A 57,671-nucleotide genomic window follows, 5' to 3' on the forward strand; every position below is an offset into this window, starting at 1 on the left:
AGCGGGGTATGGAGGTGTTCCGCAGCATATTCGATGCTGCCGAGGGTGACAGGATCGAGCACATTGCCGGCAACCCGCACCACGAAGACATCCCCGAGGCACTGGTCGAAGATGATCTCGGGGGCCACCCGCGAATCGGAACAGGCGACGACGATCGCCGAAGGATTCTGGCCGAGCGTGCAGGCCTTTCTTTTGGCATCGAGATCGTATTTTTCCGGTGCCAGGGAAACGAACCGCTTGTTTCCCTCCATCAACTTGGCGAACGACTCCTCGCCTTTCGCGACCAGTCCGAAGACAATCCCGGCAGAGGCGAGCACGACGAGCACCAGCGAGACTGCAAGTCCTCTCTTCATCATGTAAGAGACCTCCCGTTCAAAAAATGGTCTGCTGCATGAAATGCAGCCTTATATAATGCAAAGCACGAGACAGAATGAGAACTATATGATATCACGAGGAGCCGCTCTTTGTCTCAGGAAGGCACGAGATCTTTCTGACTATCTCGGTCGTCGACCGGCCGCACACATACGGAAGACTCCGGACCTCGGCTACGATATCGGCGCCGACGATATCCTCTCTCTTCCAGTCGCCGCCCTTCACCAGGACATCGGGACGGAGATACGCGATCAGCTCATAGGGGGTATCCTCGGTGAAGAGCGTTACATAGTCCACCATTTCGAGAGCGGCGAGCACCTCGGCCCGCTCTGCTTCGGGGGTGATGGGGCGGTTCGGCTTGAGCCGCCGCACCGAGGCATCGGTGTTGAGGCCGACGACGAGGACATCGCCGAGCCGCTTCGCCTCCCTGAGATACCTGATATGCCCTATATGAATGAGGTCGAAGCAGCCGTTGGTAAAGACGAGCCTCTTTCCCTCCCGCCTCAACGAGACAGCGATATCCTTCAACGCCTCCCAGGTAACGACGCTACCCATGCGCTGCCAGCAGTTCCTTTGCCTTCTCGAGTATCTCCCGGTCGCTCTTGTATGCCACCTCGGAAACCGCGGCCTCGAGCGGAACCCAGCGCGCCTCATCGACCTCGGCAGAGGCGCCGGCGAGCTCGCCGCCCACATACTCGACCAGGAAGAACGTGACCGTCTTGCGGTACTTCACGTTCTCGTTCTTCTGATAGAACCAGTAGGACTTGTCGCCGAGTGAGCCTACGATCCTGCCGGTCAGGCCCGTCTCCTCGCCTATCTCCCGGAGGGCGGTCACTTCGGCCTTTTCCCCCTTGTCGATGATCCCCTTGGGAAGCGTCCATACCGTCCTGTCCCTTGTGGCGATGAGCGCCACCTCGACCGCCGTTCCGGTCCTCCTGAAGACGACGCCTCCTGCCGAGCGCAGATGTTTTATCGTTGCGGGCTTCATACTAATCCGTAACGGGTAATCCGTAATGCGTGGTCCGTGAAAGACAAGGCTTCTGATCCCCTCCCGTCTCTTTACCCATTACGCGCTACGCACCACGCGTCACGGTTGTTATGGCAGCGGCTTGCCGCTGATGATCCTGAATATGTCGTTGTAAAAGGCGAAGAGCATCAGCATGATCAGCAGGGCGAGGCCGATACGCTGGGCGACCATCACCGCGGTCTCGCTCAGGGGCTTTCCGGTGATCGCCTCGATCCCGAGGAGCAGGATATGGCCCCCGTCGAGCACCGGCACCGGCAGAAGGTTCAATATGCCGAGATTGATGCTGATGACGGCAGCAAAGACGAAGAAGCTCATCGGCCCTGCGGCTGCCTGCTTCTCGGCGAGCTGGAAGATGAGGATAGGCCCCCCTATGGTCTCGGCGGGGATGACCCGCTGAATGAGCTTTACAATGCCGACGAGCGTGATCTCGATGATCTCCCAGGTCTTGAGGAAGGCGTTCCTGAAGGCGGTGGGAAGGTCCTCTTTCACCATGGCGGTCTCGCCGGAGTGCGTTATCCCGATAACGCCGATCTCCTCGATCTCGCCGAAGATATTGGGGATCTTCTTTACCTCGGGGGTGACGGTGACGGTCCGGGAGTCTCCGTTGCGCAGCACCGTAAGCGCAACGGGCTTTTGCGGATGCTCGCGTATGATCTCGGTCATGTCGGTCCAGTAGTGGATCGGCGTACCGTTCACCTCTTTGATGACATCGCCCTTGGCAAGCATCGCCCGTGCGGCAGGGGTGTCCGGCATGACATCGCCGACAACGGGAAGGAGGGTCGGTACCCCGGCGAGGTAGACGAAAAAGAAGACGACCACCGCGGTAAGAATATTGAACAGCGGACCCGCCAGGATAATGAGGACCCGCTTGTACGCAGGCTGATGCCTGAAGGAGCGCTCCCGCTCGGACGCTTCGGCATCTTCCTCCACCTCGCCGATATCTTCCTGCCCGAGCATCTTTACATAGCCCCCCAGGGGAACGGCGGAGAGGAGGTATTCCGTCTCGCCGATCTTCCTTCCGATCACCTTCGGCCCGAACCCGAGAGAGAACTTGAGCACCTTGACCCCGCTCCATTTGGCCAGCAGGAAATGGCCCAGCTCATGGATGAATATCAGGAAGCCGAAAAGGACAACGGCCGAGATAATGCTCATTCAGGTAATTCCTCCTCCGGATCAGCTCATAGCAACGGCAAACAGCTCATAGCTCATAGTATACACAATTAATTATCGTGCCTTTGCCATGAGCCATCAGCCACGAGCTATGAGCTTTCTCGCTTCTTCCCGCGCCCGCCGGTCTGCATCGAGCACCACGGCGAGGTCGTCAGCAGGCTGTACGGTATGGCCGTCCATTATTTTTCTAATTATAGCAGGTATCTTGTTAAAACCAACAGCGCCCTCCAGGAAGGCGGCGACAGCAGCTTCATTTGCTGCATTGAGGACTGCCGGCATGGTCCCGCCTGCATGCAGCGCATCGTAAGCGAGCGCAAGGCAGGGGAAGGCTGCCGTATCGGGCCGCATGAAGGTCAAACCGGCGAGGGTCTCCCAGGCGAGGGGCTCCAGGACGGCATCGAGCCGTTCGGGGTACGAGAGGGCATACGCGATGGGCCCTTTCATGTCGGGCTTTGAAAGCTGTGCTATACAGCTGTTGTCGGTAAACTCCACCATGGAATGAATGATGCTCTGGGGATGAATCAGCACCTCGATCATGGCAGGGGGGAGATCGAAGAGGTAACGCGCTTCGATCACCTCGAGCCCTTTGTTCATGAGGGTCGCTGAGTCGATAGTGATCTTCCTCCCCATGCTCCAGTTCGGGTGCCTGAGGGCGTCTTCGGCAGAGACCGTTTCCAGCTCCTTTGCGGTCTTCCCGATGAACGGACCGCCGGAGGCGGTGAGGAGGATCCTCTTGATCTCCTCCTTGCGGTATCCCCTGAGGCACTGAAAGATGGCGCTGTGCTCGCTGTCCGTAGGGAAGAGCAGGGCGCCGCACCGCTGTGCTTCTGCCAGGGCGATCGGACCCGCCATGACCAGGGTCTCTTTATTGGCGAGGGCGATCGTCTTCCCCGCCCTGATCGCCGCAAGCGTGGGCATGAGCCCTGCGGCGCCGACTATGGCGGAGATAACGACATGGGCGTGCTCCGCAGCCGCTGCACTGCTGATGCCTTCGACGCCGCAGCGGAGCTCGGGGCCCTTGCCGCTTCCGAGGGCCTCCTGCACTGCCCGCAGAGACACCTCATCGGCAACAGCGGCGACCTCGGGGGTGAATCGCCTGATTTGTTCGAGAAGAAGGGGGACATTCCTGCCTGCGGTCAGGCCGACAACCCTGAAACGCTCCGGAAAGCGTGCAATGACCTCCAGGGCGCTCCTGCCGATCGAGCCGGTCGAGCCGAGTATGACGATGTTTTTCATAAGAGCAGCGTTACCCCGTAGAGGACCGGGCCTGCGAAGAGGACGCCGTCGATTTTATCGAGCACGCCGCCGTGCCCCGGGATCAGCGCCCCCGAATCTTTTACCCCCGCATCCCTCTTGAACATGGATTCGACGAGGTCGCCCACGATCGTGACCGCGCCTACAACGGCGCCTATGCCGAGCAGGAGAGGGATGCCGATCCCCTTCAGGAGCAGGCTTCCGAACAGGAGCGCGGCAAAGGCCCCGCCGGCCACCGATCCGAGCCCGCCCGCCACGGTCTTGTTGGGGCTCACCTCTTTATAGAGCTTGCGCCTGCCGATGCTCTTGCCGATATAGTAGGCGGCGCTGTCGGACGCCCAGACACAGCCGTACAAAAACAGTATCCATTCATATCCCTGCATCCGCAAATACCACTGCGACAAAAGCAGGGGAGGGATATAGAGGAAGCCGGTGAGCGCCGGTGCGACATCGGGGAGCGATGCGACGGGATCTTTGATCATGAAGAGGCGCACGGCGGCGATGAGCATGAACGTCAGCATGAAGAGCACCGGGTAGAGGACCGGCAGGAGCGCAGCCGGAGCGAGAGGAACCAGGAGAAACGCGCTGCCTGCGACGATACCGAGGAGCGCGAGCGGCTGCTTCGTCCGGTACATCATGGTGAACTCCCTCTGGGCGAGTACGTTGATAAGCAGCAAGAGGGCGAGGAAATAGTAGGGTGAGAGCTTCGAGATATAGAAATAGAAGAGGGGGAGGACTATCGCGGCGACCAGCAGTCGTCGGGAGTGCATACGCCTAGTCGCTCCAGGTGTCGGCAAGACCCAATGACTTCTCGATGAGAAAGCTTTTCGATCCTTCGATCCTGCCGAAGCGCCGCTCTCTCATCCGGTACTGGTGGAGCGCTTCCAGGAGCTCCTCCTTCGTGAAGTCGGGCCACAGGGTGGGAGTGAAGTAGAACTCGGCATAGGCCGACTGCCAGATGAGAAAGTTGCTCACCCGCTGCTCGCCGCTCGTCCTGATGATGAGATCGGGGTCGGGGACGCCGGCGGTATCGAGCAGCCCTCCAAAATAATCCTCCGTTATCTCATCCGGCTGCGCGCCGCGCCTGACCGCTTCCCGCACCGCGCGGACGATCTCGTCTCTTCCGCCGTAGCTCAGGGCGCACTGGAAGATGAGACCGTTGTTGCCCGCCGTTCTCTGCTCGACGAATTCGATGAGGGTCCGGATATGGCCGGGCAGGCGATCCCTGTTCCCGATGATCCTGAACCGGATACCTTCCCTCATGAAGGTGAGGAACTCCTTCTGCAGCGTGGACTCGAGGAGGGTCATGATGACCGAGACCTCCTCTTCGGGCCTGAGCCAGTTCTCTATGGAGAAGGCGTAGAGCGAGAGCGCCTCCACGCCGAGCCCTTTTGCCGCGCTGACGATCTCGCCGACCCGCTCCACACCTCTTTTATGCCCCTCGTAGCGGGGGAGCCCCCTGAGCTCGGCCCACCGCCCGTTGCCGTCCATGATGATCCCGATATGTCTCGGAATACCTCTCTGCTCCACCCCTTATTCCTCCCGTTAAAACAAATCCGAAACTCGAAATCCGAAACGTCGGATACTGATTTTTCTGTTTAGAATTTCGACATTCGTGCTTCGAGTTTGCCGTAACTTCTATTTCCCTTTGAGCGAGAATACGTACAGCATGATGCCGCGCGGGAGCATGCCCTTGAGAAGGTTCTTCGCCTTATCGGTCAGCGGCACCTTGGTGAGGACGACCATTCTGTCGCCGATCATGTGGTAATCGATCACCTCTCCTCCCGCATGCTCGATGAAGGTCCGCTCTTCGACATCGATACCGTTCCACCAGAGGCTCCTGATCTCCGAGCTCTTGTATCCCAGCCCCTTCGCCATGCCGAGCAGCGGCTTGCGTTTGGGAACGAGCACCTCGATGCCGTTGGTGAGCAGGCGGTCCTTGACCGACCAGCTCCCGCGGTCCGTCATGACGGTCGGGGACTCTTTCTTGAAGCTGAGCGAGAACCCGCCGAAATCCTCCTTGCTCCTCCAGGTCTTGATGCCCTTCTCGGTGTAGAGGCCGAGATACCCGTAGTCGTCCCATGCAAAGAAGGCCTGGCGTCCATCGACAGAGGTCACCTGCTGAAAGTCGTAGATATTGATCCCGGCCGGGACCTTGAGGGCGCTCCCCGTCGTGTAGGTACCCCCGTCGAAGCGGAACGCAACGACGCTGCCGTCGAACCCGTCGCTTTTATGATACTTCTGCGCTGCCGCACCGTCGCCGAGCTTTCTCAGGAACAGCTCCGGAGCTTTCCATATCTGGGTGAATGCACCGCTGCTGAGCTCATAGATAAAGGAGTTCACCTTCCCGCTCTCCCGGGGAGCGTTGATCTCCTCGCTGCCGGCCTTTACACCGCCGCCGTAGAGCGAGGTGACGAGCAGCTCTTCCTTCCCGTTCTTATTCAGATCGACAGTGTCTATCCAGAGCACCTCGCTCGTCGAGGGGAGGGTGAATTCCCACAGGAATTTCAGATCGACTCCTGCCTGGTATGCCCGTACCGTAGCGCCTGCAACGACGATGATCTCCGGGGCTCCGTCTCCATCGAGGTCGCCGACAGCGAGCTTCTGCGCAGAGTAGGGGAGATGGAACGAGAGCAGGGCCTCTCCCTCCTGGGGGAGGAAGCGTGCAGCACGGGCGCGCAGCAGCCTGACACCGGCTGCATCGGTCGATACCGTCTTTTCTGAGAACTGCTTCCCGTCGCCTGCCCAGAGAAGCTTCTGGGTCATCGTGACGTGATCGGTAAACTCCCGACCGTGCAGCACGAGGACCGCCTCCGCGCCCTTCGCTTTAGCTTCAGCCATGATCTTCGCCGTATCGGCGGTGGCGAGCCCGGTATCGATCAGCTCGAAGCGCCCGCTCTCCTTGAGCGCCTGGTAATAGGCGTCGCCGAGGAACCAGTCGATCTCTCCCTGAATGAAGAGGAGCTTTATCTTCGTCCCCGGGATCTTGATCTTCGTATTCAGAAACTCTTCAGCCTTGCCCGACGTAATGATGCCCTCGGCTTCGCGCGCGCCTGTCGCGGTGACCTCGATGGTGCCGACCGGGACCTCGACATTGCCGAGCGGCTCTTTGGTGACCGGATGGATGAAGCTGACCCCCTCCCTGAAGACATTGAGCCGCATTCCCGTCTTGAGCGACTGCTTCCGGCCGGTATCGCCGGTACTGCCGGTACTGCCAGTACTGCCAGTACTGATAGTCACTGCAGTGCCGTTCACCGCGGTGATGGTCCCTGCCACGGGGCTGAAGTAGGAGAGTGCCTCGTCTCTCAACTCGGCAAGCCGCTGTTCTATACCAATCGATCTGTCCGTTGTGGCCGGTCTGTCCGATGCGGACGGTCCGGTCGAACCGGCCGGTGCATCGGCGCTGCGGGAAACGACGGGATGAAAGAGAAAGAAAACAGAGCAGGCGAGTACGGCAGCTACGAGGGTCATGCGCCTGCTGCTCCCGGAATTATCTATTGGTATGGCCATAATAATGCTCCCCTTCCGAAACAAGAGTCCGGCATGATGCTGCCGTGATTCACGATCTGCAGTCATACAGCAATTTACACAGTTTAAAATATGGGGTAGGGTTAAGTCAAAACCCTTGACTAAAGGGCGGAGTTAGAGTTTAAATACTTTACTATGAGAAACGTTGCGAGAAAAATCAGCGTAACCCTTGCAGGTGTAGTAGTGGCGGCAGCGCTCCTTCTCCAGGGGTGCGGCGGCGGTGGGAAAGGTACGAAAGGCGAAGAGGCCTTTGCTCCCGAGAAGCAGTTCGCGCGGGCAGACAAGCTCCTTGACGATAAAGATTACGAAGAGGCGAGAAAGCTGCTCCTCGAGGTGAAGAACAGGGATACGACCAAAAAATACGCGCCGATGGCGCAGCTCAAGATCGCCGACTCCTATATCCGCGAAAAAGAGCCCGACCTCGGCATCGAAGAGTACCGGAGGTTCCTCGAGCTCTATCCCGATAACCAGTATGCCTCGTATGCCCAGTACCAGATCGCCATGGCGTACTTCTCGCAGATCGAGGCCGCCGACCGCGGGTCGGGAGCGGCGAAGAAGGCGCTCCGCGAGTTCCAGCGGCTGAAGGAGCTCTATCCGCGCAATCCTTACCGCGAGGCGGTCGAGCTGAGGATAGAGAAGGCGCAGAACATTATCGCCGAGGGAGAGTTCCTCGCCGGAGAGTTCTACTTCAAGAAGGAGGCGTACCAGGCTGCCATAGGCCGGTTCGAGGGTTTGCTGAAGCAGTTCCCCGAGTACAAGAGGGCCGATGAGACCCTCCTCCTCCTCGGCAAGTCGTACCGTGCCGTCAAGATGAGTGACAAGGCCAGGGAGGCCTTCCAGGCGCTCATTACCAAGTATCCTTCAAGCCGGTTTGTCTCTGAAGCGAAGAAAGGATCGCTCTGAGGCGCGGCGCCGGTACTCAGAGACGCCACCTCCCGTGAAGCGGCGCTACTATCCCGCCTTTCTCGATCTGAAGGGAAAGCCCTGTGTCGTTGTCGGCGGCGGAAGGGTCGCCGAGAGAAAAGTAGCCGCATTGCTGCGGGCAGGAGCACGGGTCAGAGTAATCAGCCCCGCCGTCACCAAGCGGATCGCGGCGCAGGCAGCGCACGGTCGGCTCGAGGTTGTCCTCAGGGAATACCGTGCAGGAGATGTGAAGGGCGCGTTTCTGGCGATTGCAGCAACGTCGGACGACCGCATCAATGCGGCGGTCTCGGCGGATGCGCCCTGTCTCGTGAATGTGGTCGATGAGCCGGAGCGGGCGAACTTTATCGTCCCCTCGGTCGTCGAGCGCGGGCCGCTCTGCATCGCGGTCTCGACTTCCGGCGCCAGCCCTGCAATGGCCCGGGCGATACGGCAAGAGCTGGAACGCCTTTACGGCAGTGATTTCGGACGCTATCTCGCGTTTATGGCCGCGCTGCGCAGGCGCGCCTTGCAGGAAATCCCCGACAAGAAGAGGCGGGAGCGCATGCTCAAGGCCGCAGCATCCGCCGAAGTGCTCTCCCTGTTGAGGACCAAGGGAGCTCATCATGTGCGGGAGCGCGCGCTGAAGCACTTTGATGCTGCTCGAGGCCGAAAGAGGAAAGGAACCGCGGCATAATGGTAAAAGTCGGTGTTATCGGTGTGGGGTACCTCGGACAGCACCATGCCCGCGTTCTCTCCGAGCTCTCGGGCGAGACCGGCGCGTGCAGGCTCGCTGCGGTAGCGGATGCCGACCGGGCGCGCGCAGAGGAGATCGCGGCGCGCTACGGCTGCAGGGCCGTGGGCGATTACCGGGAGATGCTCGATCAGGTCGATGCCGTCAGCATCGTCACCCCCACGACGACGCACTACGACGTTGCGCTGCGCTGCATACGCGCCGGCAAGGATGTCCTGGTCGAGAAGCCCATCACCGCGACGATCGAAGAGGCCGATGCGCTGATCCGCGCTTCAGAGGCAGCCGGCGTCCTCGTCCAGGTGGGGCACCTCGAGCGGTTCAACCCGGTGGTCGGTGCTCTCGCTCCGTTCCTGGATAGCCCCACACTGATCGAAGCGGAGCGGCTCTCGCCCTTCCAGGGAAGGGGGATCGATGTGGACATCACCCTGGACCTGATGATCCACGATATCGACGTGATACATTCGCTGGTGGCGGGAAGCCCGGTGCGGGACAGCAAGGCCACCGGGTCGCGGGTACTCACCCCCACCATTGATATGGCGAAAGCATGGCTCGAGTTCGACAACGGCGTGCATGCGGTGCTCTCGGCGAGCAGGATAGCCCTGGAGAAGCGCCGCAGGCTCACGATATTCCAGAAAGAATCGTATGTCGTCATGGATTACCAGGAGATGGAGATCACGCGCTTCTTCAGAGACAACGGCCGCATCGCCTCCGACACGGTGAAGGTAGAGAGAAAAGAGCCGCTCAAGGAGGAGCTCAGGGATTTCCTTTCCTGCATCGACACACGGAGCACGCCCCGTGTCTGCGCCCTTAAGGGCCGCACTGCGTTAACGATAGCTCTACAGATCGGAGAGCGGATAAAACAGGAGTGGTAGATACGAATGAAACCGATGATCGATTTGAAGCGGCAGTATCTGGACATCAAGGATGAGGTGCTCCAGACACTGAACGAGATACTCGAGAGCTCCCAGTATGTGCTGGGCAGGAAGGGCGCCGAGCTCGAAGAGCAGGTCAAGCGCTATCACGGCGTACAGGAGGCGATCGGCGTCGCTTCGGGAACGGACGCGCTGCACCTCGTCCTCCGCGCGCTGGGGCTGGGGCCGGGCGACGAAGTCATCACCACGCCCTTCACCTTCTTCGCCACTGCCGAGGCGATTCTGTACACCGGGGCCACGCCGGTATTCGTCGATATCGAGCCGGAGACCTATAACATCGATGTTACCCTTATCGAAAAGGCGATCACCAAAAGGACCAAAGCGATCCTGCCGGTGCATATCTTCGGCCACCCCGCGGATATGAGAGGCATCATGGCTCTCGCGGCGCGGCATACCCTCAAGATAGTAGAAGACTGCGCCCAGTCCTTCGGCGCCTCTCTCGACGGGAGAAAGACCGGCAGCTTCGGCGAGGCGGGGTGCTTTAGCTTCTACCCGAGCAAGAACCTCGGCGCCTACGGCGATGGCGGGATGATAACCCTTCACGCCTCCGGGCTTGCCGAAGAGATAAGGAAGTTGAGGAACCACGGCTCCCGCGGCGGCTACCGCCACGAATGCCTCGGCTATAACAGCAGGCTCGATGAGATGCAGGCGGGCATCCTTCTGGTCAAGCTCAAACGGATCGACGACTACAACAGGAGACGGCGCGCGAATGCCGCGCTGTACAACCGGCTCCTTGCGGGCGTCGCAGGCTGCCCCGTCGAAAAAGAGGGGGCTTACCACGTCTACCATCAATACACCCTCAGAAGCCCGCGGCGGGATTATATCCAGCAGCAGCTGAAGGAGCGCGGCATCTCTTCGGTGGTCTACTACCCCATACCGCTCCACCTGCAGGAGGCGGTTCGTTTCCTGGGCTATAAGGAAGGCGACTTCCCGGTGACGGAGCAGGCTGCGAAAGAAGTGCTCTCGCTCCCGATCTATCCCGAGCTCGACGAGGCGGATGTCACGCTCACCGCGAATGCTATCCGTGCATGCTTGAACGGGTAATGATCGTCGCCGGCGAGAGCTCGGGAGAGCTCTACGGCGCGCTGCTGGCCGAACGCCTGAGAGACCGCTCTCCCGGCGTGCGCATTCTCGGGGTGGGCGGAGTCCGGATGGCAGCGGCAGGAGTAGAGCTCGTTGCCACCATCGCGAGCTCCTTCGGCGTAACCGAGGCGATTCGGACCCTCGGCACCATCAGGAAGACCTTCGCGAAGGTCTTCGAGGCATTCGCGACCTTCACTCCCCAGGTGGTCGTCCTGATCGATTACCCGGACTTCAACTTTCGCGTTGCGCGCGAGGCCCGCAAGCGCGGCATCAAAGTGCTGTATTATGTAAGCCCCCAGGTATGGGCGTGGCGGACCGGAAGGATCAGGACCATAGGAAAGATCGTCGACCGGATGGCGGTGATCCTTCCCTTCGAGGCGGACCTCTATCACCGCCACGGTATTCCCTGCGAGTTTGTCGGGCATCCTGTTCTCGACGAGATCGGCGCGCTCATGCAGGAGATGGGGTATGCTCCTGGAGCGCTCGGGGCTCCCGAGGTGAAGGCCGACGCCCGCCGGATGCTCGGGCTGGCCCCCGACCGGCCGGTGCTCACGGTAATGCCCGGCAGCAGGCCTCACGAGGTGAGGCGGCTCCTGCCGCTCATGGCAGAGGTGATGCAGGAGATGAGCGCGCGCTATCCCGGGTATCAGTTCATCATCCCCATCGCCCCGAACCTCGGCACTGCCCTGTTCGGCGCGCAGCGCTTTCCGGGCGCCTGCCGGCTGGTGCAGGGAGAGTCCCTCAAGGCGCTCCTGGCGGCCGATGCCGCGCTTATCGCTTCGGGCACCTCGACGCTGCAGGCGGGAGTGATCGGCGTACCGATGGCGGTCGTTTACAAGCTCTCGCCGCTGACCTACCTCATCGGGAAGCGCGTGGTGAAGGTGCGCCACATCTCGCTCGTGAATATCCTCCTCGACACCTCGGTACAGGAGGACTCCGGTCTGCGCATCAAGGAGCTGCTCCAACGGGAAGCGAGCAGCGATACTATCGTGCAGGAGCTCTCCCGCATCATCGATGATGCAGGGTATCGAGATGCCATGACCGCCCAGCTCCGGGCCATAAGGAGGCTCTTCCTCGGCAGGAAGGCGTCGGCGCGGGTCGCGGAGATCATGGACTCCCTCGTGCCGCAGGCCGGCACACAGCGTTTCTGCCGGACATGATATCCCTGCTCTACAGCGTACTCTATTCCCTGGCCCTCGTCATCCTCCTGCCGTTTGAGCTCCTGAAGAGACCGCGCAGCCTGCGGGAGCGGTGGATACGGGAGCGCCTCGGAGTGTATGGAGAGGGACAGGGGGCAAAGGATGAGCGGCAGAAGACGATATGGGTCCATGCCGTCTCGGTAGGCGAGGTCATCGCCGCGGTACCGCTGGTGAAGAAGATCAAAGAGCGGCGTCCTTCAATCGAGCTCGTTATCTCTACCGTTACCGACACCGGGCAGAAGGTCGCGGCCGAGCGGATGGGATCGCTCGCACGAATCGTGTACGTGCCGTTCGATCTGCCCTTTGCGGTGAATCGCGCCTTCCGCCGTTTCACCCCCTCGCTCTGTATCATCATGGAGACCGAGCTCTGGCCCGCGATGATCAGGGCCGCCGGCAGGCGCTCGATGCCGGTTCTCTTGATGAACGGGAGGATATCCGCGGGATCATTCAACGGGTACCGGAAAGTCCGCCTCTTCATACGCAGGGTGCTCGGGGGGATCAGCCTCTTCTGCGTGCAGAACGAGCTCTACGCAGAGCGGCTCCGCCTCCTCGGCGCGGCCCCCGAAAGGATACGGGTGACCGGAAGCTTCAAGTTCGATACCCGGCCGCCGTCCTCCCCTCCCGAATGGACGGAGCAGGTGAGTGGTCCTGTGCTCATCGCAGGGAGCACGCACAGGACCGAAGAGGAATTGATACTGGAAGCGTATGCGCATTTGAAAGCCGCGCGCCCTGAACTCACTCTCATCGTAGCCCCGCGCCATCCCGAGCGGTTCAAGGAGGTGGAGGAGGTGATCCGGCAGAAGGGGCTCAATTATGTTAAACGATCGGAACTCTCGGGTAGAGAGGAGGGCTGTTCCGGTCTCGTTATTCTCCTCGATGTCATCGGCGAGCTGGCCGCTCTTTACGGCGCTGCCGACATCGCCATTATGGGAGGAAGCTTCATCGAGCATGGGGGACAGAACCCGCTCGAGCCCGCCTTTTGGGGAAAGGCGATCGTCTGCGGGCCTCACATGGAGAACTTCCCGTTCATCGAGGAGTTTTACCGGCAAGGGGGGGCGGTACGCGTCGAGCCCTCGGCGCTCTCCGCGGTCCTCGGCGACCTCATCGCGTCTCCCCTCGAGAGGGGGCGCATGGGGGCCTGCGCCAGAGAGCTTTACGAGAAAAATGCAGGGGCGACGGAGCGGGCGATGGCGCTGCTGGAGCGGTACCTCCCCGGCCCGCTCTAAATTTCGGTGAGCGCTTCGGAGGTCTTCGAGAGGCGTTCGATCAGTTTTTTAAGGAACACCTTGTGGAAGCGGAGCTGGCAGGCGGGTGAGAACTGGTCGATAATGGTATTGTTGACCTCGAGAAGCACCACGGGCGTGACGGCAACGAGGTCGGCGGTCCTTTTCGTCCTGGTGAGGTAGCTGATCTCGCCGAAGCAGTCGCCGCTCCTGAAGAGGGCGCTGGTCTGGTCTCCTCTCTTCACCGCCGCCTCTCCCGAAACGATGATGTAAAACGTTTCGTCGACACTTCCCTCTGCAGTGATCTGCCGGCCCGGCGGAACCTCGCGCCAGATGACGGCGGGAAGCACCTCCCAGAGCTCCGAATCATGGAACTCCCTGAAGAAATCGAGCTTGCGCAGGATCGTGAAGCGCTCCTTGTGGTCGACTTCGTGCTCCGAATAGGTGATAGTCACATAGGTGAGCCGCAGATCCGTGGCGAACTGGACTCCCGTTTTATAGCGTTCCGTCATCTTCTTGCTGAGCGCCTTCATGACGATCACTTCGAGCGTCTTGGGGATATCGGAGCGGTAGAAGCGCAGCGGCGGCGGATCCTGGAAGAGAATCCTGCGAACGACGCTCGAAAAGTTGAGCGCGTGGAAGGGCGACCTGCCGGTGAGGAGCTCATACATGACGACGCCGAGAGAGAAGAGGTCGGTCTGGTTGGTGAGCGGCTCCTCCCGGACCTGTTCCGGCGACATATAGCAGGGCGAGCCCATGAGCCCGAGGAACTGCGTCTGGGTATCCCCCGCCTTCACGCTCTGGGCTATGCCGAAGTCGCCGATCTTCACGTCCCCCTCGCCGGTAAGCAGTATGTTGCCCGGCTTTATGTCCCGATGAATGACGCCGTGGCGATGGGCGTAGTCGAGCGCCTTGCAGCATTTGAAGACGACCGCTACCGCTCTCTCGATGGAGAGCAGTGTCCCGACCGTGCAGTGCTCTTTCAAGGTCTTGCTTCCCTCGATATAGTCCATGACGATGTAGCATTGGTCATGATGAATGCCTGCATCATAAACGGAGAGTATGTTGGGATGGTCCAGCATTCCCGCGATGCGGGCCTCGTTGAAGAACATCTTCTGGTGCCGGCGCCTGCTCTCTTCGTCCTGGAGGGGCTGCTCCAGGGCGACCTTGATGGCGACGCGGCGATTATTAAAGGGGTCGAACCCCAGATAGACGATAGCCATCCCTCCTCTGCCGAGCTCGCCGATAACATCGTATTTGCCTATTTTCGCAGGGAGCGAGGACGTCATGTGCAGACTCAGAAGGGGGACCGGGTGTCGTGATCGCGGGAGTATCCTCTGCCGGTGCTCCCGGTTGGAATGGTCGTCGTGCGGCGGTTTCTGCCGGAGAGGGGGCCTGCCACGACACTACTCGCGCAGATAGAACTGCATCTTCAGTTTGCCGACTTCGACGACATCGCCGTCCTTGAGGTCGTAGCGCTCGGCGATTCGCTCGCCGTTGATCTTTATGGCCGAGCCCCCGACAGGATTGATGAAATATCCCTCTCTCCTCCGGTTGACCAGAGCGGCGACTTTCGGGGCCAGAAGCCCGCGCAGCCGTATCCCGGCGTTGTAGTCCTTGCCGATCGAGGTGACCCTGTCCTTGAGCTCGTACTCATCCCGGTCGCTGGAGCCCTCGATAACCGAGAAGCCGCCCAAGACCTCACGCACTCCCGCGGGCGCTTTCGTTTCAGGCATCTTGCTCAGGAGCTTCTGCTGCAGGTGGGGGTCGAGCACCAGCGTCTCATCCATCTTGGCGTTCCTGCTCCCCAGTGTCTGTTCCATGGCGTCGGCCGATCCGGGCAGTACGAAGCTCAGCACATGCTTGCCGATGAGGGCGTTATCGCTATTCCTCAGGATGTGCTTTGAGATCTTAGTGCCGTTCACGAACGTGCCGTTCAGGCTGCCCATGTCCTCGATGATGAATTTATCCCCGTCCCGGTAGACCTTGGCGTGGAAGCCCGAAACCGCGAGATTGTCGATATGAATGTCGTTGCCGGGCTTTCTTCCGATGGTGATGATGTCCTTGTCGATCGGAAGCTCGGTGAGCAGGGTATCCTGGAACTTCAACTGCACTTTATTCATGGTTCCTCCTTCTCTTCACGGGCTGAGAGGCGGCGCCCCTCTTGTATACATAGGCGACAATGGCCGTGATATTGTCTCTCCCTCCGTTCCTGTTCGCCATCGCTATCAGCTTGGTGCAGGTCTTGAACGGATCCCGGCCTGCCGTCACCGCGGCGAGCAGCTCGCTCTCGGAGACCATGGTGCTCAGGCCGTCGGTGCAGAGGATGATGATATCGCCTTCCGAAAGCGCGAGCTCATGGAGGTCGACTTCCACCTCGGCGCCGACGCCGAGGGCCCTGGTAAGGACATGTTTCATCGACGGCTGGACCAGGCTGTGGTCATCAGTAAGCTGCTCGAGTGAACCGCTCCTGACGAGGTAGACCCTGCTGTCGCCGGCATGGGCTATACTCATCCGGCCCTCTCTCACCAGAGCGGCAGCGACGGTGGTGCCCATTTTCTGCCACTGGGGCGTCTGTTGCGCTGTCTCGTACACGATCCTGTTCGCGTAGCGTACCGCCTCACCCAGCAGGAGCGTATCGCCCGTGCGCCCGTTACTACCGTTATCGGGTTTTTTGCCTTCTCCTTCAGCCCTTTTCAGGCAGTTCCGCAGGGCGTCGATCGCCCTGGCGCTGGCGACCTCTCCTGCCGATTCCCCCCCGACCCCGTCGGCAACGGCGAGGAGGCCGATGGTCCTCTCGACGCAGAAGCTGTCTTCATTGTGGTCCCTGATCCTGCCGGTATCGGTCCGGGCTCCGACGACGAGCCGAAGGGCCCCGTTTTCGATGACATCGGTTTCGGGGATGTCTTCCTCGCTCTCCCTTCCCCGCACTCCTGTGATGATGCGCCCCAGGGCGCAGAGCGTGACGAGGGCGGCGGCATAGGTCGGCTTAACCCAGTATCCTTTCAGAATGAAGAGGGCTACCGCGGCGCCTCCCCAGAGAGAGAGCGCAAGGATTACGGCAACGGCGCCGGTGATCGGGCGGACCCGGGGGACCAGAACCGTGAAGAGCGCTCCGAAAAAGACGAGCACCCCCGCTTCGAGAGGAAAGGCCCAGTGCGGTCTCACCACGGGCTTCCCCGAGAGCATGGTAGTGAGGACATGGGCGGTAAAATCTATGTCCGACAGTACGGGCGGAGGGGCTGTGCGGAAAGGCGACCCCGCTGCCGGGGTGCGGTATCCCAGCAGCACGAGCTTGTTCGTGAAGGCGCCGGCCGGTACTGTTCCCTGCGCCACATCGGAGAAAGAGAGCGAGGTGATCGGACGGCGGGTAGCGTTATTGATGAGCAGCCGCCTGGCATGGTCTGTCGGGATGGTAAGGGTTCCCAGGGAAAATCCCTGCTCCGTTATCGAGAGCTCCTTTATGTCCCGGTCGAGGTACTTGAGCAGAAGCTGCAGCCCGAAGGAGGGGACCGCCCGATCCTGGTAATTGATGAAGAGCGATTCCCTCCGCAGGACGCCGTCCCGGTCGGGAGCGTGATTGACATGGCCCAGGGCCAGGGCGCTGTCGGCAAACTGCTGCAGCGGCGTGATGACCCCTTTTGCGACCGGCGCCCCTTTGACGGCGCCTTGGAGAGAGCTCCTGCCGATCAGGCCGCTCCTGTCGGCGGTTGCCTGACTGCCGGGGGGGCCGTTAAGGATAAAAGAAAGGGGAAGGACAACATTCCGCGTATCGCGGAGGGCAGCTGTCAAGAGCGCGTCGTTATCGAGCCTCCTCTCCGCATCGAGAAGGGCCGCGAAGATCTCGACCACTCTGTCTTCCTTATCCGGAAGCCGTTCCGCCTTGATTTTTCGGATGATATCCTTTATAGCCGCGAGCCCCGGATTGTAGTCTCTCTCTGAATAGAGGATATCGACGCCGATGACCTTGGCTCCGTACTCATGAAGGCGGCGCACCATGAAGGCGATGTATGCCCTCGGCCAGGGCAGGGGGCCCATCTTCCGCACGCTCTCTTCATCGATTCCTACAATGACCACCGGCGAAGGGGCGTTTATCCGGTGCAGTTTGAGGCGGCTGTCATAAAGCCTCGCCTCGAGCCGCTCCAGCGGATACCACTCGATGAACAGGGCGTCGACCATGGCCAGGGTCAGGAGGCAGACTATAAAGGTGTATGAAAAGATGAGCTTTTTCATGGTATTAAGGAAGCGCTCTTCCCTGTTCTTTATCGGCGGCGGCAGAAGAAAGCTTAAGATGCACGGGCTGTACTCTCGGGCGGCCGTGCATGATAATTCATCCGAAATCGTTTATTATACGAAAGGCCGCGCCGGCATGTGCTTCCGCAGGCACTGCCGGCGGGCACTACCGAAGGAGGCCTGCTGCCGCTGACGCCGCTCGAATTTCTTTACTACATCGGCTATTCGCTCAAGAAGAGGCGGTCGTGCCGGCATCGCCGTTCCCTTCCCTGCACGGTCGTCAGCATCGGCAATATTACCGTCGGCGGCACCGGCAAGACACCCGCGGCCATTGCCCTCGCAGAGGAAGCGCTGGCGCGGGGGTTCAGCCCCATCGTCTTGACCAGAGGCTATAAGGGCAGGGCGAAGGGACCCTGTTTCGTGCTGCCGCGCCAGAGCGGCAGCGCGGAGGCAGGGAGGCCACCTTCTTGCTCTTCGGCCGAAGATGCCGGCGATGAGCCGATGGTGATGGCTGAACGGCTGGCCGGGGTCCCTGTCGTCAAATCCGCAGACCGGTACCAGGGAGGGGTCTTTGCGCTCCGCCATCTCGCCGCGCTGCGCCCCTCTCTCCGCACCGATGCGCCGGTCCTCTTCATCCTCGACGACGGGTTCCAGCACTGGAAGCTCTCCCGCGACCTCGACATCGTCCTCATCGATGGACTCGATCCGTTCGGCAGCAGGAAGATGCTCCCGCTGGGTCCGCTGAGGGAGCCGCTTGAGGCATTGCAGCGGGCGGATATGGTGGTGATCACCAAGGCGCGCAACGAGGAGGCTGCTGCCGAGGTGAGGGCGGTCAATCCACGGGCGGCGGTCTTTTTCTCAGGCTACAGCGTGCGCGGGATACGGACCAAAGCGGGCGGGGCTTTCCCGGTGGAGATGCTCGAGGATCAGGCGGTCTATGCGTTCTGCGGGCTCGCGAACCCCGAGTCGTTCAGGCAGACGGTCGTGAAGCTCGGCGCGAGGCTCTCGGGGTTCACGGCATACCGCGACCACCATGCCTACACCCCCTCCGACATCCGCTTTCTCGGCGACGAGGCGCAGCAGAAGGGCTGCCGCTTTCTCGTAACGACCGAGAAAGACATCGTCAAGCTCAAGGGCTTTTCCCTGCCCTTGCCGCTGCTCTGCATCGAGATAGCGTTCATACCGGACGCCGGTTTCTATGACGCCCTCTTTTCGAGGATCGCCCGCTCATAACCCCTGTCCTTCATCTCCTCGCGATGTGCAGAACGGCGGCCTCTCTCCCACGAGGGCATGGGGAGAGCGGTTAGGTGGGAGAGGAGGTGCATTGTGACAGCTTTTCGGCTGCGAGCCGCTCGCGGCCGTAAGGAGAGAGCGACCGGAGCTCGTCGATGACAGGGGGCAGCACCTCTATGACCCGGTCGATCTCCCCGTCGGTCGTATACCTGCTCAGGGAAAAGCGTATCGAGCCGTGGACCGCCGTGAAGGGAACGCCCATGGCCCGCAGCACATGGCTCGGCTCGAGCGAGCCGGAGGTGCAGGCAGAGCCCGACGAGGCGCAGATGCCGTATTCGTCGAGCCTGAGCAGGATCGCCTCGCCCTCGACATACTCGAAGCTGATATTCGTCGTATTGGGGAGGCGGTGCTCGGTATCGCCGTTGATCCGGGGATCGGGGCACTTCTCGAGGAGCGCCTTTTCGAGCTTGTCCCGGAGCCTGCTGACGGAGGTCCTCTCGTCGTCCAGATGCCGGGCAGCGAGCTCGCAGGCCTTGCCGAGGCCGATTATCGAGGCCACATTCTCGGTTCCCGCCCTTCTGCCGTGCTCCTGGTGCCCGCCGACGATATAGGGATGAAAGCGGGTCCCCTTTCTGATGTACAGGGCGCCTACGCCTTTCGGAGCATGCAGCTTATGCCCCGAGAGGGAGAGCATATCGACGGGGAGCGTCTTCGTATCGATGGGGAGCTTGCCCACGGCCTGAACGGCATCGGTATGGAAGAGAACGCCCCGCTCGCGGAGCAGCGTGCCGATCTCCTCGATCGGGAAGATCACCCCGGTCTCGTTATTCGCATACATGATCGATACGACGGCGGGGTCGTCATCGAGGGCTTTCGCGAAGGCGTCCATGCTCAGCCTGCCCCGGCTGTCGACGGGAAGATAGGTGACCCGGTATCCCTTGCGGCCGAGGTGTTTGCAGAAGTTGTAGACCGCAGGGTGCTCGACGCGGGTCGTAATGATATGCCTCTTGTGGGGGTATATCTCGAGGGCGCTCATGATCGCCGTGTTGTCGCTCTCGGTCCCGCAGCTCGTGAAGACGATCTCTTCGGGGTCGGCGCCGATGAGGGCAGCCGTCTTGACGCGCGCCTCCCGCACCTTGCTCGCCAGCTGGCCGCCGAAGGTATGCATGCTCGAGGGATTGCCGTAATGGTCCGTGAGGTACGGGAGCATCTCGTCGCGCACCTCGGGAGCGACGGCGGTGGTCGCATTGTTATCGAGATAAAGGGGGTTCATTGTTCCTCCACGACGAGGTCTTCGCTGACCAGCTCCCGGAGCTTCTCTTCTATTCCCTTGAGGGTGACGCCGCCCATGGGGCAGGAGACGCACATCGCCCGCAAGGCGACGATCACCTTGTCGCCGGCGATATCGATCAGCTCTATGTCGCCGCCGTCCGCCTGGAGCTGCGGACGTATCTCCTTCTCTATCACGTCCTGAATGAGCGCGATCTTCTGGAGGTTCGTCAGCTTCTTCGGCTCGCGGGGCATCTCCGCCACCGGTTTCAGCGACCAGATATCCCTGAGGACCGCTTCGATGTCGGGGATGCAGGCCCCGCACCCTCCGCCGGCCTTCGTATAATTGGTCACCTCCTCGACGGTGGTGAGGTGGTTCTCGATGATGACGCGCCGGAGCTTCTCCTCGGTGACATCGAAACATTTGCAGACGACCCGTTCTCCCGACTCGGGGACATGCGTCTCGCCGCGGTACCCTGCTATGGCTGCTTCGAGGGCTTCCCTTCCCATAACGGAGCAATGCATTTTCTCTTCAGGAAGGCCGCCGAGAAAGTCGGCGATATCCTTGTTCGAGAGCTTCATCGCCTCCTCCAGTGTCTTCCCCTTTATCAGCTCGGTAAGGGCCGAGGAGCTGGCGATGGCCGAGGCGCAGCCGAAGGTCTGGAATTTGGCGTCGGCGATCTTCCCGGTCTCTTTGTCGATCTTGAGCGTCAGCTTCAGCGCGTCGCCGCAGGTGATGCTGCCGACCTCGCCGACCGCATCAGGGTTCTCGATCTCGCCGACATTCTTCGGATGGAGAAAGAAATCTCTTACTTTCTTCGTGTATTCCCACATATCATCTATTTACCACAGATTCCGCGTACTGTCAACGAACCTGAAATGATTTCAAAAGGATACAGGGCAGCACGCCTTTTTGGCAGCCGTCCAGCCGGACAGTAATCTCTTATGCTCAATGCTGCAGGACGAACCCCGCCTCTTCGACCGCTGCCATCATCTCCGCGACATGATCGAAGCCGCGTGTCTCGAGGGTGAGGATGACGAGCGTCTTGCCGATCGGCATATCCGGGTAGAGGCGGTCGTGGACGACATGGAGGATATTGGCGCCGTGGCCGGCGACGATGCCGGCAAGCTTATGAAGCACTCCGGGCGTATCGTCGGCGACGACCTTGAGAACGCCGATCCTCCCGCTCGAGACCAGGCTCATATGGATGATCCGGTCGATGATGGTGAAGTCGATGTTCCCCCCGCTGACGAGGAGCACGACCTTCCTGTTCCTGAACCGCGCGCCATGGTCGAGCAGCGCGGCCAGAGGCACTGCGCCGGCGCCCTCGACCACGAGCTTTTTCCGCTCCAGGAAGAGCAGCACTGCACGGGCTATCGACGCTTCGGATACGGTGAGGATGTCATCGACGAACTTCTCGATCAGGGCAAAGGTCTTCTCTCCCACTCTCCCCACCGCGATACCGTCGGCAAGGGTAGGCTGGATCGTCACCTCGGTAATGCTCTTTGCTTTGAAGGATGCATACGCCGAAGGTGCCGACGCCGTCTGGACGCCGATAACTTCTGTACCCGGGGAGAGCGACTTCACCGCCGTTGCCACGCCTGCAATCAGCCCGCCGCCCCCGACCGGAACGACGACCGTATCGATATCGCTCATCTCCTCCAGGAGCTCGATGCCGATCGTGCCCTGGCCTGCAATGACGTCATCGTCGTCGAAGGCATGGATAAAGGTGTATCCCTTCTGGCAGAGCGCATACTGCAGCGCGTCCAGAAAGGTCTCTCCGTGCAGGATCACCTCTGCGCCGTATCCCTTTGTCGCCTCCTGCTTGACGATGGAGGCGCGCTGGGGCATAACGATCGTCGCCTTCACCCCGAGGCTCCGGGCGGCAAAGGCCACCCCCTGGGCGTGGTTTCCCATCGAGGCGGCAATGACCCGTTCCGGTCTCAGAGCTGTCATTTTATTGAAGGCGCCCCGTACCTTGAACGATCCTGTTTTCTGGAGATTCTCGGCTTTCAGGTATACCTCGGCGTCCAGAAGCCTGCTGAACGAGGTGGAATAGACGAGCGGTGTTTTGTGAAGGTAGGGCGAAAGCGCCTCCCGTGCCGCTCGTATGGAGGAGAGAGTTGCCATGCTCATACAACTACCATATCGGCCAGGGAAAGTCTATCTGAAAGTGGCTTGCCCTCGTGAACGGTCGAAGAGGGGGGGAGATGCCCCATGGATATTTGTCCATTAAATTCAAAGCGTTGTGATAACGTGGGGCTGTTGCCTTCAAAGGGGCTACAAAAAATCCCCCTGTATTGTCTATAATCTCTCGTCATGAAAAAGCTCAGACTCCTCATGGTCGAGGATGCGGCCTCCATGCGCAAGTTTGCGAAGTACGGCCTCGAAAAGAGTTTTCCGAGCATCCGCATCGACGAGGCGACGAACGGCAAAGAGGCGCAGGCGAAGCTCGAGCAGGCCGAGTACGACCTCATCCTCTGTGATTGGGAGATGCCCGAAGTGCAGGGCGACGAGCTCCTGGAGTGGGTGCGCCACCACCCGAACCTGAGCGGAACGCCCTTCATAATGGTAACCTCGCGCAACGATAAGCAGAGTGTCATGAAAGCGATAGAGCTCGGCGCCAATTCCTATGTGGTGAAGCCCTTCACGGCCGAGAGCCTCGCCCGGAAGATCACCACCGTCATCGACCGGTTCGACCGCCGGGAGCACGAGCGCTACGAGGCGAGCGGCTCTCTTACGTTCCATTTTCGCGATCATGTGGCCCGCGGGAACCTCATCGATATCAGTCTCGGCGGCCTGTTGAGCGTCTTCAGCAGGAGCAACGAGCTCCCCTCGATCTTCGAAAAGGTCACCATGGACCTCCAGCTCGAGAACAGTCCCAAGTCGAACGGCATCGAGGGGTTCGTAATCCGCATCCAGGCAGCCGAGGCGTTCATCGATGCGGATAGAGTGAAGTTCGCCGTCAAATTCCTCGACATGAGCCCTGAAAAGAAGAAAGAGCTGCAGGCTGTTTTGAATTCTTTGAGAAAGTGACCCGGCGCTCCTCACCGGAAAGTCTTCTCCCTCACCTGTTTGACAAGCACCCTGTTTTATGCTACTTAGACAGTAGAGAGCTGAGTCCCTTATCTGCAGCATGGATATCGTACTGTACCAACCGTTGAGAAAAGAGCCAAGGAGGTGCTGTCTATGCCGCTCACCACGTTTGAACCGTTCGGAAGGGTCTTCGACCCCTGGCAGGAGCTCAGACGTATGGAGAGGGAAATGAACCGCCTGTTATCGAGGGCGCCCGCTGCGGTCGAGTTCCCGGCGGTCAATATCTGGACCGAAGAGGAGCGGGCGATCGTGACCACCGAGGTGCCCGGGGTCTCTCCGCAGGATATGGACATCTCCGTCGTCGGCAGCACGCTCACTATCCGCGGTTCGCGGGAGCCCGAGGCATTGAAGGAGGGCGAGTCATACCATCGCCGGGAGCGCTGGTACGGCCAGTTCTCGAGGTCGGTAGACCTGCCCTTTGCTGTTGAAGCAGGGGCGGTGGAGGCGCGGTTCGACAAGGGAGTGCTCTATATAATACTGCCGCGGGCAGAGGCTGAGAAACCGCGCAAGATAAGCGTTAAGGCCGAGTGAAAAGGAGGGAATCGCATGGCGGAACCGACCCGAGAGGTCCAGAAGAGAGAGGCGCCGGCGCCCGCAGGAGCGGAGCGCACGAAGACCGCTGCAGTGTACAGTCCCTACGTGGACATCATCGAGCGCAAGGACGATATCGTCCTGCTTGCCGATATGCCGGGTGTCGACGAGAATTCGGTTGATATCCTTCTCGAAAAGAACATACTGACCATTTACGGAAAGGTTCGCGGAGAGATCACCGAGCGGCACCAGCCCGATTACATGGAGTACGGCATCGGTGACTACCAGCGCGCGTTTACCCTGTCCGACGAGATCGACAGGGACAAGATCCTGGCCACGGTGAAAAACGGCGTCCTGAAGCTGGTGCTGGCGAAGACCGAGGCGATGAAGAGCCGCAAGATAAATGTTACCGCGGAGGCATAGGAACACCCCGTCTCATCCGGCGGGATAGCGATGTCCCGCCGGATGAGACGGCTCACCAGGCGCTAATTCACGCGGTCCTTCATATACTCCCGCAGCTTCAGCAGATCCTTGGCCCAGAAGGCATCTTCTGTCTCGGGTATCTCCGGCATTTCCTGCTCCTCTGTCCTCCGCGCCTTGCCCTTCAGCCAGTCCCACATGCTCTCGTCGTCATTGCCGTACGGACAGCCGGCGGATTCGTACTCCTTCCGCAGGATGGGATAAATGGTCTTATAGTATTCGGTCATCTCGTCCCTGAACTTCTGGAGGACAGGGAGAATCTTCTGCCCGAACTCGAAGGCCGAACGGCTGATCTGGTCCATCACGTGCTGCAAGAGCTCGATGTCGGATTTTTCCATGAGGGCTCCTTGAGAGGGGGCGATAGGCCTCGGTTATTACAAAGTTTAGCACAGCTGCCAGCGGTGTCAAATGATTCGTGCGGAAGGCCGGTCCCTGCGGCCAGAGAGGAGAGGATGCGGACGGTACGGGTTCAGACAACGAAGGGCAGAGGGATGAAGCAGAGGACGGTTCTGCCGAAGGGACCGGTATACTATCTCACCATAACGGCATATCAATTTGCATGCCATGCGGCAACTCCATGAAATTGCTGTATCCCGATCGGTCCGGGAAGAGAAGAAAAGAGGAAAGGGTCAAAGTTTTCGACAAAACTGTAAATAAGGCTTACAATGAGGCCGGTCCTGCCGCACAGGAATTGAGAAACACAAAAGCTTTCCTATCTCGTTGCTTAATCTCCCTGCAGAAACAGACTCCGCAATAACGTCGGTTAGTACCCACAGTCATTTATTGAAGAGCCCGTCCCTTGACATTCCTCCGCCAAGCTGATAGCTTGAATATGCCTTGCCGGTGGCCGGCCTGACGCAGTGCATTCGGTATGACCGGACCTACTTCGATGGGGGAAACGATGCAAGACGACGGCAGAGGGAGGGACGGGTCTCAGGGCGACGGCAAGAATGCCGGCAGTGCGGCGCCGTCCATCGCACTGCCCAAGGGCGGTGGAGCGCTCCGGGGCATCGGCGAGAAGTTTGCCGCCAATCCGGTGACCGGCACGGCCTCCCTGGTGGTGCCTGTTTTCACCTCTCCCGGTCGTGCCAATTTCAATCCCCAACTTACGCTTTCCTATGATTCCGGTTCGGGCAACGGCCCCTTCGGATTCGGCTGGAGCCTGTCCGTTCCTTCCGTCGCCCGGAAGACCGACAAAGGCATTCCCCGATATCTGGACGCTGAGGAGCCGGACGTCTTCATCCTCTCCGGGGCGGAGGATCTCGTTCCCGTGCTTGATCGTAATGCCGCCGGCAATTGGGAAACACTGACCGTTTCCCTAAGAATCATCGGTGGCGTCACCTACGCAATCGAGCGTTACCGTCCAAGGATCGAGGGGCTCTTCGCACGCATCGAGCGGTGGACCAGCCGGTCGGACAGGAGTGATTCGTTCTGGCGCACCATCTCGAAAGATAACGTCACCACCTGGTACGGCAGGTCGCCCGAGAGCCGCATTGCCGATCCCGCCGACCCCGCACGCATTTTCAGCTGGCTCATCTGCGAGAGCCACGACGACAAGGGCAACGCCATTGTCTACGGCTACAAGGGAGAGAACGCCGAGGGCGTCTTTGAGGATGCCGAAGGGAACCCCGTCGTCCTCGTCAACGAGCGCAATCGCGAGCGCAGGGCCAACCGCTACCTGAAGCGCATCCGCTACGGCAACCGCGCTCCGTACTTTCCCGAGCTCACTGCCGGCGCTCCCCTGCCCGCTCCGCCCGCCGCCGCCGACCCCGACGGCAGCAGGGAATGGCACTTCGAAGTTGTCTTTGATTATGGGGAGCACCATGCTGCCGCGCCCCATTCAGGCGACAGCGCGGGACAGGGGAACTCTACGCGCTGGCTCGCCCGTCCCGATCCTTTCTCCACCTATCGCTCGGGCTTCGAGGTGCGTACGAGCCGGCTTTGCCGTCGCGTGCTGATGTTCCACCACTTCAAGGATGAGCCCGGCGTCGGTGACAACTGCCTGGTCCGCTCGACCGACTTCACCTATGACTTCGGGCAGGAGGCGCTCGACGCTGCCACGCCTGGATATACCTTTCTGAGGTCAGCCGTCCAGAGCGGCTACCGGCGCGATCAGGACGGCTATCTGAAACGGAGCCTGCCGCCTCTTGAATTCGACTACAGCCGGGCAAGAGTTCAGGACGAGATACGGGATGTGGATGCCGAGAGCCTGGAGAATCTGCCCGCCGGAGTGGACGGCAGCGCTGTCCAATGGACCGACCTTCACGGCGAAGGGATTCCCGGCCTTCTCATAGAACAGGCCGGCGCCTGGTACTACAAGCGCAATCTCTCCCTTATCAGCACGCGCCCCGTCGAATTGGCGCCTCTGGAGCCGGTCACCGTCAAACCCACCCTTTCTCTTGGGAGCGGGCAGGCGCAGTTCATGGACCTTGCCGGTGACGGCCGGCCCGACCTGGTGGTGCTCGACGGCCCTCTGTCCGGATTGTTTGAGCATGATGAACAGGACGGCTGGCTGCCTTTCCGCCCCTTCACGTCGCGCCTCAACCGGGACACCCGCGATCCCAATCTGAGATTCATCGATCTGGATGGCGACGGCCGTCCCGACGTGCTTATAACCGAGGAGGCCGCCTTCGTCTGGCACGCCTCCCTCGGCGAGGGCGGCTTCGGTCCGGCCCGCACTGTTGCCCAGGCCCTCGATGAGGAGAAGGGCCCCCGTCTCGTCTTCGCCGAGGAGGCGCAGTCCGTCTATCTGGCCGATATGAGCGGCGACGGGCTGACAGACCTTGTGCGCATCCGTAACGGCGAGGTGTGCTACTGGCCCAATCTCGGCCACTGCAGGTTCGGCCCGAAAATCAGCATGGATAACGCCCCCTTGTTCGATCACCCCGACCGGTTCAGCCCTCAACGCCTCCGTCTGGCCGATATCGACGGCACCGGCGCCATTGACATCATCTATCTGCACAGCGACGGCGTGCGCCTCTACTTCAATCAATCCGGCAACGGCTGGAGCGCCGCCCGGCCTTTGAAGGCCTTCCCGGCGGTAAATAGCGTCGTCTCGATCGCGGCCACTGATCTGCTCGGCAATGGAACAGCCTGCCTTGTCTGGTCATCGCCGCTGCCCGGGGACAACAGGCAGCAGATGCGCTACATTGACCTGATGGGAGGACAGAAACCCCATCTCCTCACTCTGGTGAGGAACAACCTGGGAGCGGAGACGCGCATTCGATACGCATCGTCGGCCACGTTTTACCTGCAGGACCGGCGTGACGGGAAAGACTGGGTTACCCGGCTGCCGTTCCCGGTGCATGTCGTCGAGAGAGTCGAGACCTGGGACTATGTCAGCCGCAACCGTTTCGTCACCCGCTATGCCTATCACCACGGCTACTTCGACGGAGAGGAACGGGAGTTCCGGGGATTCGGCATGGTGGAGCAGTGGGACACGGAGGAGCTTGCCGCCCTCGGCGGCGCTTTCCCTCCCGGCGACAACGACAGCGCCGAGGGGTACCTTCCTCCGGTATACACCAAGACCTGGTTCCACACCGGCCTTCATGCCGGACGGGGCAGGGTGTCACGGTACTTTGCAGGGCTCCTCGACGGCAGTGATGTCGGAGAGTACTACCCGTGGCGCAGGAGCGGTGATGACGCCTCTGACCGGCTGGCGAAGGAGCTGCTGCTCGACGATACCGTGCTGCCCCGTAGCCTCCCTCCGGAGGAGGAGCGGGAGGCCTGCCGGGCGCTCAAGGGGTGTTTGCTGCGCCAGGAGGTATACGCCCTCGACGGCACCGAGAAGCAGGATCACCCCTACACGGTCATCGAGCAGAACTTTGCCGTCCGGCGTCTTCAGCCCCGCGGCAGGAACCGTCATGCCGTTTTCTTTACCCACGCTCGTGAGCGGCTCAGCTGCCGCTACGAGCGCATTCCCGACGACCCCCGGGTAAGCCACGAAGTGACCCTCGAGGTGGATCCAACATACGGCAGTGTGCTTAAAACCCTCGCCGTAGGCTACGGCCGCGCCAAAGGGAAGAGTCCCCTCCGGGGGGCCGACAAAGAGAGGCAGGAGCAAACCCTCATTACCTATACCGAAAGCGACTTGACAAATGCCGTCGACAGGCCCGTCACCGATCCGGGGTATGATCCGGATAACTACCGTGTGCCGCTCCAGTACGACGTGCGCACCTATGAGGTAACGGGCATCTCCCCTGCCGGAGGCGCCCGGCTCTTCTCCTTTGATGAGCTGGTTAAGGACGACTATGCGGTGCTGCGCACGCTTCCGGAGGCGCCCTATCAGCAGGCAGTCGACCATGCGGCCCGCCGCAAGCGGCTCCTCAGACGGGTGCGAGCGCTCTTTCGCAGGAACGATCTGACGGACCTTCTCGGACAGGGAGTCCTCGAGTCCCGGGCACTGCCTGGTGAAACGTATGTCCTCGTTTTTCCCAAAGGCCTGCTGGATCAGGTCCTTGTAAGGGGAGGACAGAAACTGCTGCCTGCCGACCCCGCCGGCATCCTCGCAGGGGGTGGGGCCGACCGGGGCGGCTACGTCGACCTCGACGGCGATGGCAGCTGGTGGCGTCCCTCAGGCCGTCTGTTCTACTCGCCGCTCATCAATCACACACCGGCCCAGGAACGGGCGTTCGCACGGCAGCATTTCTTCCTGTCCCGGCGCTATAGAGATGCGTGGCAGGCGGAAACAATCGTCTCCTACGATCGATATGATCTGCTGCTCCTTGAGACGCGGGATCCCCTGGGAAACCGTATTACCGCCGGAGAGCGGGGCTCTGACCCCCTTCAGCCGCTCAAGCAGCAGGGGATCGATTACCGCGTGCTCCAACCGGGCCTTCTGATGGATCGCAACGGCAACTGCACTCGTGTTGCCTTCGATGCTCTCGGCATGGTCGTCGGCACGGCAATCATGGGGAAGCCCCTGCCTGCTCCGGTGGAGGGCGATTCTCTGGAAGGATTTGCCGCAGACCTGTCACGGGCCGAGATCGAGGGACTGCTCGACGCCCCGGACCCGCGGACACCGGCCCCGGCGCTGCTCGGAAAGGCCACAATGCGTTTTATCTATGACCTCGACCGCTTCTATCTGTCGCGGCGGGCCCATCCCGGGGATCCGGCGCAGTGGCGCCCGGCCTGCGCCGCAACTCTGACGCGTGAGACCCATGCCGCACTGCCGCTGCCGCCGCAGGGAATCAGAATCCAGATCGCCTTTTCCTATTCCGACGGCTTCGGCAGGGAGATACAGAAAAAGATCCAGGCCGCGCCGGGGCCTCTCCCCGGCGGAGGTCCCGTTGTGTCCCCGCGCTGGATAGGCAGCGGCTGGACCATTTTCAATAACAAGGGCAATCCGGTTCGCCAGTACGAGCCCTCCTTCTCGGGAACACATGCGTTCGAGTTCGGCCTGCAGGCCGGCGTCAGCTCCGTGCTGTTCTATGATCCGGCAGGCCGCGTCGTCGCCACGGTGCACCCCAATCACACGTATGAGAAGATCGTTCTTGATCCCTGGCGGCAGGTCACCTGCGACGCCAACGATACTGTTGCGGCCAGGGGCATCCAGAGCGGCGACCCCCGTACCGATCCCGATATCGGGGGCTATGTGGCGGAGTTCTTCAGAACCCAGCCTGCCCAGTGGAAGACGTGGTATCAGGAACGCATCACCGGCGCAATGGGCGCGGAGGAGCAGAGCGCTGCAGCGAAGGCTGCGCTCCATGCCGGCACGCCGCTCACCGCTCACTTCGATGCCCTTGGCCGGCTCTTCCTGACGCTGGCGCACAACGGTTTCAAACCCGACGGCTCAGCCGTGCTCCATGCCGGACGAATCTCCCTGGACATCGAGGGCAAGAAACGGGCGGTGTTCGACGCCGGAGGCCGCCTTGTCATGAGCTATGGCTATGATATGCTGGGGCGGCTCCTGCATCAGTCCGCCATGGATTCCGGTGAGCGCTGGACGCTGCATGACAGCGCCGACAGGCCGCTCCGCTCATGGGACAGCGGCGGCCATACCATCCGTATCGACTACGACCTGCTCCGCAGGCCCCTGCGCACCTTCGTCACCGGCGCTGACCCGGACGATCCGGGCAGGACCTTTTTGGCGGAGCGAATAGTCTATGGAGAGCAGCACCCCGAAGCGGAACAGCGCAATCTGCGGGGACGAGCCTGTCTGTATCTGGACCAGGCAGGCATGGTGGTGAACGAAGCCCACGACCTGAAGGGTAATCTTGCGCGGGTGACAAGACGGCTGGCCCGGGGCTACCGGAAGGCTCTCGACTGGAGCGGCGTCGATGCCACGCTGCCGGCCGACGGCAGTGAAGCGCTCGACCCTGCCGGACTCGAGGCTGCGGCAGCCCTGTTGGTCATGGCAGAATCCTTTGGCAGCATGACCTCCTATGATGCCCTCAACCGGCCCGTCCAGCTCGTGCCGCCGCGCAGCAGCCTGCCCGGTGCGAAGTGCACGGTCGTCCAGCCCTTCTACAATGAGGCCGGTCTGCTGCAGCACGTCCGGGTATGGCTGGACTGTCCGGCAACGCCTGTAGCGCTGCTCGATCCCGCCGCCGAGCCGACGTCGCCGGTCGGTGTCGGCGCTATCGAGTATAACGCCAAGGGGCAACGGCTGCTGATCCGTTACGACAACGGAGCAGTGACACGGTATACCTACGATCCGGCAACGTTCCGGCTTGTCCGGCTCTATACGCGGCGGGGGGCGGCGTTCACCAAAGATTGTGACAACCCGCAGCCTCCCCCTGCGACCATGCCCTCTCCCGAGGAGCCACCCGGCGCCCCTTGTGGATTGCAGAACCTGCGCTACACCTATGACCCTGCGGGCAACATTACCCATATACATGATGATGCCCGGCAGACCGTCTACTTCAATGGCCAGGTCGTTCCGCCGCACAGCGACTATACCTACGATGCTCTCTACCGGCTCGTCAGGGCGGGTGGACGCGAGCATATAGGGCAGGTCGGACAGCCTGAAACAACCTGGAACGATGCCTTCCGCAGCCGGCAAGCGCACCCGCAGGACGGGCAGGCCATGCGCAACTACACCGAACAGTACGAATACGATGACGACGGCAACATCCTCAAACTGATCCATCAGGCAGCCGACAGAAACTGGACACGCACCTATGCCTATGACGAAACGAGTCAGACAGAGCCGGCGAAGAAAAACAATCGCCTGACCAGCGCCTCCGTGGGCATCACCACTCCCTCCATCGAGAGATACCGGTATGATGCGAGAGGTAACACTATTCGCATGCCCCACCTCGCCGGCCATCCCGATCCCGCGGCTGCCAACATGCATTGGGACTATAAGAGCCAGTTGCGCCGGACCGATCTGGGCGGCGGCGGTACAGCCTATTACACTTACGACGCATCGGGCCAGCGGGTGCGCAAGGTCCGGGAGAAGGCGCCGGGGCTTATCGAAGAGAGATTGTACCTGGGCGGCGTGGAATTCTTCAGGCGCCACGGAGGGGCGATCGGTTCTGACACGGCAGTCTTCGAGCGCGAGACGCTGCACATCACCGACGGGTCGCAGCGTATAGCCCTTGTGGAGACGCGCACCCTGGACAAGGCTCACGCTGACCCCGGGCCGGCCCGCCTGATCCGGTACCAGCTGGGGAACCACCTTGGCTCGGCCCTGCTCGAACTGGATCACCAGGCGGCCATCGTCTCCTATGAGGAGTACACACCCTTCGGCAGCACGTCGTACCAGGCTGTGCGGAGCCAGACCGAGACGCCGAAGCGCTACCGCTTTGCGGGCAAGGAGCGCGACGACGAGACGGGCTTCAGCTATCACGGGGCGCGCTACTACGCGCCCTGGCTCGGCCGGTGGATATCACCCGATCCCGCGGGACTGAAGGATGGCAGCAACCTCTATGCAGCCACCCGCAACAACCCCGTCAGGCTCGTCGACCCTACCGGTATGGCCGGCGAAGAGACGAATGTGGTCAAGCCGGTCGTGCTTGAGGCACTGAAGACGAAAGGTGTCCCCTATGCCACGGAGGTGATGTTCGACGTGGTGAGCAAGTCGGGCAAGGTCATCACCTCGGGACGGTTCGATGTCTTTTTCCTCGACCCCAGAACGGGCAGCCCCGTAATTCCCGAGTTGAAAGGCGTCGATCTCGGGGCATTGACACAGAACCAGGAAATCTACAAACCCATGCTCGAATCTTCAGAAGGCGCGACGATCCGCATCACCGGCAGCAAGGCGGCGGGCCTCGGCGTGAGCAAGGGCGTCACCCTGGTCGTCAGCGGAGAAAACTATGTCGTTGTCGGTATGGAGAACCTTACCGACTTCAGGGAGGCTCTCGATCAGGTGGCCGGCGGCAAGATCAAACACACCTTCCTCGACAAGTCCGGAAAGGTCCATATGTTCAAGACGACGGAGGAGTTCGAGCAGTTCCTGAAGAAGACGGGGAGGACGAAACCGACACCACCCGGCGGACCGAAAGGGTTCGTCACCCTCGAAGGCCTCGGCATCATGCTCGGTGTGGCGACGGCGCTCACACAGTATGTCCGGGGCGGACAGGAGATAGCGGAAGGGAAGACGGCGGAAGGGGCGATATCGACGGCGGAGGGGTCAACGACCCTCTTCATGACCTTTGCCCCTTATGCAAAAGGCGTGACCGCGGCAACGGGCACCGGAGCGGGAGCGCTCACGGCTGCTGCGGGACTTGCCGCGGCAGGGAGCATCATGCTCGCCGCCGAAACGGGCCGTGCCGCGGTGCGGGGTGAAGAGACGCCCCTTGAGGTTGCCGATAAGTTCTACGGCACGCAGTTCTCCGACGTTTACGCATGGCAAAAGCGCTCGACGACGGCGCGTGTTGCCTTCGGCGTGCTGTCTCTCGGCCTCTCCGAGGCCTGGTACGCCCTCAATAAATCGGTTGAGCAGTGAGCGGTGCTGCGCCGCAGGAAAATCTAGACACGGCACCTTCAATACAAAGGAACTACTCGATACAGAGGGAGGAGAGTCATGGGAGACGCCGCATTCATCCTGAAGCCGGGCCTGTCGAACAAGCGGGTGGCCGAAGTCGCCGAATCGAGGAAAGAGGAGGCGAAGTATGTCGCCGCACGGCTTAATGAGCGGCTGAAGTCCGCTGTAGCCGAGGCGGTCGGGCCGGACAGGCCGGGCCTGGCGCGGCTGATCGAGACGGCATCCCTCGATTACCGGAAGGTCAAAGAGAGCGATCTCCATACGGTCATCAGGGAGAAGCTTCTGGCAGGCGCCGAACGGAACCCTGCCCTCAAGGCAGAGGCCGAGGAGGCCCTGAAGGCCCTCGAGACGGCGCCGTCGATCCCGATCGGCACGCTGCTCAATCTCGACAGCCCCCTGAAGGACCACCCCCTCCTCGCAGCTGACTACCGCAAGGAAAAGCTCCTCAGGTCAGCGGAGCTGCTGGGCCTGAAAGAGACCCAGGCAGCAAAGCTGGCGGCGAAGGACATTGTTCTCGAAGACCTCAACGATGCGATTATCGACAGCCTCGTTACTGAGAAGGTCATTACGGCGAAGCAGAAAAAGGAGCTGCAGCTCATATCCGACCTGAGCCGGCTCGGCGGCGAGAATTTCGAGCTCATCAATGCCCTCAAGGCAGGCGGCGCTTCGTCGGTTGAGGACTTTATCGCCTGGGAGAGTGCGGACTGGCTCACTCTCATCAAAGGCAAAAAGGTCACGATACCGGCGAACGAGGAGAGCGCCGGCTCCTATGCCGAAAACCTGCGGGAAGGCATTGAGCAGGCCTATCCCACGCCCTATTTCCTGAACCGCATCATCAAGAGCAGCTACGAAGCAGAACTGAAGACCCTGGACAACCTGGCGGTCCTGGAGCGGCTGAACCCGTCGCTCGGCCTGGGGACGCGCGCCCCGGAAGAGATGGAGTGGACCGGCATCGCCGCCGACGCCCGCGCGAAGCTGGAGCAGGAGCGGGAGCGGCTCGCCCGGTTCGCGAACACCTATCGCTATCTCGATATCCAGACGGTCGCCGACGACAGGAAGCTCACGGCAGCCCAGAGAAAGGAGATCATCGGGAAGCGCCTCGCCGCGCTCGATACCTTCTACAAGAACAACCCCGGCCTCGACCTTGAGGTGACTGACTTCCTCGATAAGCGGACGAAGCTGAACTGGGCAGGCATCGATGAGGCCGAGAGGCCGCGGGTCAAGAGGCAGATGATGGCCTTTCAGCGGACCATGGAGCTGGCCGGCGATGCCGCCTCCCGGCAGAAACTGCTCGGCACGGGGCTGGATGCGGCCGTCTCCGTTGCCGGCATGACCGAGGGTGACTTCCTGAAGCTGACCGGTCTTGCGCTGGAGAAGGGGCGGGAGGTCTACAAGAAGGCCCTCGGCATCTCCGATGCCACCGCCCACTTCATGGAGGCGTTCCGGGACGCCGAGTTCGGCCTCTTCCGCATGATGGGCGTGACAAACCAGGGCTCGCTCGTCAACGACCTGCGCGACCTCGAAGGGTACGAGGACCTCTTCGGGCGCCAGGACTTCTGCGACTGCGAGGACTGCCGGTCGGTCCTCGGGCCCGCGGCCTATTTCACCGACCTGATGTACTTCGTGCAGGAGCATGTCTCGAAAAAGGTCTTCCTCCCGGGCCATGCCCAGCATCCTCTCTATCTCAGGAACCGGCGGCCCGATCTCTGGAAGCTCCCCCTCACCTGCGCCAACACCACCACCGAGCTGCCCTATCTCACCGTGGTGAACGAGGTGCTCGAACAGTATCTCAAACAGGCTGCGGGAGCTGCCGACGCCTATGACCTGCTGCGGAATGCCGACGTCTCCTGCGCGCTGCCCTTCACCCTGCCCCTGGAGGAGCTGAGGACCTATCTGAAACATTTCGAACTGAGCCTCTTCGATATCTACCGGGCGCTCAAGGAGCCCGCGGCCAAACTGCGGCGCGAGAAGCTGCAGCTTTCGGAAGAGGAGCTTGCCCTTGTGAAGACGCCCGCTCCCGGCCAGGTGCGGCGGCGCTTCGGCAACAGGGCCCTCGACCGCTTTCCGGTAAAAGACTTCGTCAGGATGGCAGGCATACGCCGGGAGGAGCTGGACGATCTGCTGGGCATCGCCTTCCTCCCCGAAGTCGCCAAGGTCTCGGTTGCCCTTGAACAGCTCTCCAACGACATCCAGGATTACGACGAGGTCCTCAAGGACCTGACCGAGGCGCGCCTCGACCTGATCCACCGTTTCCTGAGGCTCTGGGAGAAGACGGGCTGGACCATTAAGGAGCTCGATCTCATTCTGAACGCCCTCAAGGCTGCGGGGCTGGCGCATACGCTCGAAAGCAACGATGCCGCCGGCTCACCCGAGATCCTGCGGGTTGCCGACACGGTCCTCATGCGCGAGGCCCTGGAGCTCAGTGCCGAAGAGCTTGCCAGCCTCGTATATCAGATTCCCGACAAGCCCTTCGGCGACAGCCGCACCAGCTTCTACGACCGTCTCTTCGACCGGGAGAAGATCTTCGGCGTCGCAGCGGTAGCGCCGGACGGGACCAGGACCTACAATCAGACGGCGGTTCTGCCCGCCGACAGGTCGCTCGACAAGATAACGACGCTGCTTCTGGCAGGCCTGGGGATCAGCGAGTCCGACCTAGGCACGCTCTTCAGCCTGCTGAATATCAATAGAGCAGTGGATGTGAACATCGACCGGGCGCTGCTGTCGCGGCTCTACCGGCAGGCCCGTATCGCCAAGGGTCTCGGCTGGACCATTGAAGAGTATGGTGCGGTGCTCCGGCTGGCGGGGAGCGGCGCTGAGGCCTCCTCGCCGGACGACGTCCTCAAGCTCGTCGCCTTCAGGGAGTGGCTCCAGCCCTCACCCTTCGGGGTGGCCGAATTGAAGCTGATCCTTCTCGGAGAAGAGAGCGCATCACTGCACTACCAGAACACCCGGGACTCACTGGCCGCGAAGGTGCTGGATATCCAGACCTCGGACCAAACGGACAAGAAGGGACTTCTTCTTATCTCCCTTCAGGAGCTTTTCACGCTCACTCCGGAGCAGCTGAAGAACGAGCTGCTGCCGGCCTTCTCCTCAGTCGACATCAACGGCGCCGGCATAGCGAAGGCGCTGAACGCCGCCTTCACCAACGGGAGGCCTGACACGCCCGCGGACCTCGACGCCCTCGTCACCATGGTGCGGGAGCTCGAACGGGTCCAGCTGCTCTTCAAGATGCTCGAATTCGACGCCTCGGCCATTACCTGGTTCATCGGCCACAAGGAGGTCTTCGGCATCGCCGACCTGAAGAGCCTGAACGTGACCCATCTGCGCGCCGCAGCCGCGTACAGGACGCTGGCGGCGCTGGACAGGGAGCGGGGGAGCGGCCTCAGGGCCGCGCTTGAAGATTATCAGGCAACCCACCACTTCTCCGCCGGTGCGGGAGACTTTCTTGCCGGCCTGCTGGGCCGGCCCCCGGCGCTGATCAAATCCGTCGCTGCAGCTCTTCCCTTGCCGGCCACCGCTCTCATGGCGTATCAACAGATCCTCGATCTGCTGCAGCTCTGCCGGAAGCTCGGCATCGAGGGGCCCTCGCTGGTCAAACTCAAGGCAACCGACTATGCGGGGTTGAAGGTGGCCCGCGACATCGCCCTCGGGGCCTTCGCCTCCAAGTACGCCGATGAGGGGGAGCGCAGGACCAAGCTCGAGCCCTACGGCGACCGGATCAACACGCTGAAGCGGGATGCGCTATGCGCGTATATCCTGGGCCGGAGCGACGCCTTCAAATTCAGGGACCGCTCGGACCTCTACGGCTTCTTTCTCCTCGATGTCGAGATGAGCGGCTGCTTCCGTACCTCCCGGCTGGTGGCGGCCATCGGCAGCCTGCAGCTCTATGTCCACCGCTGCCTCATCAATCTCGAACAGTCGGACCTCACGCTGAACCCGGCCATCCACAACCTCAAGGTCAATCCCACCCTGATCCCCGTCGGCGAGTGGGAATGGCGCAAGAACTATCGGGTGTGGGAGGCGAACCGGAAGGTCTTCCTCTACCCTGAACTGTATATCGATCCCGCCCTCCGGGACAACAAGACGCACCTCTTCAGGGAGCTCGAAGAGGAACTGCTCCAGGAGAAGATATCCCAGGAGAGCGCCGAGGCCGCCTACAAGAAGTATCTCGCCCAGTTCGCCGACCTGACGCGGCTCCGGTACGCCGGGGCCTGCTATCACAGCGTCTACGAGCCGACCACCGTCGATCTTTCCAAGGAAGGCCTCGTCATCAAGGCGGTCGCGGGGGCCGGTGAAACGAACGAAAGCTGTTATTACCTTTTTGCCCGGACCAACGTCCATCCTTACCAATACTACTACCGCACCTACAACCACTACAAGAAGGTGTGGGGCAACTGGGAGAAGCTCGACCTCGTCATCGAGGCCGCCGAGATCTCGGCCCTGTTCCACCGGGGCAGGCTCTCTCTCTATTGGACCGAGGTGACCCGCAAGGAGATGAGCAGCGTCAAGAACGGTAATGCCGAGGGCGACAGCGCCCTGTTCAAGGTCTACGTCAAGTATTCGTTCCTGAACGAGCACGGGAAGTGGAACGCTCCCCAGCGGCTCTACCTCGGCTTCACCCATGCCGAGGAACGGAAGATCTTCGAGCGGGTGCAGTACACGTATCCCTCCAACGAAAAGGAGCGGGACCGGAAGCACGACGCCGTGTTCGAGAGCTACGAACAGAAGGTGTTCCGGAAACCCTATGCGCTGCTGAGCGGCAGCACGGACCGGCCGGTGAGCCTGTTCCACATCTGGTCCCAGAACCGCGGGGTGCAGCAGGTCAGATACTGGACCGACGACTATACCTACGCGCACCCCTTGATCGAGATACGCGTCCCGGCAGCGGAGTTCATCGTGACCAACGATCAGTTCAACCTGACGAAACAGGTGACGTTCTCCATGAAGATCAACTTCGGCACCTGGACCTTTGCCGCCTCCTTCGCAGGCACCCTGATCCTTCAGAACGCATCGAGCTGTGTGCTCACTATGGAGAAAACAGTCGTGCAAGCGGGTACCATCTCTATCACCATCAATGAGTTCAGCCTGCCGGTGCCGGTGCATGCCGCGACCCTCCCGGTGCAGATCAAGGTGTCAAAAGCCGGCCTGTCGCTCGCCAGGAACGAAATCGACGGGGTGGCGCCGGCGGACCTCATGAATGCGACGGGCGACCTGACCGGCAGTGCGGTCTTCTTCCTGAAAAAGGAATACGACGTGGCTTTCAGCGAGAGCGGCTATTTCATCCGCTACGTCGAGGACGGAAGCGAAGACTTTACGGAGCGTGAACGGAAGCTGCAGCAGGCCGGCAGCGGGGAGGGCCTCCTCTCCATCGATACTGAAGGCTCTCTGGAGGCGGTGCCCCTGACAACGGTGCTTACCGACGAGCTGAGCTCGATACTCTTCGACGAGGGCGTAGAGAGTTTCCTCTCCCTGCGGACCCAGCTCCTGACCCTCCCCAGCGGGCAGCAGCTCGACTTCGACGGTCCCTACGGAGCGCACTATTGGGAGCTGTTCTTCCATATCCCGTTCCTCATCGCCCATCACCTCAACGCCAACCAGAAGTTCAAGGAGGCCAAGTGGTGGTACGAACGGATATTCAACCCCACCGGCGACGAGACGCCCGCCGATGCACGGCCCACGGACCACAACTGGCAGTTCCGCCGGTTCAGGGGACTGACCATCGAGAAGCTCAAGGCGGTCCTCACCGATGAGCAGGCCCTCGAGGCCTACCGGGAGGACCCCTTCAATCCCCACGCCATCGCCCGCTTGCGCCTTAACGCCTACCAGAAGGCCATCGTGATGAAGTACATCGATAACCTCATCGACTGGGGCGACCATCTCTTCGCCCAGGACACGCGCGAATCCATTAACGAGGCTGAGATGCTCTACCAGATGGCGGCAGATATCCTGGGCAGCAGACCGGTCAAACGGGGGGCCTGCAAGACCGCCCTTGAAAAGGACCTCACCTATGAACGTATCGCCCCCGGAATCGGGGCGGGGACGGAGTTCCTCATCACCCTCGAGAACGTTTACAGCAGGACAAAGAAGATCAAGGAAGTCGAGACAGGAGTGATCAAGCCGTCGAAGCGCCTGCGCTCGCTGCTCGGTGGAGAGGAGCCCACGACCCTGGCCGCCGTGGCCGAGGCTGTGGGCAGCGCGAAATACAGCGGGATGTTCGTTGCCGGCAACGCGCCTGCTGCTCCTGCGGCGAAGGATGACGGGAAGAAACGCAAGGTCACAAAGCACGAGTACAAGGTCAAGGCGAAGCAGCGGGCAAAGGAGAAGGTGAAGCGCTGGGCAGACGAGGAGAAGTTCAAGGATAAGATCAAGACCAAGCCTCCCAAACGGCGTCCGGGCTCGGAACTTGTCAAGCAGAGCGCGCTTGCCTTCTGCGTGCCCCAGAACAAGGAACTGCTGAAGTATTGGGACCGTGTCGAGGACCGGCTCTTCAAGATTCGCCACTGCATGAACATCAAAGGCATCAGGCGGAGCCTGTCCCTCTTCCAGCCGCCGATCGACCCCATGCTGCTCGTCAAGGCGCGGGCCGCCGGACTGAGCCTCGAAGATATCGGCGCCCTTCTGACTGCTGCCGGAGCGATTCCTCCGTACCGGTTCAGTTTCCTCGTCGAGAAGGCCAGGCTTGTTGCCCAGACGGTCCAGAGTTTCGGCTCGGCGCTTCTCAGCGCCCTCGAGAAAAAGGACAACGAGGAGCTTGTACTGCTCAAATCGGTCCATGAGCGGACCATCCTCAAGATGACCCGGGACATCAAGAAGCGGCAGCTCGCCGAGAGCCGGTACCAGCTCAAGGCTCTGGAGGAGAGCATCGCCAACGTTCAGCAGCGCGCCGATTACTATCAGGGGCTTATCGACGGCGGACTGATCGGATGGGAGACGACCCAGCAGATCGCGACCCATACGGCATCGGGACTCGAAACCGCTGCCGCGATCCAGAAACTCATTGGAGGGATCCTCTTTCTGATTCCGCAGCTGGGGAGTCCCTTCGCCATGAAGTACGGAGGGTCGGAGCTGGGCAACAGCGCCCAGGCCTTCGGCGAGATGATGCGGAGCACCGCCGCCATCGCCCACGCCGTCGCCGCCTCCGCCGGCCTCGAGGCGGGGTATCAGCGCCGCGAACAGGAGTGGAAGCAGCAGCTCAAGGTCGCCCAGGCGGAGCTCAGGCAGCTGGAGCAGCAGCGGCTGGCAGCTGAGGTGAGGACGCTGATCGCTGAACGGGACCTGGAGGTTCACGAAACGTCGATGGAGCAGGCCGCCGAGTTGCATGACTTCTACCGCGACAAATTCACGAGTCTCGGTCTGTACAACTACCTGGCGTCAACGCTGAACCGGCTCTACCGCCAGGCCTACGAGGCTGCCTACGACATGGCGAAACTGGCGGAGCGGGCCTGCCGGTTCGAGCTGGACGAAACGGAGACCTATATTGCCAACGACAACTGGCAGTACGACCGGGCGGGCCTCCTTGCCGGCGAGCGGCTGATGCTCCAGCTGCATAAGCTGGAACAGGCCTATATTGAGAAGAATGTCCGCATCCCCGAGATATCACAATCCTTTTCGCTTGCGCTGCTTGACCCCCTCGAACTGGTCAAGCTCCGGCAGACGGGCGCCTGCACCATACGGATCCCCGAGATCGCCTTCGAACTGCTCTACCCGGGCCACTACAAACGGCTGATCAAGTCGGTCAGGATAACGATCCCCTGTGTGGTCGGTCCCTACACCAACGTGAGCGCGCGGCTGACGCTGCTCAAAGGGGAGGTGGAACCCGACGACAAGGCCGCCCTGACGGAAGTGTCTGTGGGGAAAAACACCTCCATTGCCACGAGCGGCGGCCTCAACGACGCCGGCATGTTCGAGTTCTCATTCAGGGACGAGCGGTATCTGCCGTTCGAGGGCGGCGGCGCGATCAGCGAGTGGAGTCTGGAGCTGCCTTCCGCGATCAGGTCCTTCAACTACGATACGATTGCGGATGTGGTAATGCACATCAGCTATACGGCCCGCGAGGGCGACCGGACTGCCGCCGAAACCGCTCTGGCCGCGGCAGTGACGAATTACGCCGCGGCGAAGGGACTCTTCCGCCTCTTCAGCATGAAGCATGAGTTCCCCGCAGCTTTCAGCCAGCTTGTAGAGGGAGGGGCAGCGCAGAAGACCGAGGTCACTCTTGGGGCGCAGCACTTCCCGTACCTCTTCGGCGACAAGCCCCTGGCGCTCCTCCAGACAAAGATCTATCTGAAGCCGAAGAGGGGGAAGACGGTTGCAGCTCCGGCGGCGCTCAAGATGGGCACTGTTGCCGTAGCCTGGGATGCCGGGGAGGACATTGCGATGACCGGCAGCGCAGGGGAGAAAGATAAGCTGAAGGGCGGCGCCGTGGCGCTCCAGGGCTCTCCCCTGCAGAAGTGGAGTATCGACGCCGGCGACAACGGACTGGATAAAGACGCGGTGGAGGATATCCTGGTCCTCATGAAGTACAAGGTCACGGGCATCTAGCAGTCTGAAGAAAAATGAAAGGGGCTGCTTCCTCAGCAGCCCCTGATGTTGTGAGCGTCCCCATGGGGATTCGAACCCCAGTTACCGCCGTGAAAGGGCGATGTCCTAGGCCGGGCTAGACGATGGGGACATCTAAAAACCGTAACGCGTGCCACCCGCTACGCGCTACCGGTCACGATCGTACCATGAGCCGCGTTGGATTCGAACCAACGACCCACGCCTTAAAAGGGCGTTGCTCTACCAGCTGAGCTAGCGGCCCGGAACGCTGGGGCACGATACCCAGCGGAAAATTCGAATTAATAATTTACTATGCAGCATTGCTGTTTGTCAACAACATGATGCGTGAGGGAGAGGGGGCGGGGCATGGTACGCTCGACTCAACTGTACCCCAAAGATCATACGATCTTCGGGGACCCCGTTCTCGGTCGATGCGACCTCCGAGGAGGCTCGCCATTTATCAGATAAGGGGGACATCCTGTCCTCCTGCAAGCTCACCATCAAGCTCACCATACCGCTCGCATACCATTCCCCGCCCCCTCTCCGGTACTTATTTTATTATAGGACCTACGCGCTTTTCGTGTAGGGCAAAAGACCGCCTTTCAGGATGAGGGCCCTCTCCCGCTCATTGAGAGGCGCGGCAGCCTCGAACACGTATCCCCTGGTCACGTTCTCCACCCTGAGATTCCGGCCGTTCTCCAGGAGCTCCTTCACCTCTCTGATGACGAGACGGTCTCCTCTTTCAATCCTATCATAGTCTCCCTCAGTGGTGAACAGGAGCGGCAGGATACCGAAATTGATCAGGTTCGCCCGGTGGATGCGGGCGAAGGACTTCGCGATGACCGCCTGCAGCCCGAGGTACATGGGAGCGAGCGCAGCATGCTCGCGCGACGACCCCTGCCCGTAATTCTCGCCGCCGACGACGATGCCGCCGCCCCTCGCCTTCGCCTCCTGGGCACGGCTGCTGAAGGTCTTGTCGATATTCTCGAAGACGAACTCGGAGATGGCGGGGATATTGGACCTGAAGGGCAGCACTTTCGAGCCCGCGGGCATTATATCATCGGTCGTGACATTGCTGCCGAGCTTGAGAAGCACCTCGGCCTCGATCGTCTCCCTCAAGGGCTCTTTTACGGGCACCTCTTTGATATTAGGGCCCTTGATGATCGCTGCGCCGCCGGTCTCCGCAACGGGCGGGATGATGAGATTATCGCTGATCGTGAACTGCTTGGGCTCTTTGACCATCGGGATATCGATACCGGCATCCCGGGGATCGACGATCTCGCCGTTGAGCGCCATTACCGCGCAGGCGATGGGATTGGTCAGATAGACGAGGGCGTCTTTGGTGCCTGACCTCCCCTGGAAATTCCTGTTATACGACCGTATCGACACCTGTCCCGACCCCGGAGCGCCGCCCATGCCGATGCAGGGACCGCAGGACGATTCGAGCATCCGCGCGCCGGCGGCGATCATATCCGCCGTCAACCCCTCCCGCGAGAGCATTTCGTAGACCTGCTTCGAGCCGGGATTGATCAGGAGGTTTACCTCGGGGGGAACCGTCCTGCCTTTCAGGATGGCGGCCACGGTCTTCATCGCCTGGTACGACGAGTTGGTGCAGCTGCCGATGCAGACCTGGTGCACCTTCTTGCCGGCGATCTCGCGGATAGCCGCGACCTTATCGGGGCTGTGCGGCTGGGCGATCATCGGCTCGATGCTGTCCAGGTCGAGCACGATCACTTCATCGTACCGGGCGCCCTTGTCGGCTTTAAGCTCGATCCAGTCCTTTTCCCTCCCTTCGGACTTCAGAAAGGCGAGGGTCCGCTTGTCGCTGGGGAAGACGGAGGTCGTGGCGCCCAGTTCTGCACCCATATTGGTGATCGTGGCCCGCTCGGTGACGTTGAGGTCCGCTGCGCCGGGACCGCCGTACTCGATGATCTTGCCCACGCCCCCTTTCACCGTAAGCATTTTGAGGAGGGTGAGGATGACGTCCATCGCCGTTATGTGGGGCCGGGGGAGCTTCCCGGTCAGCTTCACCTGCACCACGTTGGGCATGGTGAGCTCGAAGGCGGCTCCTGCCATGACGGTCGCGGCCTCGAGGCCGCCGACGCCGATGGCGATCATGCCCATGCCGCCCCCGGTAGGCGTATGGCTGTCCGTTCCGAGCGCTATTTTCCCGGGGGCGGCGAAGCGTTCGAGATGGACCTGATGGCAGATGCCGTTGCCCGGCTTCGAGAAATAGGCGCCGAACTTCCGGGCAGCGGTCTGGAGAAAGAGGTGGTCGTCGGCATTCATGAAGTTGGACTGGAGCATATTGTGGTCGACATAGGAGACCGCCAGGGGAACCCTGACCCGGTCTATGCCTATGGCCTCGAACTCCAGCCAGGTCATGGTGCCGGTGGCATCCTGGGTATAGACCTGGTCTACCCGCAGCCCGATCGGACTGCCCGGGGTGAGGTCTCCGTGAACCCTGTGCGAATCGAAGATCTTCTGAACAATATTCTTTCCCATCGGTATCCTCTTTCCCGGAAATCGGAACAGGACAAAAAGCGCCTTTTATGCTGAAAGTTTACTCCCGACTCCCGAATTCCGTGTATTTATGCGTATTTTCTTTGACTTTAACCAGACTATTATGGTAAAAAAACAGATAAAAAATCAAACAAGTAAGGGCCAGGAAAAGAGGAGCATATGCATCTATTCAACTACAGAAACGGTGAGCTGTATGCTGAAGATGTGCCGGTGCGTGAGATCGCGGCAAAGGTGGGAACTCCTGTTTTTATCTATAGTTACAACACGTTACTGCGGCACTTCAAGGCGTATCAGGATGCATTCAGCAGCTTCCCCCACCTGATCTGTTATGCCCTCAAGGCGAACTCCAATGCGGCCGTAATCAAGCTCTTCGCCAAGCTCGGCAGCGGCGCCGATGTGGTCTCCGGGGGGGAGTTGTTCCGGGCGTTGAAGGGCGGAATCCCTGCCAAAAGAATCGTTTATGCCGGCGTGGGAAAGACAGAAGAGGAGATCCGGCTGGCCCTGAAGAATAAAATCCTGATGTTCAATGTCGAGTCCGAGCACGAGCTCAGGGAGATAGACCGGATTGCGGGCAAGCTGAAGGCAAAGGCGCCGATCGCCCTGCGGGTCAATCCGGATATCGATCCCATGACGCACCCCTATATATCGACGGGACTCAAGAAGCATAAGTTCGGGATCCCCATAGAGAATGCCCTCGAGTTCTATAAGCTCGCCCATAGCCTCAAGAATGTGGCGATCGTGGGTATCCACAAACATATCGGCTCCCAGCTGACCAAGGTGGCGCCCTTTGTCGACGCGGTGAAGCGTCTCCTGCTCCTCATCGACGATCTCGCGAAGCAGGGCATCCCCATCAGCTATCTCAATATCGGCGGAGGGCTCGGCATCACCTACTACGACGAGACGCCGCCCATTCCCTCCCAGCTCGCGAAGAGCGTGCTCCCGCTGCTCAAGGGAAGAAATGTGACCCTCATTGTCGAACCGGGCAGGTCGATCGTCGGCAATGCCGGCATTCTCGTCATCAAGGTGCTTTATACCAAGAAAGGGGATGACAAGGACTTCGTCATCGTCGATGCAGGGATGAACGACCTCATCAGGCCCTCTATCTACGGCGCGTACCACCACATCCAGCCGGTGCTGAAGAACCGCAAGGACAAGGTTTTCGGCGATATCGTCGGCCCCATCTGCGAGTCAGGTGATTTCCTCGCAAAGGACCGGGAGCTCCAGCGTGTCGAGCCGGGAGAATATCTCGCGGTGATGAGCGCAGGGGCGTACGGCTACTCCATGGCCTCGAACTACAACAGCCGCCCGCGGGCCGAAGAGGTATTGGTCAAAGGAAAGAAGTATGCTACCATTAGGAAAAGAGAGACCTATAGTGACCTTATCCGGGGAGAGGCCGTACCCAAGCTTATTTAAACTATGGAACTCACCTTCACCAAGATGCACGGGATCGGCAATGACTTCATTGTCATCGATGCCCGGGATATCGACCTCGCGGGCCGCTTCGATAGGGGAGAGCTCGCTCGCACGCTCTGCAGCCGCCGTTTCGGGGTAGGCGCTGACCAGGTCCTGCTCCTGCTCGACTCAGGCGTCGCCGATTTCACGATGAAGATCTACAATGCCGACGGTAGCGAGGTCGAGATGTGCGGCAACGGCATCCGGTGCCTCGCGAAGTACGTATGGGACAGGGGACTCTCGACCAAGGATACGCTCGAGATCGATACCCTCGCCGGCGTCATCCGGCCTGAACGGGCGGGCAATCTCGTCAGGGTGGACATGGGGGAGCCGGTGTTCGATGCCGAGCGGATCCCGGTGAACCTCGAGTCCGCCTCTCCCATCGTCGATTATCCGCTCCGCATTAACGACCGGGAGTTCAAGGTTACCTGCGTCTCTATGGGGAATCCCCATGCTGTCGTCTTCATGGAGGAGGATATCGCGGATTTCCCGGTCGCGCTGTACGGTCCGATCATAGAGACGCACACGCTCTTCCCCAACAAGACCAATGTCGAGTTCGTCACTGTCGGCAGCAGGAAGGACCTGACCATGCGGGTGTGGGAGCGGGGCTCCGGTGAGACCATGGCCTGCGGAACAGGAGCATCGGCGGTCGGCGTGGCCGCAATGCTGAAGGGCCTGACAGAACGAACGGTCACCGTACATCTTCTCGGCGGCGATCTCGTGATCGAGTGGCCCCAGAACGGCCATGTTTATATGACCGGTCCTGCCGAGGAGGTCTTCGAGGGCAGGATCGCGAGCATCGCCGGAAGAGGGCAGAACAGCAGGGACCTCCGCGCGAGACATGCTGCCCCGAACCGGGATTCCGTAACAAGGGCGAACCCAGAAGCGCCGCAATCAGCGGGAGCACCAGGGCTGAGAGCAGGCGCCGGGCAGGACTGATCTTTAATATAACCATGGTTTTTGATTCCTATTTCGACGGGGAGGAAGCGATGTTCAAAGGTTCCATTGTCGCGATTGTTACACCGTTCAAGAACGGGAAGTTTGACGAGAAGGCGTATGGCGATCTGATCGAGTGGCATATTGCCCAGGGCACCCACGGGATTGTCCCCTGCGGCACCACGGGAGAGGCCTCGACCCTCGGCTTTGAAGAGCATTACCGCGTTATCGAGGTCGCGGTGAAGGCGGCGAACAAGCGGATCCCGGTCATCGCCGGCACCGGCGCCAACGCCACGGACGAGGCGATAGAGCTTACCCAGAAGGCGAAGAAGCTCGGCGCCGACGGCGCCCTCATGGTGACGCCCTACTACAACAAGCCGACCCAGGAAGGGCTCTACCGTCACTACAAGGCGGTTGCCGACAAGGTGAAACTCCCCATCGTGCTGTACAACGTCCCGGGCAGGACCGCTGTCAACATGCTCCCTCCGACGGTCGCCCGCCTGATGGAGTGCAAGAACATCGTCGCGATCAAAGAGGCGACGGGCGATATGAAGCAGGTGAGCGAGGTGATACGGCTCTGCGGCGACCGCATCGCCGTCATCTCGGGCGACGACTTCACCACGCTGCCGCTCCTTGCGCTCGGCGGCAAGGGCGTCATCTCGGTCTCGGCCAACGTGGCGCCGAAGGATGTTGCTGAGATGTGCAACGCCTGGGAGCGCGGAGATATCGCAAAGGCGCGGGAGCTGCACTACAAGCTCGAGCCGCTGAATGCCGCCATGTTCATCGAGACCAACCCCATCCCGGTGAAGACCGCCCTCGCGATGATGGGAAAGATAAAGGAAGAGTTCAGGATGCCGCTCTGCGAAATGTCCGCTGCCAACAGGGACAAGCTCAGAGGGGTGCTGAAGAGTGCGAAGCTCGTTAAATAGAAGTCAGGAGTCGGGAGCCGGGGGCCGGAAGAAAGCAGGGTTTGCCGCAGCGTGTGTTCTGAGCGCTGTCTTCTGGCTCCTGGCTCCTGCGGTGGTTGCCGCTCCTCCCGACCCCTTCGATATCGACAAGCTTATCGGCAAACAGGCGCCGGAGTTCACCCTGAAGGATATGGGCGGTATCCCGGTATCGCTCTCCTCGATGAAGGGCAGTGTCGTCCTGCTCAACTTCTGGGCCACCTGGTGCCCGCCCTGCAGGGCGGAGATTCCCTCTATGAACAAGCTCGGTGATAGACTGAAAGGGAAGAAGTTCGTCATCCTCGGGGTGACCACCGACAGGGACGCATCCTCGGTGAGGACGTTCATGAAGCGGCAGCCGATACACTTCCCGGTGCTGCTGGACACCAAGCTCAGGGTCTCGAAGGAGACCTACAAGGTTTCTACCGTGCCTATGACGTTCCTCATCGACAAGCGGGGCGTCATCATCGATACCTTCTTCGGCGAGCACGACTGGACCGACCCCGACATCATCAAGCAGATCGAAGCCCTCCTCTGAACCTCCTCTCCGTCTGAAACGTATTACTGATGCGTTATCATGACAGGTCAACCGGGGGGATTCTTTTTTCATCAAGAGTGCCTGAGTTCTCCAGGGCGCAGGTTGCGCCCTGCGCCCCCACCTTTGCTCTTGAGAAAATGCGTATATTCCGTTGCCCCTCTGCAGAAGGGAAAAACGTCTAATCACTCTTGATGAAAAAAGAATCCCCCCGGTTGACCTCGGCGCTATGAGGGGGCGGGAGGGTTTCACTTTTTTGCGGAATTATTCTTCGTTGGTCCCACTGTAAGCGGTGTTGTGCTCGATCTGCGCAGATGCACCCGCAACGGTGGTTCGCCCCAAAGGCTTCGCCTTTATGGGCTGCACCAGAGCCAGGAATTCCGCAAAAAAGTGAAACCCTCCCGCCCCTTCTCGCATGCTCATCGGCAGATTCTCCGGGAAGACTCCGGCAGGTGCTGGTAAGGAAGAGAGAAAACCGGGGGAGTCCCGCTCTCGGGGGGAGAGGCAGCAGGGAACTCCCCCGTAACCCCTTAAGTTGCCTTAAAGGGTTGTCTCGTAAGCCCTGCCCCGCATGAGGCAGCGGCATCGGTGATCGCCAGGGGAACGTGGTCCTTCACAAGAACCACTAAGAGTATCATTTTACACTTTTCCGTAAATTTTTGCACGACAACATACCGGCAACCCTTCCCGCACGCCAGGAGCATCCTTCCACTAACGCGCCTGATGGCAGGCGATATCCCTGTCGCCGCTTCGCCTCAGCTCGGGAGACAGCGTGCCGCAGAGGTCGATCCGCTGCGGGCATCGCGGGTGGAAGGGACAGCCGGAGGAAATCGCGATCGGACCCGGGACATCAGTCGTACCCTGTCCCTTTCCCTGGATGCTCTCCCTTCGTTCGGCCCATTCTCCTTTTATCCTGAGCTTGGGCGCCGAGGAGAGGAGCAGCTGTGTATAAGGATGTTCCGGCGACCTGAAGAGATCCTCGGTCTTTGCCCGCTCCACTATCTTCCCGAGGTACATGACCGCGACCTCGTCGCTGAAGTAGCGGACGACCCTCAGATCGTGGCTGATGAAGATGAAGGATATGGCGGACTCCCTCCGTATATCCTGGAACAGGTTCAGGATCTGCGCCTGAATCGAGACATCGAGCGCCGAGAGGGGCTCGTCGGCAATGATCAGCTCCGGCGAGAGTGTCAGGGCCCGCGCAATGCAGATGCGCTGACGCTGGCCGCCGCTGAATTCGTGGGGATACCGGTTTGCGGCATCCCTCGTAAGCCCTACCTTTTCGAGGAGCGTAGCAACCCTCTCCCTTATTTCGCCCCTGGGGGCGACCCGGTGGATGCTCAGGGGTTCGGAGAGCGTATCGACGATCCTCATCCTCGGGTTGAGGGAGGCGAAGGGGTCCTGGAAGACGATCTGGACAGAACGCCGGAAGCGTTTCAGCGCCTCTCCCCTGAGGGACGTTATATCATGCCCCTTGAAGAAGATACTCCCCCCGGTAAGGGGCAGCAGCTTCAGCACGAGCCGGGCTACCGTCGACTTGCCGCAGCCGCTCTCTCCGACGACCGCAAAGACGCTGTCCTTTCTTACTTCGAAGCTGACGTCATCGACAGCGCGCAGCACTCCCTCTTTCCGGCCGAAAGCGCCCTTGACCGGAAAGTACTTCTTGATCCCCTCGACCTGCAGAAGGGTATCCGGCGAGCCGGAGAACCGGTGATCAGGGAGGACCTGCGCTGTCCTGTCGGCCTGGTTATTCATTTGAAAGCCTCATCGGGTACCTGTCGTTATTCTCCTCTTCACCGGCGTATCTCATTCCACCGTATGCAGCGCACATAGTGCCGGGGTTCCGCCTCGACCAGCTCGGGTTCCGCTCTCCTGCAGGCGTCCTGCGCAGCGAAACAGCGGTCCGAAAACTTGCAGCCCTCGGGCAGGCGGTCGGGGGTTGGGACAAAACCGGTGATCGGCTTCAGCACCGTCCCCTTCGAGACCGGCAACGACTCCAGGAGCCCTATCGTGTAGGGGTGGAGCGGGTTCCGGAAGAGATCGTCGACCCGGGCGAGCTCCATGATCCGCCCCGCGTACATGATAGCGACCCGGTCCGCCTGCTCGGAAATGATGCTCAGGTCATGGGTGATGAGCAGGACTCCCATCTGCCGCTCCTGCCGCAGCCCCTGGAGCAGCTCGAGGATCTGCGCCTGAATGGTCACGTCGAGCGCGGTCGTCGGCTCATCGGCGATCAGGAGCGAGGGGTTGCAGGCGATCGCGATGGCGATCATCACCCGCTGCCGCATGCCTCCCGACATCTGGTGCGGATAATCCTTCACCCGCAGCTCCGGCGAAGGGATCTTCACGGCCCGCAGCAGCTCCACCGCCCTGTTCATTGCCTCTCTTTTCGAAAGCGCCTCATGGGTCATCAGCGTCTCGGCGATCTGGTATCCCACGGTCAGCACCGGATTGAGCGAGGTCATCGGCTCCTGGAAGATCATCGAGATATCCCTGCCCCGGATGCCGCGCATCTCTTCCTCATCGAGGCCGAGGAGATTCCGGCCGTTGAAGAGGACCTCTCCCTCGGTGAAGGCATTGGGCGGCAGGATGCGCAGAATAGAGAGAGCGGTGAGGCTCTTGCCGCAGCCGCTTTCACCGACGAGGCCGAAGACTTCAGCTTTATTCAGGTCCAAGGAGAGGTCGGAGACTACCCGCACAAGCCCTTTATCTGTCCTGAAGAGCACGGACAGATCGGCTATACACAGAAAAGAGGACATAGTAAGCATCATAAGTCTTTATGCAAAACGTTGTCAATATCGGCGCTGCGCGATGCGGTCACGCGTGCATCCTAAGACTCACCGCAGACGCAGAAGGGCAATGGGCGGCTCTGCAGATGAAGAGACGAGGGGCGGGGTCGTTCGTGTCGTCTGTTTCTACGTATCCTTACTGCCTTCCTTGAGCCCCTCGCCCGGTGATCCCGAAGGGAGGGCGCTCCTACCATCCCCGTCAAGCCACACCGGTCTATTTTTCGACCATCTCCTTGTTGAGCGCATCATGGAACGGTTTGCCGACCTTAAAGTGCAGGACCCGCTTGGCCGGCACCTCGACCTTTTCGCCGGTCCGGGGATTGCGCGCCGTCTTTGCGTTCCTCTGCTTGATCCTGAAGTTCCCGAATCCCCGGATCTCGATCTTCTCTCCCCTGGCAAGGGCGTCCTTCATGCCGTCGAAGATGGTGTTGATAATGGTCTCGACCTGCTTTTTCGTGAGACCATCCACTTTTTCCGTCACCTTTTCTATCAAGACCGATTTTGTCATAGTCGCCTCCTCAAAGTAGTGTCAATCGTTATAGCGTTATAGCGTCCATGGAATCATCGCACGCCGGGCCGCTCTCTTTGTTCCGTTCGGCCTTTTGGCTCTTCTGCTTCCTGCGGCGCGCAACTCGATAAACGCTACAACGCTACAAACGAGAGCTAAAGCGTGAACATATATTTTAATTCCATTGTGGGTGCAATTTTCAACAGGCCCTCGGCGATCTTCCCGCTGAAAAGGTCGAGGAGCGGCGACCGCTCCTTTTTGGTGACCACCTGGGGCTCGCCCTTGATGCCCGCGAGCTTCGCCGCCGCCTTCACCGCATGTTCGAGGTCGCCGAGCTCATCGACGAGCTTTGCCTCCACCGCCTGTCTGCCGGAGAAGACCCGTCCGTCGGCGATCTTCCGGACCTCCTCGACCGGCAGTTTTCTTCCCTCGGCCACGGCGCCGATAAACTGCTCGTGGACATCGTCCATGACGCCCTGGAGGATCGCGCGCTCTTCAGGCCCGATCCCCCTGAAGATCGAGGCGATGTCCTTGTGCTCGCCGCTCTTGATCACCTCGGTCGTAATGCCGAGCTTCTTCATCAGTTCGCGCACGTTGGGCACTTCCATGATCACGCCGATCGAGCCGGTAATCGTGCCGGGATTCGCGATGATCCGGGACGCGGGAGCCGCTATGTAGTAGCCCCCCGACGCCGCGACCGACCCCATCGAGACCACCACCTTCTTGGCGGCGACCGCCCGTTTCATCTCGCTGTAGATCTCCTGGGAAGGGACGACCCCGCCTCCGGGGCTGTTGACCCTGAGCACGATCGCCCGTATCGAAGCGTCGTTTGTATATCCCTTCAGCTCATCCACCGTCTCTTTCGCTTCGAGGATCGGGCCCTCGACCCTGACCAGGGCGATCTTCTCCCCGAGCGGGACCTGCTTCTGAAAGAACGCGATCAGGCCGCTCAGGACGAGCAGGAAGACGAGGAAGAGCGCTGCGCCGATGCAGGTCTTTCTAACGTTCATGCGCTACGCTCAACGTCTTCAGATTTTTCATGCTCAGGCCGATCTTCCTGTCTTCGACATTGACCTTGATGATCCGTACCATGATCTCGTCGCCCTCCTTGACCTCCCGGGAGGTGTCGATCTCGGATGAATAGACCAGGCCCTCGACACCGCCCTCGAGCTCGACGAAGATGCCGAAGTCGGTGATCCGGAGCACCTTGCCCGTGAACTCTTCACCGAGCTTGAACCGCGCCGGGATCTCGCTCTCCCACGGGTCGGGCGTGAGCTGCTTGATCCCGAGCGCCATGCGCTCCTTCTCGGGGTCGAGGCTCAGCACGACGGCATCGACCTTCTGCCCCTTCTTCAGCACCTCGGAGGGGTGCTTTATATGTTTGGTCCAGGAGAGGTCGGAGATATGGATAAGCCCGTCGACGCCCTCGGGGAGGCGCACAAAGGCGCCGAAATCGGTGATGGTCTTGACCTTGCCGCTCACCCTGTCGCCGACCTTGTAGTGCTGTCCGACGAGCTCCCAGGGCTTGGGAGAGAGCTGCTTGATGCTGAGCGAGAGTCGCCGCTCTTCTTTGCTGATGTTGAGAATGACCGCTTCGACCTCGTCGCCGGCCGAGACATACTTCGACGGATGTTTGGTCCGCGGGGCCCAGTCGAGCTCGGACACATGCACCAGTCCTTCCAGCCCCTCTTCGATCTCGACGAAGACGCCGTAGTCGGTGATCGTCACGACCTTGCCCTTGATCCTCATCCCCGGGGAGTACTTCTCATCCACCGTCAGCCAGGGATCGGCGATCTTCTGTTTGTAGCCAAGGGTCACCTTCTCGGTCTCCGCGTCGTATTTGAGGATGACGAACTCGGCTTCCTGCCCTAAATGGAAAAACTCCGAGGGATGATTTACCCTTCGCCAGGAGATATCCGATATATGGAGCAGCCCGTCGATGCCGCCGAGGTCGACAAAGACACCGTAATCGGTGATGTTCTTGACGGTTCCCTTGAGGAGCGCGCCCTCCCTCAACACCGTGAGCGTCTCCCTCTTTTTCCTGTCCCGCTCCTCCTCCAGGATCGCCCTCCGGGAGACGACGAGGGAAACGCCTGCGGAATGTCCCCCGGCGCCCCTCTGCGGAACGAGCTTGAGAATCCTCAAGGGAACGGTCTTGCCTATGAACGCGTCGAGATCTTTGACGCCCTTTATATCGATCTGGGATGCGGGCAGGAACGCCTTGATGCCCATCACCATGGCGAAAAGACCGCCCTTCGTCTTTTCGATGATCGTCCCCTCGACCTGGGCATTGCTGGTATAGGCAGCGGTCAGGTTCTCGAGCGCTCTCATGCGGGACGCCTTCTCGCGGGAGAGAATGACGACGCCCTCCTCGTCGTTGATCCGCTCTACGAGGACCTCGATCTCATCCCCTTCTTTTACTGCAGCCAGCTCCGCATGCGAAAATTCCGAGGCAGGGATGATCCCCTCCGATTTATAGCCTACATCGACAACGACGCCATCGCTTCTGACCGCGATAACCCTGCCGCGGGTTACCGCGCCCCGTTCAATCCTGTGCAGCGTCTCAGCGTACAGTTTTTCGAGCTCTTTTGTTTCTTCTTTCGTTTGAATGTCCATTCCGTGCCCTTCCTCCTCTATTATCTCTAATCCTCTCTTCCACCTCTTTTATGATCCAGTCCGGCGTTGATGCACCCGCGGTGATCCCGACGGTCTTCGCCCCTGAAAACCAGGCGTCCTCGATCTCAGCAGCGGTCTCTATGTGGTGGGTGGGAACTCCCCGTGCGACGCATAAATTGGCGAGCTGCGTCGTATTCGCGCTGTTCTTGCCGCCGACGACCATCATCACGTCGACCCTCTTCGCCAGATCCTCCGTCTCCTTGAGCCGCAGCGCCGTTGAATTGCATATGGTATTGAAGACCTTGATCTCCTTGACATGCTCGAGCAGGTCGTTCAACACGCGCTTCAGCAGCGCCACCGGCTGGGTCGTCTGCACGATGACCCCTACCTTGCTCTTCAGCGTGGGAATCGGATCGTTCTTGTTGATGACAACGGCATCGTCTCCGGCGTAACTTATCAGGCCCTTGACCTCGGGATGCTCTTTATCGCCAATAATTACAACCTGATAGCCGTCTTCCTTTAAAAGTTTAGCATATTGCTGCGCCTTTTTCACAAAGGGGCAGGTCGCATCCACCACTGCGTAGGGCTTCTCCCCGAGCGCCCGGGAGATGTCCTGCGGGATGCCGTGCGTCCTGATGATGAGCGTCTTTATTTCCTTCGTATGAATGCTGTCCGTGGGCACGACTCCCTCTGCCCTCAGCGTCTCGATTACCTGTGGATTATGGATGATCGGCCCGAGGGTGAATACCTTCTTTCCCTGCCCGGCAGCATCGAAGGCGAGATCGACCGCCCGCTTTACTCCGAAGCAGAAGCCTGCCCGTTTTGCGGTTTTTATTTGCATATCTTTACTCATATTATCTAGGATACAGGATTTTGTATATACTCTTCAAGGGCTTATGTCGCTGCCATCGACCCGGGTGCACTTCCGGCCGGCTGCCAGGAAGCAGACATTACTATAATTGTAATATGTTACGGGGAGAGAAGATATTCTTTTTTTCTAGGAAACCGAGGAGAGCATGCGGTCGACGACCTCGTCGATGCTCATTGTGGTGGTGTCGATGTAGAACGCGTCATCGGCTCTCTTCAGGGGGGCGATATCGCGCCGGCTGTCCCTGGTGTCCCGTTCCCGCACGTCCTCGAGCGCCTTGTCCACCGTGATATCCATCCCTTTCTCCTTCAGCTGGCAGTACCGTCTGCGGGCCCGCTCTTCTTCCGAGGCGTCGAGATAGAACTTTTTCCAGGCGTCGGGGAAGACGACGGTCGTCATATCCCGGCCTTCGACAACGATATCGTGATGCGCTGCAGCGTCCCTCTGCACCTGGAAGAGAAAGTCCCGTATCGCCTGCCGTGCAGAGAAGACCGATGCGTAGTGGCCCATTTCAGGGGTGCGGATCGCCTCGGAGACATCTTCGCCGTTGATGCAGACCGTGCCGTCGGCGAAGGTGATCGAGACGCCTCGCACTGCGGCGCGAAGCTCGTCGTCGCTACTCCCCTCCTCCAGGCCCTTCCTCCGCAGGTGGAGCGCAACAGCGCGGTAGAGGGCGCCGGTATCGAGATACTGGAATCCCAGCCTCTCGGCAAGGAGCCTCGAAATGGTCCCTTTCCCAGACCCCGAAGGGCCGTCTATCGCGATGACCTTAAGCATACCGTTAAGGACAAATTCGAAATCCGAAGCGCGACGCTCGGAAAAGATAAATCGAAATCCTGCCATCAAAATTCTGAACCGACTTCGTTTTGGACATGATTCGTATTTCGGATTCAGTGCTTCGGATTTCGAATTTGTCTTGTCTATTCTCCTTCGAACTCCGTCAAGGCATAAATGGCGTGTCCTTTATCGGCGAGGCGTTGGGCGCCGCCTACGTCGGGCAGGTTGACGATGAACGCCATCTCCGCGACGACAGCGCCCAGCTTCTCGATCAGCGCGGCGGCGGCGAGCGCGGTGCCTCCGGTCGCGAGGAGGTCGTCGATGAGGAGCACCCGTGTCCCTTCCCGCAGGGAGTCCTTATGCATCTCGACGGTATCGGTGCCGTACTCGAGGGCATACTCATGGCTTATCTTCTCGGCAGGAAGTTTTCCCTTCTTGCGCACCGGGACAAACCCCTTCCCGAGCGTATAGGAGAGCGCGCCGCCGATGATGAAGCCGCGCGACTCGATGCCCACAATGACGTCGAAGGGGATGTCGCCCTTGATATACCGCTGGGTAAGGCTGTCGATGACGAGCCTGAACCCTACGGGGTCCTTGATGAGCGTCGTGATATCCCTGAACATGATCCCCTTCTTGGGATAATCGGGAATGGTCCGGATCTGCGACTTGATCGACATACCGCCTCCTAGGTGCAGTGCTCGCACCCGCCGCTGCTGATTTTTGCGACGGTTTGAACGAGCAGCTTTTTTACATTCTCCGCGTTCTTGGTCATGATGGAGAGGACCATTTCCCACGTCACCGGCTCTTCGCCCTCTTTCCAGCAGTCGTAGTCGGTGGACATGGCGATCGATTGATAGCAGATACCCACCTCGCGGGCAAGGATGACTTCCGGCACGGTGGACATATTGATGACGTCGGCGCCCCACATCCTGAACATGTGCGATTCGGCCTTGGTGGAGAAGCGCGGGCCCTCGATGGTAATGACCGTGCCTTTGGAGTGGTGTCTCAGCTTGAGCTCCTTTGCCGCGGTGACGAGCAGCGTGCGCAGGCCGGCGCAGAACGGCTCGGCCATCGGCGTATGGATCACCTTCTCATCGTGGAAGGTAAGCGGGCGGTGCTTGGTGAAGTCGATGAACTGGTCGACGAATACGAAGTCGCCGGGCCGTATCTTCTCCCGCAGCGAGCCGACGGCGGTCGTGGCGAGGATATGCGTGCAGTCCGCCTCCTTCAGGGCGAAGAGGTTGGCCCTGAAATTGACGCCTGTGGGATAGATCGTATGGCCTTTGCCGTGGCGGGCGAGAATGACCGTGTCGACGCCGTGGATCTTCCCGGTCGTCAGGGCTGAGGAGGGCGCGCCGTAGGGGGTCTTGACCTTCTTCTCTTTTTTATCTTTCATCAGGCGCGGATCGTCCATGCCCGAGCCGCCGATGATGCCCACTTTTATCGCTGTCATCGATACCCCCTGTGCGTTGTTTTACCTCAAACGATAAAGGAATTTCATGATGATTGTCAACTAAGGGCCCTCATGATTCTCTCTCTTCCGCCGATAATAAGGAGAGGCGCTTGGACATGAGAGGTAATCATCACAACCAGAGGAACTTCTTCAGGGTCGATGCGTATATCCCCTTTACGCACCGCCGCATCCCTTCCGGAGAGCCAGCGGTGCGTACCGCCGCTGTTTTATCTCCGGAGGAGGCCCTCCTGCTGCAAGACATCGCTGTCAAGAAAGTCAATATCAGTGGAGGCGGCCTCGCCTTTGACTCGCAGAGACCGTACAATCCGGGTGATCGGATCGAGATAGCCATGGTGCTGAAGGTCCGGGACGGCGCGCTCGTCGTCTGCGGTGAAGTGGTGCGGACCGATCAGGTGAGGGGTCTCTACCGTGTCGCGGTCAGGTACCTCGATATGGACGAAAAGATCAGGGGCATTATCACCAAATTCGTCTTCCTGCGGGAGCGCGAGCTCAGGGATGAA

At 60.5% G+C, this 57,671-nt stretch carries 41 protein-coding genes, 2 tRNA genes and 1 pseudogene (2 of these 44 running past the window's edge); 17 read left to right on the forward strand and 27 right to left on the reverse strand.

What is annotated here, in order from left to right:
- The 8 genes from AB1805_03495 to AB1805_03530 form a co-directional block, all read right to left on the reverse strand.
- Window positions 1–356: the 5' portion of a carbonic anhydrase gene (locus AB1805_03495; GenBank protein ID MEW5744492.1), read on the reverse strand. Its footprint begins 352 nt before the window's first position; 356 of the gene's 708 nt are visible here — the first part of the coding sequence; the start codon lies at window positions 354–356; its stop codon lies off the left edge, out of view.
- Window positions 357–447: 91 nt separating this feature from the next.
- Window positions 448–927 (reverse strand): D-glycero-beta-D-manno-heptose 1-phosphate adenylyltransferase, encoded by a 480-nt coding sequence (gene rfaE2, locus AB1805_03500; GenBank protein MEW5744493.1) that lies wholly within the window; start codon window positions 925–927, stop codon window positions 448–450.
- On the reverse strand, window positions 920–1,360 hold the full coding sequence (locus tag AB1805_03505; GenBank protein MEW5744494.1) for an NUDIX hydrolase: 441 nt from the start codon (window positions 1,358–1,360) through the stop codon (window positions 920–922). The genes rfaE2 and AB1805_03505 overlap by 8 nt, the downstream gene beginning before the upstream one ends.
- 108 nt (window positions 1,361–1,468) lie before the next feature.
- Window positions 1,469–2,551 carry an RIP metalloprotease RseP gene (gene rseP, locus AB1805_03510; protein MEW5744495.1) on the reverse strand — a complete coding sequence of 361 codons (1,083 nt, stop codon included), beginning with the start codon at window positions 2,549–2,551 and terminating at the stop codon, window positions 1,469–1,471.
- Window positions 2,552–2,647: 96 nt separating this feature from the next.
- The gene (locus AB1805_03515; GenBank protein ID MEW5744496.1) at window positions 2,648–3,805 is read right to left on the reverse strand and encodes a 1-deoxy-D-xylulose-5-phosphate reductoisomerase; all 1,158 of its coding nucleotides are present in this window, start codon (window positions 3,803–3,805) and stop codon (window positions 2,648–2,650) included.
- Complete coding sequence (locus AB1805_03520) at window positions 3,802–4,593, reverse strand: phosphatidate cytidylyltransferase (GenBank protein ID MEW5744497.1); 792 nt, start codon at window positions 4,591–4,593, stop codon at window positions 3,802–3,804. The genes AB1805_03515 and AB1805_03520 overlap by 4 nt, the downstream gene beginning before the upstream one ends.
- Before the next feature lie 4 nt (window positions 4,594–4,597).
- Window positions 4,598–5,353, reverse strand: coding sequence for a polyprenyl diphosphate synthase (gene uppS, locus AB1805_03525; GenBank protein ID MEW5744498.1), 756 nt, complete (start codon window positions 5,351–5,353; stop codon window positions 4,598–4,600).
- 108 nt (window positions 5,354–5,461) lie between these two features.
- A complete protein-coding gene (locus AB1805_03530) occupies window positions 5,462–7,333 on the reverse strand; it encodes a VCBS repeat-containing protein (GenBank protein MEW5744499.1) in 1,872 nt (623 codons plus the stop codon).
- 153 nt (window positions 7,334–7,486) lie between these two features.
- Between AB1805_03530 and AB1805_03535 the strand changes: the two genes are divergently transcribed.
- Genes AB1805_03535 through AB1805_03560 form a run of 6 tightly spaced genes read left to right on the forward strand, consistent with a single transcriptional unit; the run spans window position 7,487 to window position 13,445 of the window.
- Window positions 7,487–8,254 carry an outer membrane protein assembly factor BamD gene (locus AB1805_03535; protein MEW5744500.1) on the forward strand — a complete coding sequence of 256 codons (768 nt, stop codon included), beginning with the start codon at window positions 7,487–7,489 and terminating at the stop codon, window positions 8,252–8,254.
- Between the two features lie 34 nt (window positions 8,255–8,288).
- Window positions 8,289–8,948, forward strand: coding sequence for a bifunctional precorrin-2 dehydrogenase/sirohydrochlorin ferrochelatase (locus AB1805_03540; GenBank protein MEW5744501.1), 660 nt, complete (start codon window positions 8,289–8,291; stop codon window positions 8,946–8,948).
- Window positions 8,948–9,877, forward strand: coding sequence for a Gfo/Idh/MocA family oxidoreductase (locus AB1805_03545; protein MEW5744502.1), 930 nt, complete (start codon window positions 8,948–8,950; stop codon window positions 9,875–9,877). Before AB1805_03540 ends, AB1805_03545 begins: the two co-directional genes overlap by 1 nt.
- Window positions 9,878–9,883: 6 nt before the next feature.
- On the forward strand, window positions 9,884–10,981 hold the full coding sequence (locus AB1805_03550; GenBank protein ID MEW5744503.1) for a DegT/DnrJ/EryC1/StrS family aminotransferase: 1,098 nt from the start codon (window positions 9,884–9,886) through the stop codon (window positions 10,979–10,981).
- A complete protein-coding gene (gene lpxB / locus AB1805_03555; GenBank protein ID MEW5744504.1) occupies window positions 10,966–12,180 on the forward strand; it encodes a lipid-A-disaccharide synthase in 1,215 nt (404 codons plus the stop codon). The genes AB1805_03550 and lpxB overlap by 16 nt, the downstream gene beginning before the upstream one ends.
- The gene (locus AB1805_03560; GenBank protein ID MEW5744505.1) at window positions 12,177–13,445 is read left to right on the forward strand and encodes a 3-deoxy-D-manno-octulosonic acid transferase; all 1,269 of its coding nucleotides are present in this window, start codon (window positions 12,177–12,179) and stop codon (window positions 13,443–13,445) included. The genes lpxB and AB1805_03560 overlap by 4 nt, the downstream gene beginning before the upstream one ends.
- Here the strand turns inward: AB1805_03560 and AB1805_03565 are convergent.
- From AB1805_03565 to AB1805_03575, 3 genes are all read right to left on the reverse strand, one after another.
- Complete coding sequence (locus AB1805_03565; GenBank protein ID MEW5744506.1) at window positions 13,442–14,731, reverse strand: serine/threonine-protein kinase; 1,290 nt, start codon at window positions 14,729–14,731, stop codon at window positions 13,442–13,444. The two genes, AB1805_03560 and AB1805_03565, sit on opposite strands and share 4 nt — an antisense overlap.
- Window positions 14,732–14,848: 117 nt before the next feature.
- Complete coding sequence (locus AB1805_03570) at window positions 14,849–15,565, reverse strand: FHA domain-containing protein (protein ID MEW5744507.1); 717 nt, start codon at window positions 15,563–15,565, stop codon at window positions 14,849–14,851.
- On the reverse strand, window positions 15,558–17,675 hold the full coding sequence (locus AB1805_03575) for a CHASE2 domain-containing protein (GenBank protein MEW5744508.1): 2,118 nt from the start codon (window positions 17,673–17,675) through the stop codon (window positions 15,558–15,560). The genes AB1805_03570 and AB1805_03575 overlap by 8 nt, the downstream gene beginning before the upstream one ends.
- 138 nt (window positions 17,676–17,813) lie before the next feature.
- On the opposite strand from AB1805_03575, the gene lpxK reads away from it, so the two are divergent.
- Complete coding sequence (gene lpxK / locus AB1805_03580) at window positions 17,814–18,908, forward strand: tetraacyldisaccharide 4'-kinase (protein ID MEW5744509.1); 1,095 nt, start codon at window positions 17,814–17,816, stop codon at window positions 18,906–18,908.
- 70 nt (window positions 18,909–18,978) lie between these two features.
- Here lpxK and nifS read toward each other — a convergent pair whose 3' ends face one another.
- The 3 genes from nifS to ilvA form a co-directional block, all read right to left on the reverse strand.
- The gene (gene nifS, locus AB1805_03585) at window positions 18,979–20,181 is read right to left on the reverse strand and encodes a cysteine desulfurase NifS (protein ID MEW5744510.1); all 1,203 of its coding nucleotides are present in this window, start codon (window positions 20,179–20,181) and stop codon (window positions 18,979–18,981) included.
- Complete coding sequence (nifU, locus tag AB1805_03590; GenBank protein ID MEW5744511.1) at window positions 20,178–21,011, reverse strand: Fe-S cluster assembly protein NifU; 834 nt, start codon at window positions 21,009–21,011, stop codon at window positions 20,178–20,180. Before nifU ends, nifS begins: the two co-directional genes overlap by 4 nt.
- 115 nt (window positions 21,012–21,126) lie before the next feature.
- On the reverse strand, window positions 21,127–22,314 hold the full coding sequence (gene ilvA / locus AB1805_03595) for a threonine ammonia-lyase (protein MEW5744512.1): 1,188 nt from the start codon (window positions 22,312–22,314) through the stop codon (window positions 21,127–21,129).
- 183 nt (window positions 22,315–22,497) lie between these two features.
- On the opposite strand from ilvA, the gene AB1805_03600 reads away from it, so the two are divergent.
- The 3 genes from AB1805_03600 to AB1805_03610 all read left to right on the forward strand — a co-directional run bounded on the left by AB1805_03600 (window position 22,498) and on the right by AB1805_03610 (window position 24,228).
- Window positions 22,498–23,214 (forward strand): response regulator, encoded by a 717-nt coding sequence (locus AB1805_03600; protein ID MEW5744513.1) that lies wholly within the window; start codon window positions 22,498–22,500, stop codon window positions 23,212–23,214.
- Between the two features lie 153 nt (window positions 23,215–23,367).
- Window positions 23,368–23,805, forward strand: coding sequence for an Hsp20/alpha crystallin family protein (locus AB1805_03605; GenBank protein ID MEW5744514.1), 438 nt, complete (start codon window positions 23,368–23,370; stop codon window positions 23,803–23,805).
- Window positions 23,806–23,820: 15 nt separating this feature from the next.
- Entirely contained in the window at window positions 23,821–24,228 is a 408-nt protein-coding gene (locus AB1805_03610) for an Hsp20/alpha crystallin family protein (GenBank protein MEW5744515.1), read from the forward strand.
- A 62-nt stretch (window positions 24,229–24,290) separates the two neighbouring features.
- On the opposite strand, the gene AB1805_03615 is transcribed toward AB1805_03610, so the two are convergent.
- The gene (locus AB1805_03615; GenBank protein ID MEW5744516.1) at window positions 24,291–24,623 is read right to left on the reverse strand and encodes a hypothetical protein; all 333 of its coding nucleotides are present in this window, start codon (window positions 24,621–24,623) and stop codon (window positions 24,291–24,293) included.
- Window positions 24,624–25,186: 563 nt separating this feature from the next.
- On the opposite strand from AB1805_03615, the gene AB1805_03620 reads away from it, so the two are divergent.
- Complete coding sequence (locus tag AB1805_03620) at window positions 25,187–33,175, forward strand: SpvB/TcaC N-terminal domain-containing protein (GenBank protein MEW5744517.1); 7,989 nt, start codon at window positions 25,187–25,189, stop codon at window positions 33,173–33,175.
- A 78-nt stretch (window positions 33,176–33,253) separates the two neighbouring features.
- The gene (locus tag AB1805_03625) at window positions 33,254–41,752 is read left to right on the forward strand and encodes a neuraminidase-like domain-containing protein (GenBank protein ID MEW5744518.1); all 8,499 of its coding nucleotides are present in this window, start codon (window positions 33,254–33,256) and stop codon (window positions 41,750–41,752) included.
- Between the two features lie 55 nt (window positions 41,753–41,807).
- Here AB1805_03625 and AB1805_03630 read toward each other — a convergent pair.
- The 3 genes from AB1805_03630 to AB1805_03640 form a co-directional block, all read right to left on the reverse strand.
- Window positions 41,808–41,882 (reverse strand) — tRNA-Glu (locus AB1805_03630).
- Window positions 41,883–41,938: 56 nt separating this feature from the next.
- Window positions 41,939–42,011 (reverse strand) — tRNA-Lys (locus AB1805_03635).
- Between the two features lie 305 nt (window positions 42,012–42,316).
- Window positions 42,317–44,254: an aconitate hydratase gene (locus AB1805_03640; protein MEW5744519.1), complete on the reverse strand. Its 1,938-nt coding sequence runs from the start codon at window positions 44,252–44,254 to the stop codon at window positions 42,317–42,319.
- A 177-nt stretch (window positions 44,255–44,431) separates the two neighbouring features.
- On the opposite strand from AB1805_03640, the gene lysA reads away from it, so the two are divergent.
- The 4 genes from lysA to AB1805_03660 are packed head-to-tail and all read left to right on the forward strand — an operon-like array spanning window position 44,432 to window position 48,142.
- Window positions 44,432–45,685, forward strand: coding sequence for a diaminopimelate decarboxylase (gene lysA / locus AB1805_03645; GenBank protein ID MEW5744520.1), 1,254 nt, complete (start codon window positions 44,432–44,434; stop codon window positions 45,683–45,685).
- Window positions 45,686–45,688: 3 nt separating this feature from the next.
- Window positions 45,689–46,663: a diaminopimelate epimerase gene (dapF, locus tag AB1805_03650; protein ID MEW5744521.1), complete on the forward strand. Its 975-nt coding sequence runs from the start codon at window positions 45,689–45,691 to the stop codon at window positions 46,661–46,663.
- A gap of 50 nt (window positions 46,664–46,713) precedes the next feature.
- Window positions 46,714–47,589, forward strand: a complete 876-nt coding sequence (gene dapA, locus AB1805_03655; GenBank protein ID MEW5744522.1) for a 4-hydroxy-tetrahydrodipicolinate synthase — start codon at window positions 46,714–46,716, stop codon at window positions 47,587–47,589.
- Window positions 47,570–48,142 carry a TlpA disulfide reductase family protein gene (locus tag AB1805_03660; GenBank protein ID MEW5744523.1) on the forward strand — a complete coding sequence of 191 codons (573 nt, stop codon included), beginning with the start codon at window positions 47,570–47,572 and terminating at the stop codon, window positions 48,140–48,142. Before dapA ends, AB1805_03660 begins: the two co-directional genes overlap by 20 nt.
- A 708-nt stretch (window positions 48,143–48,850) precedes the next feature.
- Here the strand turns inward: AB1805_03660 and AB1805_03665 are convergent.
- From AB1805_03665 to mtnP, 9 genes and pseudogenes are all read right to left on the reverse strand, one after another.
- On the reverse strand, window positions 48,851–49,894 hold the full coding sequence (locus AB1805_03665) for an oligopeptide/dipeptide ABC transporter ATP-binding protein (GenBank protein ID MEW5744524.1): 1,044 nt from the start codon (window positions 49,892–49,894) through the stop codon (window positions 48,851–48,853).
- Between the two features lie 38 nt (window positions 49,895–49,932).
- Complete coding sequence (locus AB1805_03670; protein ID MEW5744525.1) at window positions 49,933–50,898, reverse strand: ABC transporter ATP-binding protein; 966 nt, start codon at window positions 50,896–50,898, stop codon at window positions 49,933–49,935.
- A 244-nt stretch (window positions 50,899–51,142) separates the two neighbouring features.
- Window positions 51,143–51,439, reverse strand: a pseudogene (locus AB1805_03675) (HU family DNA-binding protein).
- Between the two features lie 152 nt (window positions 51,440–51,591).
- Window positions 51,592–52,446: a signal peptide peptidase SppA gene (sppA, locus tag AB1805_03680; protein MEW5744526.1), complete on the reverse strand. Its 855-nt coding sequence runs from the start codon at window positions 52,444–52,446 to the stop codon at window positions 51,592–51,594.
- Window positions 52,436–54,052 carry a 30S ribosomal protein S1 gene (gene rpsA / locus AB1805_03685; protein ID MEW5744527.1) on the reverse strand — a complete coding sequence of 539 codons (1,617 nt, stop codon included), beginning with the start codon at window positions 54,050–54,052 and terminating at the stop codon, window positions 52,436–52,438. The genes sppA and rpsA overlap by 11 nt, the downstream gene beginning before the upstream one ends.
- The gene (locus AB1805_03690) at window positions 54,000–54,893 is read right to left on the reverse strand and encodes a 4-hydroxy-3-methylbut-2-enyl diphosphate reductase (GenBank protein ID MEW5744528.1); all 894 of its coding nucleotides are present in this window, start codon (window positions 54,891–54,893) and stop codon (window positions 54,000–54,002) included. The genes rpsA and AB1805_03690 overlap by 53 nt, the downstream gene beginning before the upstream one ends.
- A gap of 156 nt (window positions 54,894–55,049) precedes the next feature.
- Entirely contained in the window at window positions 55,050–55,697 is a 648-nt protein-coding gene (gene cmk, locus AB1805_03695) for a (d)CMP kinase (GenBank protein MEW5744529.1), read from the reverse strand.
- Between the two features lie 143 nt (window positions 55,698–55,840).
- On the reverse strand, window positions 55,841–56,374 hold the full coding sequence (locus tag AB1805_03700; GenBank protein MEW5744530.1) for an adenine phosphoribosyltransferase: 534 nt from the start codon (window positions 56,372–56,374) through the stop codon (window positions 55,841–55,843).
- A gap of 8 nt (window positions 56,375–56,382) precedes the next feature.
- The gene (gene mtnP, locus AB1805_03705; protein ID MEW5744531.1) at window positions 56,383–57,150 is read right to left on the reverse strand and encodes an S-methyl-5'-thioadenosine phosphorylase; all 768 of its coding nucleotides are present in this window, start codon (window positions 57,148–57,150) and stop codon (window positions 56,383–56,385) included.
- A gap of 116 nt (window positions 57,151–57,266) precedes the next feature.
- On the opposite strand from mtnP, the gene AB1805_03710 reads away from it, so the two are divergent.
- Window positions 57,267–57,671, forward strand: the 5' portion of a protein-coding gene (locus AB1805_03710) for a PilZ domain-containing protein (protein MEW5744532.1). It continues 21 nt past the right edge of the window; the window shows 405 of its 426 coding nt (coding positions 1–405); the start codon lies at window positions 57,267–57,269; the stop codon falls past the right edge of the window.

Source organism: Nitrospirota bacterium (assembly GCA_040752355.1).
GTDB lineage: Bacteria > Nitrospirota > Thermodesulfovibrionia > Thermodesulfovibrionales > Dissulfurispiraceae > JBFMCP01.

Coding starts and splice junctions, on each gene's coding strand:
- rfaE2 (MEW5744493.1), bottom strand. CDS start 927: ATGGGTAGCGTCGTTACCTGGGAGGCGTTGAAGGATATCGCTGTCTCG.
- AB1805_03505 (MEW5744494.1), bottom strand. CDS start 1,360: ATGAAGCCCGCAACGATAAAACATCTGCGCTCGGCAGGAGGCGTCGTC.
- rseP (MEW5744495.1), bottom strand. CDS start 2,551: ATGAGCATTATCTCGGCCGTTGTCCTTTTCGGCTTCCTGATATTCATC.
- AB1805_03515 (MEW5744496.1), bottom strand. CDS start 3,805: ATGAAAAACATCGTCATACTCGGCTCGACCGGCTCGATCGGCAGGAGC.
- AB1805_03520 (MEW5744497.1), bottom strand. CDS start 4,593: ATGCACTCCCGACGACTGCTGGTCGCCGCGATAGTCCTCCCCCTCTTC.
- AB1805_03530 (MEW5744499.1), bottom strand. CDS start 7,333: ATGGCCATACCAATAGATAATTCCGGGAGCAGCAGGCGCATGACCCTC.
- AB1805_03535 (MEW5744500.1), top strand. CDS start 7,487: ATGAGAAACGTTGCGAGAAAAATCAGCGTAACCCTTGCAGGTGTAGTA.
- AB1805_03545 (MEW5744502.1), top strand. CDS start 8,948: ATGGTAAAAGTCGGTGTTATCGGTGTGGGGTACCTCGGACAGCACCAT.
- AB1805_03550 (MEW5744503.1), top strand. CDS start 9,884: ATGAAACCGATGATCGATTTGAAGCGGCAGTATCTGGACATCAAGGAT.
- lpxB (MEW5744504.1), top strand. CDS start 10,966: ATGCTTGAACGGGTAATGATCGTCGCCGGCGAGAGCTCGGGAGAGCTC.
- AB1805_03560 (MEW5744505.1), top strand. CDS start 12,177: ATGATATCCCTGCTCTACAGCGTACTCTATTCCCTGGCCCTCGTCATC.
- AB1805_03565 (MEW5744506.1), bottom strand. CDS start 14,731: ATGACGTCCTCGCTCCCTGCGAAAATAGGCAAATACGATGTTATCGGC.
- AB1805_03570 (MEW5744507.1), bottom strand. CDS start 15,565: ATGAATAAAGTGCAGTTGAAGTTCCAGGATACCCTGCTCACCGAGCTT.
- AB1805_03575 (MEW5744508.1), bottom strand. CDS start 17,675: ATGAAAAAGCTCATCTTTTCATACACCTTTATAGTCTGCCTCCTGACC.
- nifS (MEW5744510.1), bottom strand. CDS start 20,181: ATGAACCCCCTTTATCTCGATAACAATGCGACCACCGCCGTCGCTCCC.
- nifU (MEW5744511.1), bottom strand. CDS start 21,011: ATGTGGGAATACACGAAGAAAGTAAGAGATTTCTTTCTCCATCCGAAG.
- ilvA (MEW5744512.1), bottom strand. CDS start 22,314: ATGAGCATGGCAACTCTCTCCTCCATACGAGCGGCACGGGAGGCGCTT.
- AB1805_03600 (MEW5744513.1), top strand. CDS start 22,498: ATGAAAAAGCTCAGACTCCTCATGGTCGAGGATGCGGCCTCCATGCGC.
- AB1805_03605 (MEW5744514.1), top strand. CDS start 23,368: ATGCCGCTCACCACGTTTGAACCGTTCGGAAGGGTCTTCGACCCCTGG.
- AB1805_03610 (MEW5744515.1), top strand. CDS start 23,821: ATGGCGGAACCGACCCGAGAGGTCCAGAAGAGAGAGGCGCCGGCGCCC.
- AB1805_03615 (MEW5744516.1), bottom strand. CDS start 24,623: ATGGAAAAATCCGACATCGAGCTCTTGCAGCACGTGATGGACCAGATC.
- AB1805_03620 (MEW5744517.1), top strand. CDS start 25,187: ATGCAAGACGACGGCAGAGGGAGGGACGGGTCTCAGGGCGACGGCAAG.
- AB1805_03625 (MEW5744518.1), top strand. CDS start 33,254: ATGGGAGACGCCGCATTCATCCTGAAGCCGGGCCTGTCGAACAAGCGG.
- AB1805_03640 (MEW5744519.1), bottom strand. CDS start 44,254: ATGGGAAAGAATATTGTTCAGAAGATCTTCGATTCGCACAGGGTTCAC.
- lysA (MEW5744520.1), top strand. CDS start 44,432: ATGCATCTATTCAACTACAGAAACGGTGAGCTGTATGCTGAAGATGTG.
- dapF (MEW5744521.1), top strand. CDS start 45,689: ATGGAACTCACCTTCACCAAGATGCACGGGATCGGCAATGACTTCATT.
- dapA (MEW5744522.1), top strand. CDS start 46,714: ATGTTCAAAGGTTCCATTGTCGCGATTGTTACACCGTTCAAGAACGGG.
- AB1805_03665 (MEW5744524.1), bottom strand. CDS start 49,894: ATGAATAACCAGGCCGACAGGACAGCGCAGGTCCTCCCTGATCACCGG.
- AB1805_03670 (MEW5744525.1), bottom strand. CDS start 50,898: ATGTCCTCTTTTCTGTGTATAGCCGATCTGTCCGTGCTCTTCAGGACA.
- sppA (MEW5744526.1), bottom strand. CDS start 52,446: ATGAACGTTAGAAAGACCTGCATCGGCGCAGCGCTCTTCCTCGTCTTC.
- rpsA (MEW5744527.1), bottom strand. CDS start 54,052: ATGGACATTCAAACGAAAGAAGAAACAAAAGAGCTCGAAAAACTGTAC.
- AB1805_03690 (MEW5744528.1), bottom strand. CDS start 54,893: ATGCAAATAAAAACCGCAAAACGGGCAGGCTTCTGCTTCGGAGTAAAG.
- cmk (MEW5744529.1), bottom strand. CDS start 55,697: ATGCTTAAGGTCATCGCGATAGACGGCCCTTCGGGGTCTGGGAAAGGG.
- AB1805_03700 (MEW5744530.1), bottom strand. CDS start 56,374: ATGTCGATCAAGTCGCAGATCCGGACCATTCCCGATTATCCCAAGAAG.
- mtnP (MEW5744531.1), bottom strand. CDS start 57,150: ATGACAGCGATAAAAGTGGGCATCATCGGCGGCTCGGGCATGGACGAT.